55 protein-coding genes, 1 tRNA gene and 1 pseudogene (1 of these 57 running past the window's edge) are annotated in these 57,671 nt (G+C 43.2%); 27 read left to right on the top strand and 30 right to left on the bottom strand.

The genetic code is table 11. The features are described 5' to 3' along the window. Positions 1-1,088: the 5' portion of an alpha-L-arabinofuranosidase C-terminal domain-containing protein gene (locus tag ACLI09_RS08870; RefSeq protein ID WP_411419251.1), read on the bottom strand. The gene continues 895 nt to the left of window position 1, outside the view; only the first 1,088 of its 1,983 coding nucleotides appear in the window; its start codon is at positions 1,086-1,088; the stop codon falls past the left edge of the window. Between the two features lie 86 nt (positions 1,089-1,174). Then, positions 1,175-2,701: an alpha-N-arabinofuranosidase gene (locus ACLI09_RS08865; RefSeq protein ID WP_411419373.1), complete on the bottom strand. Its 1,527-nt coding sequence runs from the start codon at positions 2,699-2,701 to the stop codon at positions 1,175-1,177. Positions 2,702-3,019: 318 nt separating this feature from the next. On the opposite strand from ACLI09_RS08865, the gene ACLI09_RS08860 reads away from it, so the two are divergent. Next, positions 3,020-3,706, top strand: a complete 687-nt coding sequence (locus ACLI09_RS08860) for an NUDIX hydrolase (protein WP_411419250.1) — start codon at positions 3,020-3,022, stop codon at positions 3,704-3,706. A 113-nt stretch (positions 3,707-3,819) separates the two neighbouring features. Here ACLI09_RS08860 and ACLI09_RS08855 read toward each other — a convergent pair whose 3' ends face one another. Beyond that, the gene (locus ACLI09_RS08855; RefSeq protein ID WP_411419249.1) at positions 3,820-7,185 is read right to left on the bottom strand and encodes a glycosyl hydrolase; all 3,366 of its coding nucleotides are present in this window, start codon (positions 7,183-7,185) and stop codon (positions 3,820-3,822) included. A 395-nt stretch (positions 7,186-7,580) separates the two neighbouring features. On the opposite strand from ACLI09_RS08855, the gene ACLI09_RS08850 reads away from it, so the two are divergent. Continuing rightward, the gene (locus ACLI09_RS08850; protein ID WP_411419248.1) at positions 7,581-10,451 is read left to right on the top strand and encodes a TonB-dependent receptor; all 2,871 of its coding nucleotides are present in this window, start codon (positions 7,581-7,583) and stop codon (positions 10,449-10,451) included. A 78-nt stretch (positions 10,452-10,529) separates the two neighbouring features. Here ACLI09_RS08850 and ACLI09_RS08845 read toward each other — a convergent pair whose 3' ends face one another. Together ACLI09_RS08845 and ACLI09_RS08840 are read right to left on the bottom strand one after the other, a co-directional pair. Beyond that, complete coding sequence (locus ACLI09_RS08845; protein WP_411419247.1) at positions 10,530-11,465, bottom strand: 1-phosphofructokinase family hexose kinase; 936 nt, start codon at positions 11,463-11,465, stop codon at positions 10,530-10,532. 80 nt (positions 11,466-11,545) lie between these two features. Then, entirely contained in the window at positions 11,546-11,845 is a 300-nt protein-coding gene (locus ACLI09_RS08840) for a hypothetical protein (RefSeq protein WP_411419246.1), read from the bottom strand. A 797-nt stretch (positions 11,846-12,642) separates the two neighbouring features. Here ACLI09_RS08840 and ACLI09_RS08835 point away from each other — a divergent pair. From ACLI09_RS08835 to murA, 3 genes are read left to right on the top strand one after another with little or no spacing between them, the layout of a single operon-like run. After that, on the top strand, positions 12,643-12,927 hold the full coding sequence (locus ACLI09_RS08835) for a DUF493 family protein (RefSeq protein ID WP_411419245.1): 285 nt from the start codon (positions 12,643-12,645) through the stop codon (positions 12,925-12,927). An 8-nt stretch (positions 12,928-12,935) separates the two neighbouring features. Beyond that, positions 12,936-13,643 carry a DUF4290 domain-containing protein gene (locus tag ACLI09_RS08830; RefSeq protein ID WP_411419244.1) on the top strand — a complete coding sequence of 236 codons (708 nt, stop codon included), beginning with the start codon at positions 12,936-12,938 and terminating at the stop codon, positions 13,641-13,643. 15 nt (positions 13,644-13,658) lie between these two features. Further along, positions 13,659-14,969, top strand: a complete 1,311-nt coding sequence (gene murA, locus ACLI09_RS08825) for a UDP-N-acetylglucosamine 1-carboxyvinyltransferase (protein WP_411419243.1) — start codon at positions 13,659-13,661, stop codon at positions 14,967-14,969. A 99-nt stretch (positions 14,970-15,068) separates the two neighbouring features. On the opposite strand, the gene ACLI09_RS08820 is transcribed toward murA, so the two are convergent. Both ACLI09_RS08820 and ACLI09_RS08815 read right to left on the bottom strand, forming a co-directional pair. Then, positions 15,069-15,299: a hypothetical protein gene (locus ACLI09_RS08820; protein WP_411419242.1), complete on the bottom strand. Its 231-nt coding sequence runs from the start codon at positions 15,297-15,299 to the stop codon at positions 15,069-15,071. Between the two features lie 603 nt (positions 15,300-15,902). Then, the gene (locus ACLI09_RS08815; RefSeq protein ID WP_411419241.1) at positions 15,903-17,144 is read right to left on the bottom strand and encodes an OmpA family protein; all 1,242 of its coding nucleotides are present in this window, start codon (positions 17,142-17,144) and stop codon (positions 15,903-15,905) included. A gap of 108 nt (positions 17,145-17,252) precedes the next feature. On the opposite strand from ACLI09_RS08815, the gene ACLI09_RS08810 reads away from it, so the two are divergent. Next, positions 17,253-18,605, top strand: coding sequence for an NAD-dependent succinate-semialdehyde dehydrogenase (locus tag ACLI09_RS08810; protein ID WP_411419240.1), 1,353 nt, complete (start codon positions 17,253-17,255; stop codon positions 18,603-18,605). Positions 18,606-18,656: 51 nt separating this feature from the next. Here the strand turns inward: ACLI09_RS08810 and ACLI09_RS08805 are convergent, their stop codons facing one another. Continuing rightward, positions 18,657-20,294 (bottom strand): ABC-F family ATP-binding cassette domain-containing protein, encoded by a 1,638-nt coding sequence (locus ACLI09_RS08805; protein ID WP_411419239.1) that lies wholly within the window; start codon positions 20,292-20,294, stop codon positions 18,657-18,659. 66 nt (positions 20,295-20,360) lie between these two features. Then, positions 20,361-21,002, bottom strand: a pseudogene (locus ACLI09_RS08800) (DUF6563 family protein). Positions 21,003-21,108: 106 nt separating this feature from the next. Between ACLI09_RS08800 and ACLI09_RS08795 the strand changes: the two are divergent. Both ACLI09_RS08795 and ACLI09_RS08790 read left to right on the top strand, forming a co-directional pair. Further along, positions 21,109-21,318: a hypothetical protein gene (locus tag ACLI09_RS08795; protein ID WP_411419238.1), complete on the top strand. Its 210-nt coding sequence runs from the start codon at positions 21,109-21,111 to the stop codon at positions 21,316-21,318. A 44-nt stretch (positions 21,319-21,362) separates the two neighbouring features. Continuing rightward, positions 21,363-22,091 carry a hypothetical protein gene (locus ACLI09_RS08790; protein ID WP_411419237.1) on the top strand — a complete coding sequence of 243 codons (729 nt, stop codon included), beginning with the start codon at positions 21,363-21,365 and terminating at the stop codon, positions 22,089-22,091. A 9-nt stretch (positions 22,092-22,100) separates the two neighbouring features. On the opposite strand, the gene ACLI09_RS08785 is transcribed toward ACLI09_RS08790, so the two are convergent. Beyond that, on the bottom strand, positions 22,101-22,244 hold the full coding sequence (locus ACLI09_RS08785; protein WP_411419236.1) for a hypothetical protein: 144 nt from the start codon (positions 22,242-22,244) through the stop codon (positions 22,101-22,103). Between the two features lie 214 nt (positions 22,245-22,458). Between ACLI09_RS08785 and ACLI09_RS08780 the strand changes: the two genes are divergently transcribed. Beyond that, a complete protein-coding gene (locus tag ACLI09_RS08780; RefSeq protein ID WP_411419235.1) occupies positions 22,459-22,869 on the top strand; it encodes a hypothetical protein in 411 nt (136 codons plus the stop codon). A gap of 27 nt (positions 22,870-22,896) precedes the next feature. Here ACLI09_RS08780 and ACLI09_RS08775 read toward each other — a convergent pair whose 3' ends face one another. From ACLI09_RS08775 to ACLI09_RS08725, 11 genes are all read right to left on the bottom strand, one after another. Continuing rightward, positions 22,897-23,409, bottom strand: a complete 513-nt coding sequence (locus ACLI09_RS08775) for a GNAT family N-acetyltransferase (RefSeq protein ID WP_411419234.1) — start codon at positions 23,407-23,409, stop codon at positions 22,897-22,899. Then, a complete protein-coding gene (locus ACLI09_RS08770; protein ID WP_411419233.1) occupies positions 23,406-23,927 on the bottom strand; it encodes a GNAT family N-acetyltransferase in 522 nt (173 codons plus the stop codon). Before ACLI09_RS08770 ends, ACLI09_RS08775 begins: the two co-directional genes overlap by 4 nt. Before the next feature lie 33 nt (positions 23,928-23,960). After that, positions 23,961-24,470, bottom strand: a complete 510-nt coding sequence (locus ACLI09_RS08765; protein ID WP_411419232.1) for a GNAT family N-acetyltransferase — start codon at positions 24,468-24,470, stop codon at positions 23,961-23,963. A 151-nt stretch (positions 24,471-24,621) separates the two neighbouring features. Beyond that, positions 24,622-25,749 (bottom strand): serine hydrolase domain-containing protein, encoded by a 1,128-nt coding sequence (locus ACLI09_RS08760; RefSeq protein WP_411419231.1) that lies wholly within the window; start codon positions 25,747-25,749, stop codon positions 24,622-24,624. Continuing rightward, complete coding sequence (locus ACLI09_RS08755; RefSeq protein WP_411419230.1) at positions 25,712-26,419, bottom strand: DEAD/DEAH box helicase; 708 nt, start codon at positions 26,417-26,419, stop codon at positions 25,712-25,714. Before ACLI09_RS08755 ends, ACLI09_RS08760 begins: the two co-directional genes overlap by 38 nt. A gap of 104 nt (positions 26,420-26,523) precedes the next feature. Continuing rightward, entirely contained in the window at positions 26,524-27,108 is a 585-nt protein-coding gene (locus ACLI09_RS08750; RefSeq protein WP_411419229.1) for a hypothetical protein, read from the bottom strand. Between the two features lie 79 nt (positions 27,109-27,187). Beyond that, positions 27,188-28,351, bottom strand: a complete 1,164-nt coding sequence (locus ACLI09_RS08745) for a sigma-54-dependent transcriptional regulator (protein WP_411419228.1) — start codon at positions 28,349-28,351, stop codon at positions 27,188-27,190. A gap of 268 nt (positions 28,352-28,619) precedes the next feature. Then, positions 28,620-29,912 (bottom strand): ABC transporter permease, encoded by a 1,293-nt coding sequence (locus ACLI09_RS08740; RefSeq protein WP_411419227.1) that lies wholly within the window; start codon positions 29,910-29,912, stop codon positions 28,620-28,622. A gap of 1 nt (position 29,913) precedes the next feature. Then, complete coding sequence (locus tag ACLI09_RS08735; protein WP_411419226.1) at positions 29,914-30,843, bottom strand: ABC transporter ATP-binding protein; 930 nt, start codon at positions 30,841-30,843, stop codon at positions 29,914-29,916. Between the two features lie 444 nt (positions 30,844-31,287). Then, the gene (dnaJ, locus tag ACLI09_RS08730; RefSeq protein WP_411419225.1) at positions 31,288-32,418 is read right to left on the bottom strand and encodes a molecular chaperone DnaJ; all 1,131 of its coding nucleotides are present in this window, start codon (positions 32,416-32,418) and stop codon (positions 31,288-31,290) included. An 18-nt stretch (positions 32,419-32,436) separates the two neighbouring features. Further along, positions 32,437-33,006: a nucleotide exchange factor GrpE gene (locus tag ACLI09_RS08725; RefSeq protein WP_411419224.1), complete on the bottom strand. Its 570-nt coding sequence runs from the start codon at positions 33,004-33,006 to the stop codon at positions 32,437-32,439. A gap of 268 nt (positions 33,007-33,274) precedes the next feature. On the opposite strand from ACLI09_RS08725, the gene guaA reads away from it, so the two are divergent. From guaA to ACLI09_RS08695, 6 genes are all read left to right on the top strand, one after another. Beyond that, complete coding sequence (gene guaA / locus ACLI09_RS08720) at positions 33,275-34,804, top strand: glutamine-hydrolyzing GMP synthase (RefSeq protein ID WP_411419223.1); 1,530 nt, start codon at positions 33,275-33,277, stop codon at positions 34,802-34,804. A 254-nt stretch (positions 34,805-35,058) separates the two neighbouring features. Beyond that, positions 35,059-36,075 carry a LysM peptidoglycan-binding domain-containing protein gene (locus tag ACLI09_RS08715; RefSeq protein WP_411419222.1) on the top strand — a complete coding sequence of 339 codons (1,017 nt, stop codon included), beginning with the start codon at positions 35,059-35,061 and terminating at the stop codon, positions 36,073-36,075. Between the two features lie 321 nt (positions 36,076-36,396). Next, positions 36,397-38,250 carry an OstA-like protein gene (locus ACLI09_RS08710; protein WP_411419221.1) on the top strand — a complete coding sequence of 618 codons (1,854 nt, stop codon included), beginning with the start codon at positions 36,397-36,399 and terminating at the stop codon, positions 38,248-38,250. Positions 38,251-38,283: 33 nt separating this feature from the next. After that, positions 38,284-39,483 carry an aspartate aminotransferase family protein gene (locus tag ACLI09_RS08705; RefSeq protein WP_411419220.1) on the top strand — a complete coding sequence of 400 codons (1,200 nt, stop codon included), beginning with the start codon at positions 38,284-38,286 and terminating at the stop codon, positions 39,481-39,483. A 148-nt stretch (positions 39,484-39,631) separates the two neighbouring features. Continuing rightward, positions 39,632-41,029, top strand: a complete 1,398-nt coding sequence (locus tag ACLI09_RS08700; RefSeq protein ID WP_411419219.1) for a tetratricopeptide repeat protein — start codon at positions 39,632-39,634, stop codon at positions 41,027-41,029. A 98-nt stretch (positions 41,030-41,127) separates the two neighbouring features. Beyond that, on the top strand, positions 41,128-41,868 hold the full coding sequence (locus tag ACLI09_RS08695) for a shikimate dehydrogenase family protein (RefSeq protein WP_411419218.1): 741 nt from the start codon (positions 41,128-41,130) through the stop codon (positions 41,866-41,868). Between the two features lie 67 nt (positions 41,869-41,935). Here ACLI09_RS08695 and ccsA read toward each other — a convergent pair whose 3' ends face one another. After that, positions 41,936-45,214 (bottom strand): cytochrome c biogenesis protein CcsA, encoded by a 3,279-nt coding sequence (gene ccsA, locus ACLI09_RS08690; protein ID WP_411419372.1) that lies wholly within the window; start codon positions 45,212-45,214, stop codon positions 41,936-41,938. Positions 45,215-45,387: 173 nt separating this feature from the next. Here ccsA and ACLI09_RS08685 point away from each other — a divergent pair, with 173 nt between their 5' ends. After that, complete coding sequence (locus tag ACLI09_RS08685; protein ID WP_411419217.1) at positions 45,388-47,313, top strand: M1 family metallopeptidase; 1,926 nt, start codon at positions 45,388-45,390, stop codon at positions 47,311-47,313. 112 nt (positions 47,314-47,425) lie between these two features. On the opposite strand, the gene ACLI09_RS08680 is transcribed toward ACLI09_RS08685, so the two are convergent. The 8 genes from ACLI09_RS08680 to ACLI09_RS08645 all read right to left on the bottom strand — a co-directional run bounded on the left by ACLI09_RS08680 (position 47,426) and on the right by ACLI09_RS08645 (position 52,883). Continuing rightward, entirely contained in the window at positions 47,426-48,271 is an 846-nt protein-coding gene (locus ACLI09_RS08680; protein ID WP_411419216.1) for a hypothetical protein, read from the bottom strand. A 239-nt stretch (positions 48,272-48,510) separates the two neighbouring features. Then, complete coding sequence (locus ACLI09_RS08675) at positions 48,511-50,004, bottom strand: malate:quinone oxidoreductase (RefSeq protein ID WP_411419215.1); 1,494 nt, start codon at positions 50,002-50,004, stop codon at positions 48,511-48,513. Between the two features lie 110 nt (positions 50,005-50,114). After that, positions 50,115-50,528, bottom strand: a complete 414-nt coding sequence (gene ruvX / locus ACLI09_RS08670) for a Holliday junction resolvase RuvX (RefSeq protein WP_411419214.1) — start codon at positions 50,526-50,528, stop codon at positions 50,115-50,117. A gap of 69 nt (positions 50,529-50,597) precedes the next feature. Then, on the bottom strand, positions 50,598-50,876 hold the full coding sequence (locus ACLI09_RS08665) for a hypothetical protein (RefSeq protein ID WP_411419213.1): 279 nt from the start codon (positions 50,874-50,876) through the stop codon (positions 50,598-50,600). A gap of 102 nt (positions 50,877-50,978) precedes the next feature. Then, a complete protein-coding gene (locus tag ACLI09_RS08660; protein ID WP_411419212.1) occupies positions 50,979-51,260 on the bottom strand; it encodes a hypothetical protein in 282 nt (93 codons plus the stop codon). Positions 51,261-51,634: 374 nt separating this feature from the next. Continuing rightward, the gene (locus ACLI09_RS08655; RefSeq protein ID WP_411419211.1) at positions 51,635-51,973 is read right to left on the bottom strand and encodes a hypothetical protein; all 339 of its coding nucleotides are present in this window, start codon (positions 51,971-51,973) and stop codon (positions 51,635-51,637) included. Then, a complete protein-coding gene (locus tag ACLI09_RS08650) occupies positions 51,973-52,500 on the bottom strand; it encodes a hypothetical protein (protein ID WP_411419210.1) in 528 nt (175 codons plus the stop codon). Before ACLI09_RS08650 ends, ACLI09_RS08655 begins: the two co-directional genes overlap by 1 nt. Before the next feature lie 23 nt (positions 52,501-52,523). Further along, positions 52,524-52,883: a hypothetical protein gene (locus ACLI09_RS08645; RefSeq protein WP_411419209.1), complete on the bottom strand. Its 360-nt coding sequence runs from the start codon at positions 52,881-52,883 to the stop codon at positions 52,524-52,526. A gap of 117 nt (positions 52,884-53,000) precedes the next feature. Here ACLI09_RS08645 and ACLI09_RS08640 point away from each other — a divergent pair, with 117 nt between their 5' ends. The 11 genes from ACLI09_RS08640 to ACLI09_RS08590 all read left to right on the top strand — a co-directional run bounded on the left by ACLI09_RS08640 (position 53,001) and on the right by ACLI09_RS08590 (position 57,461). Beyond that, positions 53,001-53,264, top strand: a complete 264-nt coding sequence (locus ACLI09_RS08640; RefSeq protein WP_411419208.1) for a hypothetical protein — start codon at positions 53,001-53,003, stop codon at positions 53,262-53,264. 138 nt (positions 53,265-53,402) lie between these two features. Further along, positions 53,403-53,678: a hypothetical protein gene (locus ACLI09_RS08635; RefSeq protein ID WP_411419207.1), complete on the top strand. Its 276-nt coding sequence runs from the start codon at positions 53,403-53,405 to the stop codon at positions 53,676-53,678. Next, positions 53,654-53,872 carry a helix-turn-helix transcriptional regulator gene (locus ACLI09_RS08630; protein ID WP_411419206.1) on the top strand — a complete coding sequence of 73 codons (219 nt, stop codon included), beginning with the start codon at positions 53,654-53,656 and terminating at the stop codon, positions 53,870-53,872. Before ACLI09_RS08635 ends, ACLI09_RS08630 begins: the two co-directional genes overlap by 25 nt. Positions 53,873-53,964: 92 nt before the next feature. Beyond that, positions 53,965-54,165 carry a hypothetical protein gene (locus ACLI09_RS08625; RefSeq protein ID WP_411419205.1) on the top strand — a complete coding sequence of 67 codons (201 nt, stop codon included), beginning with the start codon at positions 53,965-53,967 and terminating at the stop codon, positions 54,163-54,165. 52 nt (positions 54,166-54,217) lie between these two features. Then, a tRNA-OTHER gene (locus tag ACLI09_RS08620) sits at positions 54,218-54,291 on the top strand. A gap of 21 nt (positions 54,292-54,312) precedes the next feature. After that, the gene (locus ACLI09_RS08615; protein WP_411419204.1) at positions 54,313-54,561 is read left to right on the top strand and encodes a hypothetical protein; all 249 of its coding nucleotides are present in this window, start codon (positions 54,313-54,315) and stop codon (positions 54,559-54,561) included. Between the two features lie 89 nt (positions 54,562-54,650). After that, on the top strand, positions 54,651-54,875 hold the full coding sequence (locus ACLI09_RS08610) for a hypothetical protein (RefSeq protein WP_411419203.1): 225 nt from the start codon (positions 54,651-54,653) through the stop codon (positions 54,873-54,875). Positions 54,876-54,879: 4 nt separating this feature from the next. Beyond that, positions 54,880-55,044 (top strand): hypothetical protein, encoded by a 165-nt coding sequence (locus ACLI09_RS08605; RefSeq protein WP_411419202.1) that lies wholly within the window; start codon positions 54,880-54,882, stop codon positions 55,042-55,044. Positions 55,045-55,323: 279 nt separating this feature from the next. Then, on the top strand, positions 55,324-55,464 hold the full coding sequence (locus ACLI09_RS08600) for a hypothetical protein (protein WP_411419201.1): 141 nt from the start codon (positions 55,324-55,326) through the stop codon (positions 55,462-55,464). A gap of 399 nt (positions 55,465-55,863) precedes the next feature. Next, positions 55,864-56,655 (top strand): hypothetical protein, encoded by a 792-nt coding sequence (locus tag ACLI09_RS08595; protein ID WP_411419200.1) that lies wholly within the window; start codon positions 55,864-55,866, stop codon positions 56,653-56,655. A gap of 302 nt (positions 56,656-56,957) precedes the next feature. After that, complete coding sequence (locus ACLI09_RS08590; RefSeq protein ID WP_411419199.1) at positions 56,958-57,461, top strand: hypothetical protein; 504 nt, start codon at positions 56,958-56,960, stop codon at positions 57,459-57,461. The last annotated feature ends 210 nt before the right edge of the window (positions 57,462-57,671 follow it).

Genomic DNA, 57,671 nt, shown 5'->3' with positions numbered 1-57,671 from the left:
TCGGTGCGCAGCTTACCCCATTTGGTCGAGGCAGAACCGTTTGCAAACTCAATAAGGTCAAGCGCGTCCTGCACATACGGGTCAAGCTCCGCAAGTGGCACAAGCTCTCCGGTGTTAAACTGGCAGGCAATACCACAGCTTAGTATGGGCAATGGCTCTGCGCCAATATCTTCAGCCAGCTGGAAATATTCATAAAAGCCCAAGCCGAACGACTGGAAGTAATCCGGTGTAAGCCTGTGGTCAAACTCGGTATTCCAACGGTTAATCATTGTTTCGCGGTCGTCTACGTTACCTACAGTTTTTTTCCACTGGTAGCGCTGCTCCAGCACGCGGCCTTCTACAATACATCCGCCGGGGAAACGAAGGAAGCCCGGGTTAAGGTCGTATAGTTTTTGTACCAAATCCTTACGAAGCCCGTTCGGCCTGTTGTTCCAGGTATCCTGCGGGAATATCGAAATTATATCTACATCAATGCTGCCTGTACCGGTAAAGGTTACTTTCAGCTTGCCTTTAGCTACTGTTTTACTGGCAGTCATCTGGGTGGTATATTTTTTCCATTCTTTTGACGATGGCGCCACCGATGATGATGCCACTACAGCACCGGCCTCATCAATAAACTGGAAGTTAATCTTGCTGATGTTCCCTTCCTGGTTCGCAGCCAGTATTGAAACATTGTAGGCATCACCCTCTTTAATACCCATGCCACGGAAGCCCTCATTTATAAGACTATATCCATTATCGTCTTTAATATCTATACGGGCATAATTTTTATTACCCGATTTTTTTCCGTTAACAATACTGGCGTAGCCCGATTTATTATTTAGCGAAAGCTTGTCGCTGTTGGGCTGCGTCCACCCCATTAAAGGCAAATCAAATTCAAACGAGCGGTTCTTTACCATTTCGGCATACAGGCCGCCATCGGCACCCAGGTTAATATCCTCAAAAAAGATACCGTACATGGTGGGCTGAATCTTTACGCCTGTGTCTTTAAAATCGAGCACATAATTGTTTTTTTGCTGTGCCGAACACAGCGCCCCTGCCATGGCAATGGCCATAAACGCCGTGTTCTTTAAAAAGTTTGTTTTCATTTGGTTTTTTGTTATCTTGAGCTATTGGGTTACTTATCTTAAACGACGGCACACCACTTAAATTTCCGGTACACTCATACGGCTGTCTACCTGCTTTCAAATACAACAACCGAGAATGGTGGTAAAGTTACCGTAAGAACGCCTTTTTTATATTTAAAATCTTTAAAGTCTTTTGGCGTTATGGCATTGGGTTGTGCAAAGGTGTTGTGGTCCTGTAGCCTTCCGCTTGAAATAATTTTAGCCGAAAAGTCCTTAGCATCTATCCCATCCAGCTTTATTTCGGTCGAAATTTTTTCTGTAGCGTGGATGTTAACCATAGAGATGTGCGTTTTACCCTCTTTTTGCGATGCCGATACTGATACCGCCGGAACCGTTTCGTTGCCAAATTTATAATCCGGCGAGGTTACCGCCACCGGAAGCAGCTTTGCATCGTGGTGCACCTTATACAGCTTCATTACATGGTAGGTGGGCGTTAGCAGCATTTTATCGCCTTCGGTAAGTATTACCGCCTGCAGCACGTTTACCGTTTGTGCAAGGTTTGCCATACGCACGCGCTCGCTGTGGTTGTTAAAAATATTTAGTGTGGTGCCGGCTATCATGGCATCGCGCATGGTGTTTTGCTGGTACAAGAAGCCCGGATTGGTGCCTTCCTCCACATCATACCACCCGCCCCACTCGTCTACTATAAGGGCTACTTTTTTAGCAGGGTCATATTTATCCATTATTGCGGTATGCTTAGTAACCAGTTCCTCCATTTTCAGGGCGGCCTTCATGGTTTCAAAGTACTGCTTTTCATCAAATTTTACCGATGAGCCTTTGTCGTTCCAATCGATAACAGAATATGAGTGCAGCGCCACCCCGTCGATAAGGTTTTTAGGTATGTCGCGCATCAGTACTTCTGTCCAGTTATAATCGCCCCCGTTAGCACCGGATGCGATACGGAACATTTCTTTTTTATTAGACCAGTCGGCCATAAAGGTAGCATATTGCTTATAGAGGTTGGCATAATATTCAGCAGTCATATTGCCGCCGCAGCCCCAGGCCTCGTTGCCCACACCCCAAAATTTTACGCCCCAGGGTGTATCGCGGTTGTTCTTTTTCCGCAGGTCGCTCATGGGGCTTTTGCCGCCGTGGTTTACATACTGTATCCAGTCGGTAAATTCCTGTACGGTACCGCTGCCCACATTTGCGGCAAGGTATGGCTCTGTATCAAGCACTTCGCACAGGTCAAGGAAATCGTGCGTGCCAAAACTGTTGTCTTCGGTAACCCCGCCCCACCATTGGTTTACTATGGTAGGCCTGTCTTTTTTAGGGCCTATGCCGTCTTTCCAGTGGTAGGTATCGGCAAAGCAGCCCCCCGGCCAGCGCAGGTTAGGTATGCCCAGGTCTTTCAACGCTGTGATAATATCATTTCGCACCCCTTTGGTATTTGGTATTTTGCTGTTTTCGCCCACATAAAAACCGTCGTAAATACACCGGCCCAGGTGTTCTGCAAAATGGCCATAAATATGTTTGCTTATAACCGGGGCATCGGCCTTAGCAGTTACTGTAACCGTAGATTTTTGCTGAGCGGCGGCAGTTAAAGGAAAAAACGATCCTGCAATAAGCAGCATTGCGGTAGAAAGTGTATTAATTTTTAACATAATGAGTTTGGGAATAATTAATACCGGCGGCGGGCTCTCACATACCCGCCGCAAACGGTACTAAAAAATTTAGTTTGTTTAATAAATGTATTTTTAACACTTACGAATTTAAATAAAGATTTCTTAAAATTGCAAAATAAATTTGAGAAAATTAAATTTTAACATAAATAAACTATTAAGACGGCAATACGATAACGTTGCCTGTAGTGAATAATATATTATTAGGATTTTTTTAAAAATCTTGTAGGTTAACGCGGTTCATAGTACCTTGCAAACAATTATAGGAGAATGGAAAGTTACAACGACCAACAAAAAGTGCTGCTTGCGGTAGACTGTATTATATTCGGTTTTGATAAAAGGCAGCTAAAAATATTGCTCATAAAAAGGGATTTTGAACCTGAAAGAGGCAAATGGTCTCTAATGGGGGGCTTTTTGCGCCCCGACGAAAACCTTGATACCGCCGCCACACGCGTACTGCACCACCTTACCGGCCTTAATAATGTATATATGGAGCAGCTGCGCTCGTATAGCGCGCCCGACAGGGACCCTGTAGACCGCACTGTTTCGGTATCGTACTATGCGCTTATTAATATTACCGAGCATACTACCGAGATTAATGAGAACTATTCAGCCCAATGGTTTGACATTAACGAATTTCCCGACCTGATTTTTGACCACAACCTGATGGTGGCAAATGCCATGAGCCGCCTGCGTTACCGGGCCTCTACAAAGCCAATAGGCTTTGAGCTACTGCCGGAAAAGTTTACAATGAAACAGCTGCAGGTATTATATGAAGCCATATTAGGGGAGCAACTTGACAAACGTAATTTTATAAATAAAATAAACGGGCTTGACATTTTGCAAAAAACCGAAGAGAAGGATATGAAATCATCGCGCAAAGGCTCGTTCCTGTATAAATTTGACGAAGAAAAATATAAGATCAAAGTATCAGACGGGTTTACGTTTAGGTTATAATCAGTATTTATACACTACACCCCAAATACGGTTATGGCGGTTGTAAAATAAAAACCCCGCAGGACGTATCCTACGGGGTTTCACCTCACACATCTGAAATTTAAAAAATCAGTTTATTGTATCAGCAGCTTGGTTACCTGGTCGCCCACTTTCAGCAGGTACAGGCCAGACTGCAGGCTGTTAAGTTTTAAGGTAGTTTCACCCGCACGCAGCGTTTGCTTAAGTACCTGCGCCCCGTTGATGTTGTATAGCGTAGCCTCAGTATCTTCAATAGTTTTTATGTTCACATACCCATGTGCCGGGTTAGGATATACCGAAATATTTTTCAGTGCTGCCGGCGCGGTTACACCCAGTGCGGTAGCGCCACAAACCTGTATTTCAAATATCGAATAGCCGTATACAAGGTTACGCGCGGTACCATCAATACGCAGGTAGCGGTAGTTGGCATTAACGTTTTCTATCAGGTCAACCCGGTTGCCCTCGGCCATATTGGTGTAGGTGCCTATGGTAACCCATTCTGTTCCGTCAATAGAGCCTTTAAGCGTATAATCTTTAGCATTGGCAGCCTCCCAGCTTATGGTTATCCTGCTTACGGTAGAAACTTCTCCCATATCTACCTGTATCCACTGCGGGTCGGCAAAGGCACTTTCCCAGCGTGAGCCCGGGTTACCGTCTATCGCCTGCATGGCATTGCCCGTTGAAGCGGTTGAAGCTACCGGTAGCAGGTTGTAGCATTCTTGCGGCACCTGGCCTTCGGTAGGCAGTTGCGGATAAGTTACCAGCGTATACGCCGGTACAGGGAAGGTTGCATATACAGTACCATCTGCGTTATATATGGTACAGGTTTTAGCGGCGGCGGTAGAATTATAGGCTACAGCGTGGCTAAAGGTTCCGTTTTCTTCAAATACGCTGCTCGATGGGAAGTCAGTATAATACGTGTTTGAAAAATCGCCAAGGTTTTGTATTGCATGGGTGTAGTAATACGTCATACCTGCCACGTTATAATCCATAATATAGTTAGGATCGTTTGCAGGAAGCGTCATATTCTGTTCAAGATAGGCCGAAACATATTCAGGGTCAAACAGCAGCCTGAAGCCCAGCGCTACGTGTGCCCAGTCGTCGCCAAACTGCGTCTCGGTAGTAAAGCCCTCCGTAGCCTGCGTTTCTTCCATCATATCAGTATATTCGCCCAGTGCCCAGTCAGTATCCCTGGCAAGGTATTTAAAGCCGGGGTTTACAGGCAGGTACTGTATACCGTGTATGTGCAATGGGTTAGCGCTAAAGTAAGTACCATAAGCAAAGCCCTGGTTACTAAGTATACCTACCATATTGTGCGGGTAGGCAGGCGGCAGGTTTACATTCCTCCAGTCAAACCAGTATTCAAGCGTGGCATAGCTCTCGCTCATATAACCAAACGCCGCTGCATCAAGTATTTCCTGGTCGCCCAGCACATCGCCTAAAAGGAAAAGCCCTGTCCACGATTGCATTGCCTCAGAGGTTGACTCCTGGTTGTTACCGTTGCCTGAGCTGGTGCCGCCGGCATAGCTGTGCCCTATCCAGGGGTCAAACGTACGCATGTAAGGCAGGAAGGTGTCGTCTTTTATCCAGTTGGCATACTGGCGTGCTACCAGTTTTATCATGTCGCCATATTGCACAAGGAAGTCATGGTCTACCATGGCATACATGGCGCAGGCCTGTATTAAATAGCCGTAGTGGAAATGATTATCGGTAAACGCCGCAGAGCCAAACGACTCGTTAAAGCCTACAATGGCTTTCCAGCGGTCATAACGTGCAAAGAATTTTTCGTCTTCGCCCGGCGTATAGGTAAGCCAGTTTGCAAGGGCGTTACGTGTTTTTTCTTTTAGCGCCGGATAGGCCTGGTGGCCCATTTCTTTTGCCATCAGGGTATATTTGGCAAAGTTTACAAGGTCTTTTCCACCCCAGTAGGTATCGCCGCCATAGTTTTGCTGGGCAGAGGCCGTGGTAAGCAGGTTAAACATTACGTCGGCATCATACGGATGCGCGTCAGCGCTATTGCTGTACGGCGAATTAAACGACGGCAGCACACCGCCAAATTTGTATGAGAAGGTATACGAGTTGCCAACAGCCGTTTTTAGCTGGCCCCTTGCGGTAACATAATTATTAGCTGTAAAGTTTATGTTGTTCTCTGCATTGGCATACAAATGCGGTAAAAAACCCTGTATGGTACTGCCGGCTGCCAGGCCTTTCAGGTTACTGGTAGTAAGGTTCCAGTTAACAACTACTTTGCCGTTAGCCGCCTGGTAATCGTAAGTAACATCAGTATCGGTAACTTTATTAAAAGCATATTGCTCATAGGTGGTAAGCGCGGCGGCATTAGGCAGCGCAGACATTACAAAATAACTGTTGGCAGTGGGCATAGTCATTACTACAGCTGTTTCCATATTGCCATCGGCGGCCCAGCGGGTACCTGTGTTGCCATCATTCACGTTTTCTTTCACAAAGGCTGCCTGGGTAGATGAAACCTCTACCGGTTTACCCTGCGAAAGCAGGGTAGTACCGTTAAATACCTCCATTTCATATAATGAGTATGACCACTGCGTGCCTTCCTGGTTCAGTAGTATTTTTACATAACGGCCGGATGTGGTAAGTGGTATATCATCAATGCCGCCGTTACCGTTAGTCTCGGTAAATACGGTATTCCAGGTGGTGCCGTTGTCGCTTACCTGTAGCGCATAGCCCGAGGCATATGCGGCTTCCCAGTTCAGCTTCACTTTAGTAATAGGCTGTACCGACTGCAAATCTATGGTAAGGTACTGCTGCCCCTCAAGGTTAAGAGACGCGCCCGGTGCAAGGTGCACGCCAAAATGCCTTCCATCAGTTTGTATTACAAACGATTGCGTTATAGGGAATGTAGCCGGGCTGCCATCGGCATATACAAATGTAGCGCCGTTATCAAAAGATAGTTTTGGGCTTATACCCTGGGTTTCAAACCAGGTAAACGGTACACCGTGCACCAGCGTAATATCCATATTTTTTTCTCCCGTGGCATCAGGCATACCCACTACCACGCCCCAGTCGTTCCAGTCTTTGGCAACAGATTTCACCGGATTGTAGCCGTTAGCCTTAATCATCACACCGCCGCCATAGGCAACATTGCTGCCGTCGGGCACAAAACTATTAGGGAAAAATACTTTAGCGCCATAGTTTTCGGTATCTACCATCATGGGGTAGCTCCACAACAGGCCGCTGTACTTGCTCACCAGCAGATCGGTCCACCAGTCATTTGTAGGTATGGGCCTTGTTTCGCCTTCCTGTACATAGATGGGATTGTCAAAAATAAAAGGGAAAATGTCGCCCACCCCATCACTGTTCCAGTCTACGTTCTCAGAGTCCGGTGGTGCAGATGCGTAACTTCCCGAGCCTACGGATACAGGTGTTTGCCCCTGCGCGGTTAAACCAAATGCCAGTAGCGAGGCTAATACATAAAAATGTTTCATAAATAAAATAGGTTAATAACGAAATTTGGATAACAGATGTTGGAAAGAATATTTAAAAATTCAATACTAAAATTTAGAATTTGACATATTTTTAATAATGATTTAAGCAAATGTAAAATTTTATACCATATATTTTATGTCATGTGAGTTTATGTATAGGTGCGGAGAATTTAAAAATACCTGTAAACAGCGACTTTAATAAAAATGTGATGTAGTAATAGCATACCAATGTTGTAGCATCGGGAAGACGAAAAGGGCAGGTTCACTATATCGTTTGCAATTTAATGGTCAATCTTCACATAGGGTATGATTGAAAAAATTTGCAATAAATCTACTAATCCTATAGACTAACAATATAATTATTATATTTGGCAAAAATTTTAAACCACTATCCCATGAAGAACCTTTACACCGGCGTGCTTTTATTAGTATCGCTGCTGCTTTTACCCTTAGCCGCCATTGCACAGGGCAACTTGGTTGAGATTACAGGAACCGTAACAGACAACACAAAACAACCTATACCCGGCATTACCGTAACCATAAAAAATACAGCCACACTAACAAGCACTAATAACGAAGGTATTTTTACACTGCGCACCCAGGCTACTTTTCCCATTACCCTTGTATTCTCAGGCGTAGGCTTTGAAACACGCCAGCTAAGCGTACTCTCCCCCGAAAGTAAAATTTCCATAGAACTTGATACACAAAATACACTGCTTAATGAGGTGGTGGTCTCGGCATCGCGGGTAGAGGAACGCATACTGCAATCGCCCATATCGATAGAAAAAATTGACATTAAAGCAATAAAAGATAACCCCGCCCCTACTTTTTATGACGCTCTAGATAATGTTAAGGGCGTACAGCTGCTTACCTCCAGCCTTACCCTGAAGGTGCCTAATTCCCGCGGGTTTAACGTGCCCAATAACTTTCGCTTCATGCAGCTGGTTGATGGTGTAGACGTGCAGGCGGCAACCCTGGGCGTGCCGTTGGGTAACGCCATAGGCCCCACTGAACTTGACATTCAAAGCATGGAAATTACCCCGGGAGCCGCCTCTGCGCTGTATGGCATGAACGCCATAAACGGGCTTGCAAGCCTGCAAACACGCGACCCGTTTTTGCACCAGGGCCTTAGCGTGTACCTGCGCAATGGCGTAAACCACGTTAACGACAATGATAAGGATGCTTCGCTGTTTACCGAAGCAGCATTGCGTTACGCACATGCTTTTAACAACAAACTTGCCGTAAAGGTAAACGGTTCTTATTTTAAGGGCACCGACTGGATATCAAACACCCTTACTGACCAAAACCCTTACAACCTTGTTACCGGCAACCCTGATTATATCGAACTTTCCGGCGATAACAACCCCGCTGCCGACCTGTGGAACAACTATGGTGATGAGCGCAACAACCGTGTGGCTGTTACCGCCACGGTAGACGGGCAGCCGCATACCTTTAACGTGTCGCGCACAGGCTATTTAGAAAAAGACCTTGTAGACCCCACGGTAACCAATGCCAAGCTTGACGGGGGGTTGTACTACAAGCTTAAAGACAACCTGCAGGCATCCTACGTATACCGCTATGGCGAAATGGACGGCACCTTCCAGCGGGGTAATAAAATACGGCTGGATGGCGCTACCGTGCAAAACCACAAGGTAGAGCTTAAGGGTGAAGAATTTTACGTACGCGCTTACACCTCTATAGAACAAACCGGAAACTCCTACAACCTGAAGCCGTTAGCAGACAACCTTGACCTTACCCATGCCAGCAACACAACGTGGAGGAACACGTTCCAGGCGGCGTTGCAAAGCGAAATAAACAGCGGTGCCCCCCTGGCCCGGGCTTTTGCAGACGCGCGCACCGCAGCCGATGCCGGCCGTGCAGAACCCGGTACCCCAGAATTTAACGCCCTTAAAAATACCATCATAGGTATTAACAACTGGGACCATGCCAACTCCGGCATTGCAGGTGCACCGGCCACAGGAGGAGCATGGCTTAAGCAAAAATCAGCTTTGTACCATGTAGAAACGCAGTATGACCTTTCTAAATATGTAAAGGTTTTTGACCTTTTGGCCGGCGCCGATTACAGGCAGTACCTGGTAACGCCCGATGGCAATAACTTTGTCGACTTTTCGCGCCCGGTTGCCGAACGCAACCAGCCGCTGGCAGACGGTACCTTTGGCAAAAAGCAGGAATATGAAAAATATGGCGCGTTTGTGCAGGTTACCAAGCGTTTTTTTAACGACAGGCTAAAGTTTAACGCCTCCATACGTGCTGACCGCAACCCGGAATTTGAAACCAAGTTTAATCCCCGCGTAGCCGTTGTATATTCGCCAAAGGAGAACCACAACTTCAGGGCATCGTTTCAGAACGGGTTCCGTTTCCCTTCACTATTTGAGGCGCTTTCGTTTGTAAACAACGGCAATGTGCGCCGCGTGGGCGGCCTGCCACGGGTTAATGAGGGCATTGGCTTCCTCGAAAATTCATATACCCTGACTTCGTTAGATAAATTTACGGCAGCGGTAAACGCGGCGGTAGATGGCGGTGCCACGCAAAACGAAGCCGCCCTGGCCAACCGAAATGTACTGGTGGTGGCTAACCTGCCGCAAATGAAGCCCGAGCAGATAAATTCTTTTGAAATAGGCTACAAAAGCATCGTACACAATAACAGGATTTCGCTGGACTGGGATGCGTACTATAATATTTACAACGGCTTTTTAGGGCAGGTGGAAGTAGCAGTGCCTAAAAATGCAACTGTAGGCACTGATGCCGGTGTGCTTGCGATGCTTACCCGCAACCAGCAGGACCGCTACCGGGTGTTTACAAATGCGGGCAATACCTATAAAAGTTTTGGGTCGTCGTTTGGCATCAAGTATAATTTTTATGAAGATTATACCGGCGGATTAAATGTAAGCTATAACGAGCTGGTTTCAAACGGAGGGCAGGACATATTTGTTACGGCATTTAATACGCCTAAGTGGGTAACTAACCTTACAGTAGGAAACCGCAAGGTATTTGAAAACATAGGCTTTACTGTAACGGGCCGCTGGCAGGATGCTTTTTACTGGGAAAGCACGCTTGCAAACGGCGATGTACCGGCCTATTTTACCATGGATGCACAGGTAAATATCAAGATTCCGTCGTTATTCGCAACGGCAAAAATCGGTGGCAGTAATATTTTAAACAATAAGTACTACCAGTATGCGGCGGGGCCTACAATAGGCGGGCTGTATTATGTAGCGCTTACTTTTGAGCCGAAAGGGCTGTAATTTAGTCTTAATTTGTAAAGTTGAAAGTCATAAGGCCCTGTTTCGCGCTTTTATGACTTTCAACTTAAAACTTACGGCTTATGCCCTCGACAGCCACTTGTACAACCTTTCGGCATTTTCTTTGGTAAACAGCCCTGTACCGGTAGCCATGGTAGCCGCAGAACCGCAGGCTACCCCCATGCGGGCCATTTCGGTAAGGGATCCGCCATTAGCCAGTACGCTTACCATTCCGGCAACCATACTGTCCCCTGCCCCCACTGTGCTTAGTTTTTTAACCGATGGCGCGGGCACGTGTATGCATTCGTCCTTGCTAACCATATAAGCACCCTGCGGGCCTAATGATACCACAACAATTTCGGCTTTGCCTTGATCTACTAGTTGTTTCGCGGTTTCGTCGGCGGCTTCATTGTCAAGTTCCTTTTTGCCTGTAAGCTCGCCCAGCTCGCCCAGGTTAGGCTTTAGCAGGTATACGCCTTCGCCAAGCACGGCGGCAAGCGCCTCACCCGATGTATCGGCTACCACAAGTGAACCTTTTTCTTTTAATAATTTTACAAGCTTTTTAATATATGAGCCATCTATACCTGGCGGCAGGCTGCCGCTTAATACCGTAATCTCAGGAAAGGGGTTAAGGCCGCTTATTGTATTAAAAATATTTTCGGCTTCTTCAGGGGTAACGGCATCCCCGGGCATGCCAAATCGGTATTGCTCGTTATGGCTGGTATCTACCACAATAAAATTTTCACGGGTTTCAGCGGCTACTTCCGCAGGCAGTGGGTTTACTTTTTCTTTCACCAGCAGTTCCTCCAGCATTTTGCCGGTGCGCCCACCTGAGGTAAATAGCGCTTTAGATTCCAGCCCCAGCCGTACCAGCCCGCGCGATACATTAATACCGCCGCCTCCCGGTTCATATTTAGGGGCCTCGCAGCGCAGTTTCTTTTCAGGTTTAATATTTTCTACCACGGTGCTCTTGTCTACCGTCGGGTTGAGTGTAATTGTTAAAATAGATTTTGCCATCTGTAGGTTGTTTGTTAACTTGTGCTAAGTTACCAATAAACACCACAGATGGCAAAACAATTTTTTTCTTTAGCGTTATCTTAACTGATAAAGCGCTCCAGTATGCTGTATTCGTTACTTAGCTCTATATAGTAACAGCCCTGCGGAATCTCTATTTCAAGCGCGTCAATCTGCTTGGCCGTAAAGCCCCTTTTTTCAAGGTCATATTTAGTATGCAGCAGCACAGGCTGGTCGCCTACATAGTAAAGATTGTCGTCAGTATGGTTAATTTCTTCTACTTTGCCTGAAATGCCATATTCCATAGAGTTATACAGCAGTTCTTTCTCCAGTTCCTCATCAGAAAGCGTATTGAGCCAGTTCTTTAAATCTTTTAGCTTCATAGTGCATACAGTAAATTAATTATTCAAACTTTTTACGTTTAATTTTTTGGGGGGCAAAAAATCAAGCATGTAAAGGTAAATAAATTATTACGAATTACGTTTATATTTTGACACATTTATCAACAATTTAAGACCCAATAGCGTTATTATTTATAAAATAAATAAAAATAACAAGTTTTATCTGATATTTCAATATTTATAAATTTCTTACATTTAGTTTGTGTTAAGAATTCATAGACATTTATATACTCATAAATTTGACAAAATAACGGCTTGGTTTTTGCGTTGATAATCTTAAACGGAAAAGCTAAAATGAGGGATTTAGATTTAAAACATTTAGCATACCACGTACTGGTAGGGCTGTATTTTATATGGCTCCCAATCTTTATTGTTTTAATAGCGCTAACCATTACTAGCGCTATTTACGTGCATAATATCCAGCTTAATAAAGTATTATTGCTCTGGATTTTTTTAAACCTGATTATCGGCACATCTCTATTTGCCGTAATACAACTTTTTGGCTACCGCAAAAAACTAGGCAAAGTAATTTTATATTCTTATTTTGCCATGGCTGCTGCCAGTTTAACCACTGTAATAATAACAATCAACTAAAACAAAAAAGCCACCTGCATATGCAAATGGCTTTTAACCTAAACAAAATAAGAACATATAATAACTTAAAGTACTTTATAAGATGCAACCCAGCTAAAAAGGTTGCGTTTGTTATTTATAATATATACCTTAGTAATACCACAAGGCATAATAATGTATATTTGCCATAAATTTTTTAATGCTTAATGGAAGATAAAACCGAAGAATTTTACAGGCGGCTTACCGAAGAGCTTGCAGGCTCTGCAGACTGGCCCGCGGAGTATTTATTTAAATTTATTGTACCCACACAAAACGATAAAGTACTGGCCGTAGAAAACGCTTTTAACGGCATGGGAGCCGTGCTTAACACAACCCAGAGCAAAACCGGCAAATACACCAGCGTGAGTATAAATGTAACAATGCCCGGGCCGCAGGAAATTGTGCAAAAATATAAAGAACTTGCTGCCATAGAAGGCATAATATCATTATAACCAAAACAATGCAAAATAACGAAGAAGCAGTAGGCAACCTGGAATATAACGCCGAAAGGCCCCACCTTATAATACCGGAATATGGCCGCCACCTGCAAAAACTAATAGAGCAGGCCGCTGCCCTTACAGACCGAGCTGAGCGCAATAAAGCGGCGCGGTATATAATATCGGTTATGGGAAGCCTGAACCCACACCTTAGGGACGTGCCTGATTTTCAGCACAAGTTATGGGACCAGCTGTTTATAATGTCTGATTTTACCATAGATGTAGACTCACCCTACCCCCTGCCTAACCGCGAAATTTTAGAGCAAAAGCCTGACAGGCTGGAATACCCCCAAAACTTCCCCAGGTACCGCTTTTATGGAAATAATATTAAGTACATGATAGATGTGGCTAATAAGTGGGAAGATGGCCCGCTTAAGGAAGCACTTATTATAGTGATAGCAAACCACATGAAAAAATCGTACCTGAGCTGGAATAAAGATACCGTTAAAGACGATGTTATCTTTGAGCACATGTATGAACTTTCGGGCGGGCGGATAAACCTTACAAGTACCGGCGAGGAGCTCTCTACCACTATAGACCTGATGAAGGTAAATAAAAAAATGAGCAACAAGGCGCACAACGCCACAGGCAGCAATATTATAAACCCGCGACAAAAAATGCAGCGTGGCGGGCCCAGGAACAATAACCAGAATAACAACCGCAAATCTTAAATTTTTTACTACTTCATGGGAACATTCAGAATTGAGGGAGGAGCGCCGCTTAAAGGCGAAATTACGCCACAGGGCGCTAAAAACGAGGCATTACAGGTACTCAACACCGTACTGCTTACCCCCGAAAAAGTAACCATTACTAACATACCCGACATTATAGATGTTAATAAGCTTATAACACTGCTTAGTAACCTGGGCGTTAAGATACAAAAACTGGAGCATGGGTCGTATACCTTTCAGGCAGATGAGGTAAACCTGGAATACCTGGAGAGCGACGCCTTTAAAAAAGAAGGCGCCGGGCTGCGTGGCTCTATCATGATAGTAGGGCCGTTATTGGCGCGTTTTGGCAAAGGCTACATCCCAAAGCCGGGTGGCGACAAAATAGGCCGCCGCAGGCTTGATACCCACTTTGAAGGCTTTATAAACCTGGGCGCTAAATTCCGCTATAACGAAGAAGATTCTTTTTATGGCGTGGAGGCCGATAAGCTAAAAGGCACCTATATGCTGCTGGATGAAGCATCGGTAACCGGTACGGCAAACATAGTTATGGCAGCGGTACTTGCCGAAGGAAAAACTACCATATACAACGCCGCCTGCGAACCCTACCTGCAGCAGCTGTGCAGCATGCTTAACCGCATGGGCGCTAAAATAACCGGCATAGGCTCTAACCTGCTTGAAATAGAAGGGGTAGAAAGCCTGGGAGGCTGCGAGCACCGCATACTGCCCGATATGATTGAAATAGGCAGCTGGATAGGCCTTGCCGCCATGACACAAAGCGAAATAACCATTAAAAACGTAAGCTGGGACAACCTGGGCGTTATACCCTCTACCTTCCGTAAGCTTGGGATAACGCTGGAGCGCCGTGGCGACGATATTTACATACCGGCACACACCGAAGGCTACGAGATACAAAGCTATATAGATGGCTCTATACTTACCATTGCAGATGCGCCGTGGCCGGGCTTTACACCTGACCTTTTAAGTATTGTGCTTGTAGTGGCCACACAGGCCAGGGGCAGCATACTAATTCACCAAAAGATGTTTGAAAGCCGCCTGTTCTTTGTAGACCGCCTTATAGACATGGGTGCGCAGATAATACTGTGCGACCCGCACCGCGCTACTGTTATAGGCCTTGATTTTAAATCGAAGCTAAAAGGCATACTAATGTCGTCTCCGGATATACGTGCGGGGGTATCGCTGCTTATTGCGGCACTGAGTGCTAAAGGCACCAGCACGATACAAAACAGCGACCAGATAGACCGTGGCTACGAGCGCATAGACGAGCGCCTTAAGGCCCTTGGTGCAAAAATAACCAGGTTGGATTAAAGAGCCGGAAAATATTATATAAGAAAGCCCCGTGAATTATTTCATGGGGCTTTTTGTTTTATTATCTGCGTAGGAGAAAAGCCTCGCGGGATAGAAGAATTAATAAATTTCTAATACATCATCAATTACAAGATTGCCTTCATCTATATAAATTTGATATTCACCTACTATGCTACCATCGATATATAAATCTAAACAAACTACCGTAAGTCGCACCGGTAAAAATTTATGATCAGCTAATATAGAAACTGATTTCTCTATCGCTGCCAAAACTTCTTTGTTTATCTCAACGCCATCAAAATCGACCTCATTTAGATTATCATATGCCATTGTATAATATAATCAATTTTGTCTGTTTGTTTCCTCTTTAGCAATTTTATATTCCAAAATCTTATTCTCGATTATTTTTATGGCCTGAGGCGTATAAAACGGGACAGTATCTACAAAAAGACTTTATCTTACCTTCACTTTTAAAATAAATTTTATATCTCGCAAAAGTCATCTTTTTTATTAAAACTACATCTTGAAAATGAAGGTTTTCATTGTCAACTCGAAGGTAATCTCCATCTAAATAAACCCTTTTGATATTCCTAAACAGCATTATATAAATGATGAGGGCAAAAAGATTAAGAAAAATGAGCATCTTAAATATTACAAAATTAAGATGGAATAAATATATGCATATAGTACATACGCAAATTGAAATCAAGTTTGCGGTTGGCAATATCCTTCTTCTCAAATTTGTACTTATACCTGATACTCTGATCATAATTTAAAATAGGAATTAACTTTTTATTCATGTGAAATTATCCTACTTACGCAAACCAACCACCGAATATACCAAAAAAGCCCCAAAATCTGCAGGGGCTGTATAAAAACAGTAAAGGCTGCCCTACGGGCAGCCTTTACTTATATATCAGTATAAGATATGTATTATTTGATAATAAATGTTACCCTACGAACTGTTTGACGAGCCCACTGAGAATCTTTATTAACACTGTTATCTTCACCATTGCTTACTATGTTAAGCCTTCCTGCGTCGATACCGGCATCAGTAAGTATTTTCTTAACATTATCAGCCCTGCGTGCAGAAAGCGCTTTGTTGTATTCGGTATCGCCTATTTCGTCGGCATAACCTATTACATCAGCAGATTTACCAGGGTTCTCTTTAAGGTATTTTATAAGGAAGTTAATACCACCTATAGAAGACGCGTTTGGCATATCCTGGTTAAAGTCAAAATAAACGTTAACATAGCCACCATTTATCATGTCTTGAAGGTCAGCTCCCATAGATTCTTTATTTTTTCTATCCCTTTCTTCTATGTAGCTTTCAAGTTCATCGGCCACACCGTTTTCATTCCTGTCTATGGTACGCCCTTTGCTGTCTACAGCTACACCGTTAATTGTGTTAGGCTCTGCATCAAGATAATCCGGCACACCATCTTTATCGCTGTCGTTCATCATAGTTTCAAGTTCGCCTAAACGAGACTCAAGGTCATTAATTTTGTCTTCGTCATTATATACAAACCAGTCTGCATGCTCTTCATGTTTACCTAATGCGATATTAAGACCTACCGTTGCAGCATATAATGTACCGTCAAAACCTTGCTGACTACCATCATAAGGAGCACCGTTCCAAGTACGGTGTTGTGTGTAAGTATTGGTCATGTTAAAATCACCCCATAGCGTTACCCTTTTTGAAACCTTAAGCTGACCAGTAAAACCGATAAGGAAATTACCAGTATGGTCTGTCTCTTTTATCATATCGCCGCTAAGGAAGCCTACACCTACACCGGCATGGCCTAATACATTAAGGCGTTTTGTCCAGGTTTCAAATTCAAGGACACGGCCAAGGTTAACAACACCCTGTAGACCTACCGAAAAAAACTGGGTTTCAAAATCTTCAGAAATATCACTTCCTTGCAGCCTGTCTAAAGACCCTGTAGCCTTAATACCGAATTTGGTATTAAACATGTACCTGGCACCTGCATTAACGCTGTAAAAATTAAAGGCATCAACATGGTAGCCTGGAGTCAATGGGTTAGAAACCTTATTGATACCGCCACCTAGTTCAACGGTCCATTTGTTATAATCTTGTGCAGTTTTGCCTGCGTCTTGCGCCTTTACACCTTGTGTAAGACATAGCAGTAATAGGGGGAGTACAGCTTTCTTCATAAATAATTGTTTTGTTTATCAGTACGTTTGAAATTTTCTGTAAAAATAGTAAAATTAAAATAAGAAAATATGTATTATATTTAGAAAAAAATTAAAATTAAATTTAAAATGTTTTCTACCTACAATCCATCAAATCTTCAAAAAATATCTGAATATCAGTACATTGACACCACAGAAATAGAAAATATAATACAAAAATCGAACAGTGTTTTCATGCAATGGGGCAAAAATAGTATTGCAGAAAGGTTCAACTTTATAAAAACTTTAATAAACTCTTTAACAAAAAATAAAGATTTATTAGCAAAAACTGCTTCCCGGGAAATGGGTAAACCTTTACAACAATCTGCCGCAGAGATTGACAAATGTATGATTTTATGTCAATTTTACCTACAAAATGCTGATTTTTTTTTAAAATCAAACAAAATAAATACAGATGGCACTGAAGGTTATGTAAATTATGAGCCATTAGGTGTAATTTTAGGGGTTATGCCGTGGAATTTTCCATACTGGCAGGTTTTTCGTTTTGCAATTCCCACAATCATAGCGGGCAATACAGTGGTGCTAAAACACGCGAGCAGCGTAGCGGGGTGTGCACAACTTATAGAACACGTTTTTGCGGAAGCCGGTTTCCCTGACGGTGTGTATAAAAACCTGCTGATAGAAGGCAAACAGGTAAAAGAAGTTATAGAGCACCCACATATTAAAGCAGTATCCCTTACCGGTAGCGAAAAAGCAGGCGCATCGGTAGCGTCCATAGCGGCGGCTAAAATAAAAAAATCGGTATTAGAATTGGGCGGGAGCAACGGGCTTATCGTCTTAAAAGATGCCGATTTAAAAACTGCTATACCTGAGGCGGTAAAAGCCCGTTTTCAAAATACGGGGCAAAGCTGTATTGCAGCCAAGCGATTTTTTGTACATTCATCGGTATACAAGGAGTTCCTCGAAGAATTTACAAAACAGGTCGCGGCGCTTAAAATGGGCGACCCCATGCAGCACGACACGTATATTGGCCCTATGGCCCGGGTAGAACTTGCCGAAGATATAGAAAAACAGGTAAATAAATCAGTTGCCATGGGAGCGAAAATAGTACTGGGCGGCACAAGGCATAACGCTTTTTATACACCTACAATACTTACAAACGTAACCCCGGATATGCCTGTTTTTAATGAAGAGGTTTTTGGCCCCGCGGTACCGGTTATTCCGTTTGATACGTTTGAGGAAGTGGTAGCCCTTAGCAACAATAGCGATTTCGGGCTTGGTGTATCTATATTTACAACCGATATTGATGCCATTAAGCAAAAAGTACATCTGTTTGAAGAAGGCGCTGTGTTTATAAACGCGCTTGTAAAGTCTGATCCTGCCCTGCCCTTTGGGGGTGTAAAGCGCTCCGGATTTGGGCGCGAGCTGGCCGAAAACGGCATTAAGGAATTTGTAAATGTAAAAACGGTTTATATAAAATAGGCAAATACCGAAACATTTACGCCCCCACTGAACACTGGAGACTGAAACTGTTTACCTGCGCTCTATCTCCCTCAGGTTTTCTATCTTTTTGTGCTCCAGGAAACCTTTAATATCTTCAAAGTGTTCCTTTACACGCTTGTTGCCAAATTCAAACACCTTGGTAGCCAGCCCATCCAGGAAATCCCTGTCGTGCGATACCAGTATCAGTGTACCGTCAAACGCCTTAAGGGCATCTTTAATGATGTCCTTGGTTTTCATATCCAGGTGGTTAGTAGGCTCATCCAGTATAAGTACATTAACCGGCTCCAGTAGCAGCTTTATCATGGCAAGCCGGGTCTTCTCTCCCCCACTAAGCACCTTTACTTTCTTGGTGGTATCATCGCCGCTAAACATAAACGCGCCCAGTATGGTTTTTATCTGCGTGCGTATATCGCCTTCGGCAATGCGGTCTATGGTTTCAAAAATAGTAAGCTCACCATCAAGCATGGCCGCCTGGTTTTGGGCAAAGTAGCCTATTTTTACATTGTGCCCCACTTCCAGCTTGCCGCCATCATGGGTTATTTCGTTCATTATGGCCTTAACCATGGTCGATTTACCCTCGCCATTTTTGCCCAGGAACGCTACTTTCTGCCCGCGTTCTATCACCATATTGGCATCCTTAAATACCACGTGGTCGCCGTAAGATTTGTTTAGCCCCTCAACAATTACAGGGTATTGCCCTGAGCGTGGCGATGGCGGAAACTTAAGCCTTAAGGCCGAAGTATCTACCTCATCAACCTCAATGGGAACGAGTTTTTCCAGCATGCGCACGCGCGACTGCACCTGCTCGGTTTTTGAAAAAGTACCCCTGAAACGCTCTATAAACGCCTGGTTTTCTGCTATGAATTTTTGCTGCTCTTCATACGCTTTTTGCTGGTGCACGCGGCGGTCTTTGCGCAGTTCTAAATAATGGCTGTACTTGGCCTTATAGTCATATATGCGCCCCATGGTAACCTCTATGGTGCGGGTGGTAATGTTGTCTACAAAAGCGCGGTCGTGGCTGATGACCATAACGGCCTTGGCGCTGTTTATCAAAAAGTCCTCAAGCCACTGTATACTCTCAATATCCATGTGGTTAGTAGGCTCATCGAGTAGTATAAGGTCAGGTTTCTGCAACAGGATCTTAGCCAGTTCTATCCGCATGCGCCATCCCCCGCTGAATTCTGAAGTTGGCCTGTTAAAATCATCGGCGGTAAAGCCCATACCTTTAAGTACCTTCTCAACCTCGGCCTCGTAGTTTATTTCTTCTATCGAATAAAACTTCTCGCTTAGTTCTGATACCCGCTCGATTATCTTATAGTATTCGTCGCTTTCATAATCGGTGCGCACGGTAAGCTCCTCATTAAGGGCATCTATCTCGGCCTTCATTTTAAAGACTTCTGCAAATGCCTTGCTGGTTTCTTCCATCACGGTGGCGTTATCTTCGGTAAGCAGGTGCTGCGGCAGGTAGGCAATAATGGTACCCTTAGGCGCCGAAATATTACCGGTAGAAGGCTTGCTTTGCCCGGCTATAATTTTAAGCAGGGTACTTTTGCCCGCACCATTTTTGCCCATAAGGGCTATCTTATCGGTTTCGTTTATAGAGAAAGAAACATCGCTAAAAAGGGTGGTACCGCCAAATTGTACCGAAACAGCATCTACAGTAATCATTACAGGGATTTTTTAAGGCGCAAAGATAAGCCTATAACTAAATAGTAGCCCTTTAATTTAAAATTTTTAAGCCTTATTGATTGCTGACAGATATTTAATCAGTACCTCTTCGCTTTCCATGTCCGGCTCTGCCTCATACCTTGCTTTAATATCACTATGCCCCTGCAGCATAAGCAGCATATTATTTTTAGACAACAGCTTTTTTTCGTCGGTTTCAATATTAATAACAATCGGGATACGGGCTACTGCCAGCTGCCCCCCTTTAACGCCTCCGCCAATACCACTAAAAAGGTATGAATACTGCGGTATATCCTTTAGCCCATATTCATCTACAATAGCGGGCTTAGTAGGAAATGCGGGTTTTACCAAACAATATTTGCCCACTACTATAGCCTTACTGTAGCCGTTATAGTTTGTTAAGGGTTTGGCATTTACATACAATGTATCCTGGATATAAACTCCTCACAACTCCTTTTTAATTACCGATGAACTAACCGATTTATCTGCTGCTTCAATTCCATAGTCATTAACGCCCCAGAGTAAAATGGAGGAATGGCTGCGCCTTTCGACGTTGAAGCCTGAAGTATATTTAGGGGTATTGTTTAAAAATTCAGCAGCGGTACTATACCCACCCTGCTTTTGCACCTGGGCTATTGCAGAAGTTACTATAAACAATAAAAGAGCAAGGAAACAGTAGCTATTTTTCATCTTCTTTTTTTGGTGCAAACTTAGTGTTTTTAAAAAATACAACAACACTCTTGTTGCTTCGAGAAAACGTTTTTTGTACTTTTATAGTACCTAAATTTTAGAAATCATGAAACGATGGGTTAGGTCCGGCCTGGTGTGGGGCGGCATTTTATACGTAATAAGCATGGTTATATTCCCCCTGATAGACCACGAGCGTTTTGACATCGAAAAATTACTCATGGGCATACCACTCTGGGTTGTAGTGGGGCTTACCATAGGCTATCTTTTTGAGAGAAAGAAAAAAGATAAACCTGCCAGAAAAATTTCGAGGGGTTAAATATATTCAGGTGTTTATAATTATATTCGTATCAAAATATAATTATGCACGCTGTAAAATTTGTTATCCTGTTATATATCTCTACACTCTCTTTTTCCTGTAAAAAAGACGTGGAAGAAATAAAAGAACCGGCTATAGCCAATGCTACATCTCAATTAACGGAGGGTAGTACAGCATTATTTACTCCGCTTCCTGCAACAAAACAGGATTTTCTTAACGCTAAAAATGTGTTTACGGACGATTTAGACACCACTGCTATACCAAAATTAAACGGCAAGATAACACTACCCCTTAAAGGAACCCGGCCTGCTGTTATATTTAAAGATTCGATTTCGGAGGAAGACGAAACGGCTGTTATTGAATACCATTACTTAGGCCGTAACAATAACCCAGCACTGTACCAGGTAGAAGGCTCCTTCTGGGAATGGAACGAGTGCTACCTTGTAAACCAGTATACCGGAAGGAAAGATACCCTGTGGACAATTCCCGTTTTTTCGCCGGATAAAAGCAGGATTGTAAACCTTTCAGAAGGGTATGGAATGGAGGGCAACCCTAACGGCTACCAACTGTGGCAGATAAGTGGAACAAAGGACAGCACAACCATACGTAAAACTAAAGAAGTTAACCAGGACGAATGGATACCTGCAGGAATTTACTGGGAAAACAACCACACACTTATTTTTAAAGCAGTTACAGTTACCAAATTTATGGCACGAAACGGCGAACCAAAAGAAGCAGATTTTTATTACTTCAGGGTCAAAGTAAGTAAATAACAGCAAAAGTCAGTGTAATATTCCCTCACGCTTTTTAGCAGATATAGCGCTGTCGTTTATTCCGTTGTGCCCTGTGATAAGTCCGCATTTTTGCAGCACACGCAGCGAAGCGCTATTAGTAGTAAACGCAAAAGCAGGAAAATAAAGCAACATTCAGCGTAAAGTTCGTAGGGGTATCTGCAACAGCAGTATTTTATATACAGTGGTGTCCTTTGCATGGGACATTTTTGTAGCTTCCAAAAGTTAAACCATAACGATTTCAGTAAAACCTTATAATTTCAGGGCAGGTTCAATTGCTATATTTGTAAGACTTCTCATCGGTAAAGAGTTCCGAAGACGTTTTGCAACTAAAGCACATGATCTTAATATGCCATTTTTTAAATTGATATATCTTGTATTCAGCGAAGACAGGGTTAAGGAAATGAACAAGTTTGAGAAAATAATCAATGTAAATTATCCTTCGCTTATAATAAACAAATATTTCAATTTGTCTGAGCCGCTGGAAATGCTTAGTACCTATGGCGTTATGGCTCCCGAGTACATATTTATTGAAGATTTGCACATGGCAGACAGCACATACAGCACATTACGTAAAATATGCCGCCTTGAAAAATTAAGCGAATCTAAAATTGTGGTATTTGGCTCAGAAACTAATAAGTTAGACTATGCCAAGCTAAGAAATTGCCGGGCAAAAGTGCTTAAAATCCCCGATTATGACAATTTCAATTTAAATGAGATCAGCGCCTCATTGAAGCAAACTTTCAGGCGGATTGAATAGCTTTTTAAGGTAAACACCATTGAGCATTTACGGCTTTTTAATCTCAAACCACACCGCTTCCTGGCCCTGGTAATAAAAAGTGTCAATTTCAATAAGGCCCGATTTTAAGAGTGCGTTACACGAAGCGGTATTGGCGCGCAAGGCCGTAGCATTGATTGTGGTTATTCCCAATACAGTAAACGCGTATTCAATAAAAAACGTTGACGATTCCGTAGCATAGCCCTTGCCCCAGTGCTGCGGCAGCAGGCGGTAGCCAATGTCATAAAACCGGTCGTGGCCATTTACATTACTTTCCAGCTTTATGCCGGTCCACCCGATAAATTCACGGGTTTCTTTTAAAAAAGTCGCCATACGGCCAATGCCATTTTGTATATACTGCGCCCTTACAGTAGCTATATAGTCACGCGACTGGGCAATATGGGTATACGGGTTGTTGTGGAGGTAGCGGTGCACTTCAGGGTTTGAGTCCAGCGCAAACATATCTGCATCATCCGTAAGGAGCAGTTCTCGGTAATACAGCCGGGCCGATTGAAGCTTCATGGTTCCGTTGGCCTTTTAATTTCCAGCCACACGCTCTCCTGCCCGTTGTATGTAAAGGTTTCCACTTGTTTCAGTCCGCACTTTTCCAGCACACGCAACGATGCCCCGTTAGTAGGGAATGCAAAGGCGTTAACCTCCTCTGCGCCCAGCACATTAAAGGCATAGTCCAGGAAAAAAAGTGTAGCTTCTGTAGCGTAACCCTTGCCCCAGTACTGCGGCATGAGGCGGTAACCAATATCATAAAACTGCCCACGGCCGTTTATATCCCGTTCCAGCTTAAGGCCTACCCAGCCTATAAACTCATCTGTACCTTTAATAAGGGCAGCCATACGGCCAATGCCCCGCTCGGTATACTGGCTGCGCACATAAGCAATAACATCGCGGCTTTGCCGGATGTCGCTTACTACAGGGTCATACAAATAGGTATGCACTTCCGGCAGCGAATCGAGCGCAAACATGTGCACATCGTCCGTTGGCAATAATTCACGGTAGTACAGGCGGGATGATTGTAAGTGCATGGAATAATTATTGATTGCAAAATCAAAAATACATTATTTTTTAATCGAAAACCATACCATGTCGCGCCCGTCGCTCGCAAATTGCTGTACCGGGTGCAGCCCGCATTTTTCTAACACCCTTATTGATGCCGCATTAGTAGTATGGGCATAGGCATTTACCTCGTGGGCCTGTAATGTATTAAAGGCATAATCCAGGAAAAACAGGGTAGCCTCGGTGGCGTAGCCCCTGCCCCAAAATTTGGGCAGTAGCTGGTAGCCAACATCATAAAATTTTTTACTACTATCGGCGCTGCTTTCCAGCTTAAGGCCCGTCCAGCCTATAAATTCATCGGTATCTTTTAAAAACGTAGCCATACGGCCAATGCCTTCTTCGGTATACTGGCTGCGTATGTAGGTTATAACATCGTGGGTTTCCTGTATATCGGTTGCAATCTCATCATACAAATACCTGTGTACCTCTGGTATACACTCCATGGCAAACATTGCCTCAGCATCAGATTGCTGTAATTCGCGGTAATAAAGGCGGGATGATTCTAAGTTCAATATGGTGTTTTTATTCAAAAAATTAGGCTATGCTAAAGTCCGGTTATGAAATATCGAAAGCATACTTCAGTTTTTTGTAAAGATATAATTTTGATTGCACATACCCGATTGATTTTAGCCACTGATTTGGCTAAAAATTTAATGTATGCCATTAGTCTATTTCGTCAACAAAAGCTTTAGTAATTTCAGATAAAAAGGCCAGGCTCTTTTCGGGCTTAATATGATCGCAATTGGCCGTAAAGGCAATTACCAACTTATATTCCGGATATACAATAAACGCCGCCGTACCGCCAAAAACATGACCCGTATGGCCTATCATGCGCTTGCCGTTAATGCCGTTATCATTCTCTACCCCAAAGCCATCATGGTTGTTTTTGCCACTGCTTAACGGATAGGGCTTTATAATATCTAAGAGGGTATTCTTTTGCAACAGCCTGCCGGGGATGAGCAGTGCGTTACCCAGCTTAACCAGGTCTTCGGATGTGGAATAATAGTAGCCCGGAGCCGTATTAAGGTTATAAGCCATGTGCTGCGCCGGCAGGAAATTACCACCTTCGTTACCTGAGTAATACTTTGTATTGCTTTCTTTTAGGCGGGCAGGCAGTGTATGACCCATAGCTAACGGATTCAATACCTGCTGCGCTATTACTTTATCCAAAGGCTCTCCTGTTGCTTTCTCAATAACAAGGCCCAAAATTTCGTAACCAAAGTTACTGTAACTGTTATCGGTTCCGGGCTTAAAGAGCAGCGGCTCGGTAAAGGCGTCATAAAACTCCTCCCGTGTTGTTACCTTAGTACTGTCGTTATTATACGGCATATACATACGCTTAAGCCCCGCAACGTGGCTGCCCACCTGCCTTATGGTAAAATCATATTCTTTTTTAGGCAGGCTGTCTGCATACTTGTATACGCTTTCATCAAGGCTTAACCTGTGTTGTTCTTGCAGCCTTGCCAGGGTAAGCGCCACCAGCGGCTTGGTAATACTGCCTATGCGAAACTGGCTTGATTGGGGGTTTACGGCGAGCCCGGCGGCCACATCGGCATAGCCAAAACCCTTTGAATACACTAACTTATCAGCATACGATATGCTGATGGACAAACCGGGTATGTTGTTTTTCCCTAAAAACCTGGCACACTGCTTATCCGCTTTTTCTGCCGCGGCAGAAAAATCCTGCCCGTATGATACGAGTATCGAAGAAAGGAAAAGCAGGAGCAGCGCTATAGTTTTCATTACTATATTCTCATGTTTCGGTTGCACCGGCATCTTCAGTATCTTCATCAATACCGTCGTTACCTTCTGTAAATTCTCCGTCAATTTCTTCCTCACCGTCCTCGCCTTCTTCCATCTCAAAGAACAAGGGCTCCACCATCAGCCTGTCTGCCAGCGCCTCTACCCTTTCAATAATTTCGCCGGTAAAGAACAGGCGCTGCACTTTTGCAATACCATCGCTAATGCGCGCAATGCGCGTTTCGTGGCGGGCTTTAAGCAGTATATCCGCATCATCTACAATAAACATCTTGAGCTGGTTTACATCAAAACCGGCACCGCCAAACATTTCACCCAAACGCACCGGCGTACCGATAAGCACGTCAATTCCCAGCGATATCTGGTTTTTATCCTCATCAATGTTGGTTTTGTCGTGCACGCCATATACCCTTAAACCGGTATACTTGCCCAGGCGTTCAAACAGTTCCATCATCTCCAGCATCTTTGTCTTATCCTGCACAAATATTAACGCGCGGGGCGATTCCATAAATTCCTTTTCCAGCCGTTGTATCACATGGATAACAATGGTAGTGGTTTTGCCTTGCGCATTCGGAGCGGCAACTACGCAGTCTACGCCGCTTTTTATAGTACCCCAACTGTCTTTTTGTAGTTCGGTAGGCTCCGTAAAGCTGTTTTCTTCAAGAGCCTGTTGCAGGGCGGGGTATATCTTTTTTAATTTCATTTATTGTCGTTTATTACAAAAAGTGGCGCTAAGAAGCCGCAAAGGAACGCAAAGAATTGAACTTTGAGAAATTTTATCGCCCCTATGTCACAGTTACGTGAATTTTAAATATTTAACATTTTTAAAAGCGTATGGTCTTTAACAATCCTTGTTTGAGAAGTTAAAATCAGCAAATAAATCTCATTATTATTTTCGAAAAATACAAAATTAGCTATCTGTCCGTGCTCTCCTTCGCCCCATGATTTGCCTTCAATTCTGTTGCTGTCATCATTCATTGAAATATTAAATCCTTTAAAGAAAGCATTATACTCCTGGTATTTCGCCCCGGAAGTACTTGAACTAATACTTCCATTAAAAACAACATTTATATTGTTTATTGTTGGAAGCCTTTCATCATAGTAATATTTTGTTTTAAAATAATCGCCATTTATTTCGGTATAAAACCCGGAAAAAGTCGAAAGGGTATCTTCAGATAGAACATAGTTTATAGCGTGCCCATTACCCAGCTTTACTATGGCCAGGTTATATCCATCATTAAGCTCAAATTCGGTATTGATAGCCTCATCATTAATATAATATGTGCCTAAACTTTTGTAATCAATATTTTCCCTGAAAAACGATTTGAACGGCAAACCTTCATCTGACGGTTTAAATTCCGTTTTCGGAATATCACAGGAAATTACCATCATAAAAAGAAACACCGCCAAAATATAATTTGATACCGTTCTCATTGTCATTTAATTAGCCAATTGCTTCATATAAAAATTATCATTTACTCGCAAACAGCTTTACATCGGTTTCAGAAATTTCACTGCCGCCAAGGATGATAAGGCGTTCTACCACATTGCGCAGTTCGCGGATGTTGCCCGTCCAGTCATACGCCTGCAGCAGTTTTATGGCATCGTCAGAAAACCTTTTCTGGGCGTTGCCCTGTTCGCCGGCTATCTTTTCGGCAAAGTGGGTTATAAGCAGCGGAATGTCATCACGCCTGTCGTTAAGCGCCGGAACTTTTACCAGAATGACAGCAAGGCGGTGGTACAAATCTTCGCGGAAATTACCATCGGCAATCTCCTTTTTCAGGTCTTTGTTGGTAGCGGCTATTACACGTACGTCTACTTTAATATCTTTCTCTGCCCCTACCCTTTGTATCATGTTTTCCTGTAGCGCACGCAGCACCTTGGCCTGTGCCGGAAGGCTCATATCACCTATCTCATCCAGGAAAATAGTTCCTTTATCAGCCGCTTCAAACTTACCGGCACGATCTTTAACCGCGCTGGTAAACGCCCCTTTAACATGGCCAAAAAGTTCGCTCTCTATTAGTTCACTGGGTATTGCGGCACAGTTTACCTCTATAAAAGGCGCTGCCGCGCGCTCGCTTTTTTCGTGCAGCCAGTGTGCCACAAGCTCCTTGCCCGTACCGTTAGGCCCTGTTATCAGTACACGGGCATCAGTAGGCGCTACCTTTTCTATAATCTCTTTTATGTGATTGATGGGTTCGCTTGTGCCTATCATTTCATAGTTTTTGCTTACTTTCTTTTTCAGCATCTTGTTCTCTACCACCAGCACCTTGCGGTCGAGCGCGTTGCGCACGGTATTGAGCAGGCGGTTCAGGTCGGGTGGCTTAGATATGTAGTCAAAAGCCCCCAGGCGCATGGTGTTAATGGCGGTCTCCAGGTCGCCATGCCCGGATATCATAACAAACGGAATTTCAGGCTTAAACTTTTTTACGGCTTCCAGCACCTCTACGCCGTCCATCTTGGGCATCTTTATGTCGCACAGCACGAGGTCATAATCGTCGGCCGTTATTTTTTCGAGGCCTTCCTGCCCGTCTGCGGCTTCTTCTACTTTGTAGGTATCGTTTTCCTCACTCAGTATTTTGCCAAGCACACGGCGTATTGCGGCTTCGTCTTCTATAATTAGTATTTTGGGCATTTAAATTTCAGATTTTTAATTTCAGATTTCAGATTATCCGGCCAAAATCCTAAGTTATTTCTTTAAGGGGTAATATACTAATGGGTTAACAATTATTTTCTTGTTCCCTCCACAGCCCTCCCAAAAAGAGAGGGAGTAGCTTCACCCGGATTGATAACAGAATTCATCATCAATCCAAACTGTTCCCGTTATCGGCTCCCTCTCCGAAGGAGAGGGGTTGGAGGTGAGGACTATCAGAGTGAAGCTACTACACACTGACCGCTGCGACTTAATACTTAAGCCACTTAAATATTTCTTTATACGTAGGTTTTTTGCCGTACATAAGGATACCGATACGGTAAATTTTAGCGGCAAACCATACCACAAAAAAGAAGGTGCCAAATAATATGGCTATAGAAAGCAGTAGCTGCCACAGCGGTACACCAAAGGGTATACGCATAAGCATTACTATGGGCGAAGTAAGCGGTATAAAGCTAAATACCGTTGCTACAGTACCGTGCGGGTCGCTTATTACGGTAAAAAAGCCAACATAAACGCCCAGCATAAGCGGCATGATTATAGGCAGGAGGAATTGCTGCGAATCGGTCTCGCTGTCTACTGCTGCACCTATGGCAGCGTATAGCGAGCTGTATAAATAAAACCCTCCGATAAAAAATATGATAAACGAAATGACCATGGTAAACAGCGGCAGTTTAAGTATCTCCCCAAAAACAAGGGCTGTATCGCTTTGGTTCATTTGCGCAGCCTGCGCCTGTGCAGCGCCTACGCCACCACCCATCTGCATACCGAATACCGAAGACAGCACCATAATAAGTATGGTACCCAGTGCAGCCCAGATGATAAATTGCAGCAGCGCCGCAAGCGATGTGCCTATTATCTTGCCCATCATTAACCTGAAGGGTTTTACTGATGATATGATGATCTCAATAATACGGTTGGTTTTTTCCTCTATAACGCTGCGCATTACCATATTGCCGTAAATAATTACAAACATCATGAGCAAGTAGCCGCCTACACCGCCTAACCCTATACGTAATATGGTGGCCCATTTATTAGTTTGCTCCCCACTAAATTTGCTCAGCTTTACTGTGGTATTGGCCCTGGCTTTTTCTATTTTTGCATAGTCAAAGTGCAGGCGCTTCAGGTTCGCTTTAGTAACCTTATCGTTTATTACACGTTCCAGGTTACTTATAAAATCCATATTAGGGCTTTCGTTGCTAATATACTGTACACTGTTTTGCAGCTTTGTGGTGTCGGTTATTTTTGGTACATAGACCAAACCTAAATAGTCTTTAGCAGCTTCCTCTTTCGCCTTTTCAAACGATAACTGGCCAAGGTTTGTATACTTAGTACGGCCATCGCTTTTAAGGCCATCCTTTAAAAAACCACTTTCGTCGTATACGGCAATATTTACTGTTTCTTCGTTGTTAAGGCTACTCAGGTAGTATACCAGGCCACCCATAAACACAAACAGCAGCGGGCTAAGGAACGTCATTACAATAAATGACTTGTTGCGCACTTTTGCGTTAAATTCCCTTCTTATAATTAATGATAGGCTCATGTTATTTCTTTTGGCTAACGGTTTGGATAAAAATGTCGTTTACACTTGGTATTTTTTCTACAAAATGTGTAATGTCGCCATGCTGCATCAGGTACTGCATCAGCTCGCGCGGCTTGCTGCCCTCCGGCAGCGCCACTTCAAGCTTCAGTTCATCGTCAAGCGTTTTAAAATCGGCTTGTTTTGTAGTATAGCGGGTGCCTATATCAGCCAGTAACCCCTGGAAGTTATAGGGCGCTATGCCCACCTCAAAGGTATTGCTGCGGTATTGTTTTTTCACCTCATGCAACGGCCCCTCTATCAGTTTATTACTCTGGTGGATAAGGGCAATGTGGTCGCACATATCCTCTACGCTTTCCATACGGTGGGTAGAAAATATTACGGTAGTACCCTTGTCGCGCAGTTCAAGTATTTCGTCTTTTATAAGGTTAGCATTTACGGGGTCAAAGCCGCTAAAGGGTTCGTCCAGTATCAGCAGCTTGGGTTTGTGCAGCACGGTAACCACAAACTGTATTTTTTGTGCCATACCCTTGCTCAGCTCCTGTATCTTTTTGTTCCACCAGCCCTGTATTTCCAGTTTTTCAAACCAATATTGCAGCTGTTCCTTAGCTTCCTTTTTGCTAAGCCCCTTAAGTTGTGCCAGGTAGAGTGCCTGCTCGCCCACTTTCATGGTTTTATACAAGCCGCGTTCTTCAGGCATATAGCCTATGTGCGACACATGCTTAGGGTTGAGTTTTTCGCCATCGAGGATAATTTCACCGCTATCAGGCATGGTTATCTGGTTGATAATGCGTATAAGTGAGGTCTTACCGGCGCCGTTAGGGCCCAGCAAACCATAGATGCTGCCTTTAGGCACGGTAAGCGACACATTGTTTAGCGCCGTGTAGCTGCCGTACTGTTTTACAACATTTTTTACTTCGAGTATAGAATTCATGCGTTTTTATTGGATTTGTAAAAATAGTAATTATATGACGCACTATTGGTAAAATGTTACAGTAAAGTGGCACAGAATTTAAAAACAAAACTCTATCATGGGTATAACCGGTATAAAGTACGCAAATTAATAATCTTATTTTTACCGGTTAATAATTACCACCCGTAAAGTGGGGAGTACTCTTACCACTGAAGATGGAAACATCTTCTTGTCGTTTGAGATTCTTCACTCCGTTTCTCCGTTTAGGATAAAAAAACGTGAATAGAAGGTATCCGACTATGAGTGAAGCCCGTTATAATTTCTAAAATTTTTCAATGCTAATTTCCCCCAAATAAAAAACCCACCCTTATAATGCGTTAGCCTACAAGGATGGGAAAAATTGCTATGAAAAAGAAAAATTCACTAAGTGAATAGTGAATTTCAAATGTATAAATTTTTCTTAAATTACGAAAACATATCTTTAACTTTTTCAAAAAAAGATTTATCGCTCTTTTCCGGCTTCGGTATAAAGTTGTCATCTGTAAGGGCTTTCTCAAAAAACTGGCGTTGCTCCTTGTTAAGGCTTTTAGGGGTCCACACGTTTACATGTATGAGCAAATCGCCATTGCCATAGCTGTTTATGCTGGGCAGGCCCTTGCCTTTAAGCCTTAAAATCTTGCCGCTTTGTATGCCTTCTTCCAGTTTTATGCGCACGCGCCCGCTTACGGTTTCTATGTCTTTTGAGGTGCCTAGTGCTGCCTCGGCAACGCTTATATACAGGTCAAGGTGCAGGTTTTCGCCTTCGCGCTTCAGCGTTTCGTGCTCTGTTTCTTCAATTGCCACGATTAAATCGCCCGGAACGCTGTTGCTGCCCGGCGCGTCGTTACCCTTATTGCTTACCTTAAGCTGCATGCCGTCGGCCACTCCCGCAGGTATTTTAATCGATACGGTTTCATCCTCCATTACCATCCCCTGTGCATCGGCATTATTAGGCCTGCCGTCCAGTATCTGGCCTGTACCGCCGCAGCTGTGGCACGTAGTAGCGCTTTGCATACGGCCTAGAATAGTATTGGTTATTTTAAGCACCTGGCCCGCGCCGTTACAGGTAGGGCACGTAGTATAGGTAACGCCCTTAGCCTGAACTTTACGCTTTACCTTAACTTTTTTCTCAACACCATTTGCTATCTCTTCAAGGGTAAGTTTTACTTTAATGCGTAGGTTGCTACCCTTCATACGGCGCTGGCCACCGCCTCCGCCAAATCCGCCAAAACCTCCGCCACCGCCAAAAGCGCTGCCAAAGATATCGCCAAACTGGCTGAAGATATCATCCATGTTCATGCCGCCATGAAAGCCGCCTCCGCCACCGCCGCCTTCAAAAGCACCGTGGCCATACTGGTCATAGCGTGCCTTTTTATCAGCATCACTAAGTATTTCATAGGCCTCTGCCGCTTCCTTAAACTTATCCTCGGCGCTTTTATCACCCGGGTTTTTATCGGGGTGGTGCTCTATGGCTTTTTTACGGTATGCTTTTTTTATCTGTTCGGCCGATGCACCTTTGTCTATGCCCAGTACCTCATAATAATCTCTTTTTGCCATCCTCTGCGTTTATATTATTTAGTTACCAAGTACTACTTTAGGGAATCGTATAATTTTATCACCCAGCTTATATCCTTTCTCCACCACATCTACTATCTTACCCTTAAGGTCATCAGTAGGTGCGGGTATGGAGGTTATTGCTTCGGCAAAATCAGCATTAAAAGCATCACCTGCCTTAATATCTACTACTTCAAGCCCTTTAGATACCAGTGTATCTTTCAGCTTATTATGTATAAGCGCCACCCCTGTAATCAGGTTTTGGTCCTCGCTTTTTGCTATCTGCGCCTGCGCCCTGTCAAAATCGTCAAGTACAGGCAGCATGGCCTGTAGAACCTCCTGGTTAGCGGTTTTAAACAGGTCAATACGCTCTTTAGAGGTACGTTTTTTATAGTTTTCGAATTCTGCAAAAAGGCGTAAAAATTTGTCTTTTTCCTTAGCCAGCTCTTCCCTTAGCGTTTCTTCTTCAGAGAGTGCCTCGGCAGAAGGCAGCCCCTCTGCTGCTGTTTCTTCAACAGCCTGCTCTGTTTCATTTACTAATTCGTCCTGTTTTAGCTCGTTTTCGGCGTTTTCAGAAGTTTCGCGGCTCATATTTTTAAATATTTTCTTAAACATTATTTCTTGTGATAGTCGCTTAAGCGGGTTGCAAAAGTATTGCCATTTTTTTTAAAATGCCAAATTGTCATTAAATGAAATTATTTCAATAACAACTATTTTTTTTATTACTCCAATAATATAAACTAAAATGAATTCTACTACCACGGATAGCGCTTTTTTAGCAAAAATCCCCCGAATCCTCTTTTTTTAAAAAATGTAATATTCCTGTTTCACATTTTAAATTAATGGATTATTTTTGCCCATGCAACACAACGTACTTATTTTAGATTTCGGCTCGCAATATACACAACTTATTGCGCGCAGGGTTCGCGAGTTAAACATCTTCTGCGAAATTTTCCCTTACAACAATCCACCAGCTGATTTATCGTCTTATAAAGCGGTTATACTATCGGGCAGTCCCTTTTCGGTACGTGCAGAAGATGCCCCCCACCCTGATTTATCGCTCATTCGCGGCAAGCTGCCATTACTTGCAGTGTGCTACGGCGCGCAATACCTTGCCCATTTTAACGGCGGGCAGGTAGCACCCAGCAACATACGTGAATATGGCCGCGCAAACCTGAGCTATATTAAAGCAGGCGAACCTTTTCTTGAAGGCGTTAGCGAGAACAGCCAGGTATGGATGAGCCACAGCGATACCATAAAACAGCTGCCTGTAGGCGGCGTGGTACTTGCCAGTACTAAAGATGTAGAAAATGCAGCTTACCGTATTGAGGGCGAAGTTACCTACGCCATACAATACCACCCTGAGGTATACCACAGTACCGACGGCAGGCAGATGCTGGAAAACTTTTTAGTGAAGATTGCCGAGGTGCCGCAAAACTTTACCCCGGATACTTTTGTAGAAGATATAGTTGCCGAGCTTAAAGGCAAAATAGGCAACGATAAAGTAGTGCTTGGCCTGTCGGGCGGGGTAGACTCTACCGTAGCGGCAGTACTGTTAAATAAGGCCATAGGCCCTAACCTGTACTGTATTTTTGTAAACAACGGGCTGCTGCGCAAAGACGAGTTTGAAAATGTACTACACCAGTATAAAGATATGGGCCTTAACGTAAAAGGCGTAGATGCAGGCGACAGGTTCCTGAGCCAACTTGCCGGCATTGACGACCCTGAAACCAAGCGTAAAACCATAGGCCGCGTATTTATAGAGGTTTTTGATGACGAAGCGCACCTGCTTACCGATGTTAAGTGGCTGGCACAGGGCACAATTTACCCCGACGTTATAGAATCGGTTTCGGTAAAAGGGCCATCGGCTACTATAAAATCGCACCATAATGTAGGCGGTTTGCCAGATTTTATGAAGCTACAGGTGGTAGAGCCGCTGCGTATGCTGTTTAAAGACGAAGTGCGCCGCGTAGGGGCAACATTGGGCATAGACCCTGAGCTGCTGGGACGCCATCCGTTCCCGGGACCGGGATTGTCAATCCGCATTTTAGGCGACATCACACCGGAAAAAGTGCGCATACTACAGGAAGTAGACCATATATTTATACAGGGCTTAAAAGACCACGGTCTATACAATAAGGTGTGGCAGGCCGGTGCCATACTGCTGCCGGTAAACAGCGTGGGTGTTATGGGAGATGAGCGTACCTATGAAAAGGTTGTGGCGCTGCGCGCGGTAGAAAGCACCGACGGCATGACGGCCGACTGGGTGCACCTCCCTTATGAGTTCCTGATGAAAATCAGCAATGAAATAATAAATAAAGTTAAGGGGGTAAACCGTGTTGTATATGATATTAGCTCAAAACCACCTGCTACAATAGAATGGGAGTAGGTTTTTATAAATTGATACCGAAAAGCGCGCCGTTTAAAAGACTGGCGCGCTTTTTTATTTGGCCTGCCATCGCTGAATTTATAGAACACACTGCACTTCGTCGGTTTTATTGCTTATTATATCGAAAATCTGTTTTTTGACTAAAAATTTATTAAATAATACATTGCTAAAAGGCTTTAACTTGTTAATTTTATAGGCGACCAAAAGAAAAATTTTAACTAAATTTTTGTAGTACGCATCAAACTTAAACTGAAATGAAAAAAACTCTGTTATCACTTTTATTTGGAATGGCTGTGGTGAGTGGCGCTTTTGCACAGCAGCAACAAAATGATGAAGAAGATATTCAAAGCCACAAAGTGCAAATGGGAGAAACTGTTTTGGTTATAGCAAAAAAATATAAAATTACACCCAGGGATATTTATGAATACAATCCCGGCGCTGTTGAGGGGCTGTCGGCAAACAGTATTATACAAATACCGATGCACCGCCAGCTGCACAAGCAGGCAGCAGTAGCCGCTAATACAGATACGGCACCACTGGCAGAAGCGGTAACTGCTGTGGAAACTGAACAAGAACCGGTAGCTGCTGCTGCTGAGCCATCACCACTAAAGGACGAACCTGTAATTGCAAATGTTACCACACCAGCTACACCACAACCCTCATATACTGTAGAGCATGAAGTAAAAGCAGGTGAAACGCTGTACAGGCTTTCACGCAACTATAATACCACTGTTGCAGCTATAGAAAAAGAAAATGCAGCAAAACTTAAAAACGGCTTGGCAGTAGGCCTTAAGCTAACAATAACCAGCACATCTGCAAAACAGGCACCGGTATATGATGCTGGCTTTATAGCGCACACTGTAGCCGCCGGCGAAACGCTTACGGGGCTTTCAAGGAAATATAGTACTACAATTACTGCCATAACCCAAAGCAATAAAACTGTCTTAAAAAAGGGCCTGCAGGTAGGACAGAAGCTAATGATACTGCCGGGCGAAAACGGGCAGGAAACAGATAACGAGATTATACCTAACAATATACCGCCAATAGTAGAGAAGGATAAAAGGGCATCGTCTATTGCCGATATGGTAAAGGAACACCAGGTAAAAACCGGCGAAACACTGTTAGGGCTGGCAAACAAATACAATACTACTATTGATGATATAATACAGGACAATAAACTACAGCCTGAAAGCGGGCTACAAGCAGGCCAGGTATTAAAAATCAAAGAAAAAAATGTTAAAGATTCAGTAATGGCAGGCCGACAGGAATAAATTATTTATCTTTATAAACTTTTATCGTGATAGACGTTTTACCACGATATTTTTTACTATTAATTACAGCAATTGTTTATTCAGTGGGCAGCAAAATGGGGTTTTGCTGCCCTTTTTTTTGCACCGGCTAATATGCCATTAAATTTGTGAGGTATAAAGTTTATTGCCGTTTGCATCATCAAAAATCTAAGTGAGCAGAATTTAAAGGTAATTGACATAATTCGCGCATTATTTTTTATGATGCGTTTAGCCTGCTTATATCAATAGCGGTTCGGTTATTGTACTATATTTTGCCTAAATTTGCCTAAATATTTTTTGACGTTGAAAAAGATCATTTTACTGGCCATATTAAGTATATTCAGTCATTTTATAATGACAGGGCAAACTACCCCGCGCAGGTTAACGGTACCTCCACCCCGGTCGCAGCAGCAACCTGCACAACAACAATCGCAGGGCAAAAAGATAATATTGGAACATGCCGATTACATAAACGGCGACCAGACCGAAGTTCCCGGGGCGGTTATCCTTACCGGCAATGTGCGCCTATTGCACAACGGCGCTGTTATTACATCTAACAAAGCATATTATTTTGAGAAAGAAAATTATGCAAAGATGTTTGGCAATGTGCGCATGAACCAGGGTGATACGCTGCACATGAACAGTAAATATGCAGAGTATAATGGCGAAAAGAATTTTGCCTTTGCCAGCGGCGCTGTAAACATGAGTTCTACCGAGATGCGCCTTGTTACAGATACCGTATACTTTGACCGCAACATTCAACAGGCCTACTACCGCACCTATGGCACTATCACTAATGATAAGAACGTGCTTAAAAGCAAATCAGGGCGCTATTTTATAGCACAAAAAAAATATGAGTTCCGCACAGCGGTTACGCTTACCAACCCTGAATATGTAATGAAAACTAATTCGCTGGACTATTACACCAGCGGCGGCCATGCCTACGTGTTTGGGCCTACCACCATTACCGGAAAAAACAACTTTATCTACACCGAAAAAGGTTTTTATGATACCAAACAGAACCTGGCGCGGCTGCTTACTAACTCCTATATAAAGTATGATACGCAAATTATAAAGGGCGACAGCCTTTATTATGACCGGAAGCGCGAATTTTCGTCGGCAACTAATAATGTACGGGTTACCGATACCGTGAACAAGTTCATTGGCAGGGGCCATTATGCGGAGGTATATAAGCTGAAGGACTCTATTATGATGACAAGGCATGCCGAAGTGGTTACATTGGTTGAACAGGATTCACTCTACCTGCACGCCAAGCGTATGGTAATAACCGGCAAGGAAGGCCACCGGATAGTGCGCGGTTACAACAACGCCCGTTTTTACAAAACCGATATGAGCGGCAAGTGCGACTCTATACATTCTGACGAGGCAAAGGGCCTTACCCAGCTTATAAAACGCCCTGTGGTATGGAACGGCGACAGCCAGATAACCGGCGAAAAAATACACCTTATCTCTAATGCTAAAACAGAGCAGCTGGATAGTATTAAGGTACTTACAAACGCGTTTATAATACAAATAGACACGATATGGAGCAACGTACACCCGGGCAGGCCACGGTACAACCAGGTAAAGGGTGTAAACCTGTATGGCAAGTTTAAAGACAACAAGCTGTATGAGGTAGACCTGATAAAGAATACCGAGAAGATATACTACATGTATGATGACAGTAACAACGGCCTTATAGGTATAGATAAAGGCGTAAGCAGCAAGATACAACTGGAAATTGAGGATAACCAGATTGTATCGGTTACCTCGATGGTGAAGCCTGCAAGCGAGAGTTACCCGGAAACTGAATTTCCTGAAAATGCACGGAAGCTAAAAGGGTTTGAATGGCGTGGCGACGAGCGCATACGCACAAAAGACGATATATTTCCTGAAGAAGAGAAAAAGCTGCACGAGCAGATTTTACTAAAAAGCGGTAAACTGAAAAAAAAGGAAGATACCCCCATGTTGCCGCTTAAGGAAACCCTTGATTATGATAAAGACCACCCCAAGCCCAAACAGGTACTTAACGAAGAAACCAGCGAGCCAATGCTGGAAAGCGACGTAAAGAAGGAAGAACCTAAACCCCAGGAAGGGCTTAAGCCGCAGGCAGGCGCTACTTTACAGGCTGCACCGCCCACCCCAAAAAAGCAATAGCACTTTTTAAGTGAAACCCATAAATTTCACAGCATGACCCTACTTACCGATTTTTATAAATACCAGGCGCAAACCTCGCCACACCCCCTTGGCATCGCCATTTCGCATGCAGAGGGCAGCTATATATATGACGTAGACAACAAACCCTACCTCGACTTTGTGGCGGGGGTATCGGCCACCAGCCTCGGCCATAAACATCCGAGGGTTAACCAGGCCATTAAAGACCAGCTGGATAAATACAGCCATGTAATGGTGTACGGCGAGTATGCGCAGCACCCGGCTACCGAATTTTGCCGCCTGCTGGCAGCACACCTTCCGCCGGAGCTAAACAAGACCTACCTCGTAAACAGCGGTACCGAAGCTACCGAAGGCGCCCTTAAGCTTGCACGCAGGGTTACCGGCCGCAGCCAGCTTATATCGTGCCACTACGCCTACCATGGCAATACTATGGGCAGTATGAGCGTTATGGGTTATGAGGAGCGCAAGCAAATTTTCCGCCCGCTGGTGCCCGATGTAGATTTTATAACATTTAACAACGAATATGACCTGCAAAAGATAACCACAAAAACGGCAGGCATCATCCTTGAAACCATACAGGGCGGCGCGGGCTTCATACAGCCGCACAACGATTTTTTAAAAAAAGTGCGCCGGCGTTGCGACGAAGTAGGCGCAATAATGATACTCGATGAAATACAGCCCGGCTTTGGCCGCACAGGCAAATTGTTCGGGTTTCAAAACTATGATATGGTTCCTGACGTAATTGTAATGGGCAAAGGCATGGGCGGTGGTATGCCTGTGGGTGCTTTTACGGCTAACGAGCATAAAATGGACCTGCTGAGCCACGACCCTAAACTGGGGCACATAACTACCTTTGGCGGGCATCCGGTAATAGCTGCTGCATGTTTAGCCACGTTACAGGAAATAACGGAGACTGACATAATGGCACAGGCGTTGGAAAAAGAAAAACTCTTCCGCAGCCTGCTGGTGCACCCCCTGATTACAGAGGTGCGCGGGATAGGCCTGATGCTTGCCGCCATGACCGAAAGTGCTGATATTACTAACAAAGTAATTTTAAAATGCCATGAAAGGGGGCTTATTTTATTCTGGCTGCTGTTTGAGGGCAAAGCCATACGCATCACCCCTCCCCTAACCGTTTCGGAAGCTGAAATAATAGAGGGATGTGGCATTATTATTGACGTTATGAATGAAGTGCTTAATGAGCAAAACAATTAACCGGCGCGGCAGGAACGCTGAAACCTGAGCAATGAACGACTTAACAGTAACTGTTTTGTTAATTAAATTGTTTAAAAGATATTTAAGTAATTTCCTTTTTAGGTAAACATTTTGTAAATTTAAGAAGGATAATTTTAAACAACAGAGTATGAATTTGAGTCACGAGGAAGAAGATCGCAGTTTATCTTTATCAAAGTTTGAATCTATGTTAAAAACAAACAAAGTGTTCTTCTTTGATTCCGAAGAGTTTGAAGACATCATCCTTCATTACCTTGACAGTGGAAAAATTAATTTAGCTAAAAAGGCCTTAAAACTCGGCCTGGAACAACACCCCAGGTCTACAGGTTTAAAATTAGTACAGGTTGAGATTTTAGTTTTTGATGATAAGCTCGATATGGCCGAGCGGTTACTCAACGACCTTTATGCCATAGAACCTACAAACGAAGAAATTTACATCCAGAAAGCAAATATTTACAGCAAGCGCGACCAGCACGACAAGGCTGTAGAACTACTGGAAATTGCCCTTAAGTATACTGATGATTTTGCCGATGTATACTCGCTGCTGGGCATGGAATACCTGTTTATGGACAATCTTGAAAAGGCAAAGGAAAACTTTATCAAATGCCTGGAAGAAGATGACGAAGACCACTCTGCGCTATATAACGTGGTGTATTGCTTTGACTTCCTTGACCAGAACCTTGAGGCAATAGATTTTCTAAACGACTTTATTGAGAAAAATCCGTATAGCGAAGTGGCCTGGCACCAGCTGGGCAGGCAGTATTATGCCATTAAGGAATATGAACAGGCGCTGCGTGCGTTTGATTATGCCACACTTATAGACGACAGCTTCCTGGGTGCATTCCTGGAAATGGCAAAAACCCTTGAAAAGCTAAAACGCTATCAGGATGCCATTAACTGCTACAACACCACTATGGAACTTGATGACCCTACCTCATTCGCGCTGTTGCGCGTGGGCAAGTGTTATGAAAAACTCGGCAACCGCGAAAAAGCGCTGAAATATTACCTTAAAACCGTACACGAAGACCCCTTGCTTGATAAAGCATGGATAGCGATAACCGACTTTTACATCCGCCTTAAGAATTACCAGAAAGCGCTGTATTACGTTAATAAAGCCATAGGTATAGATAATGAAAATAAGCTGTACTGGAAGCGCTACGCGACCATAAACAACGCGCTTAACTTTTATGAGGAAGCCGAAGAAGGCTACCGCAAGGCTGTAGAATTTGGCGATTACCAGCTTGATACCTGGCTGTTCTGGATAGACACACTGCAACAGCTTGGCGAATTTGAAACCGCTATTGCTACGTTGCTCCAGGCAGCGGAGTATTATAGCGAAGAGTATGAGGTAGAATACCGCCTTGCCGCTCTTTACCTGCGCCAGCAGGAAGACGATAAAGGCATTTTTCACCTTAACAACGGGCTGCGGCTTAACTACAGGCACCATACGCTGCTGGAAGAGTATTTCCCTGATGTTTTTGCCATGCAAATCGTTAAGGACGAAATGAAAAAATACAGGAAACGTTAAGTTGCCAAATAATTTTTATATTTACCCTGCCCGTAACGGCGGGGTTTTTATTTACAGGTTTTTTACAGCGATGCAACAACACAACTAAACATACTATTTTGAAACCTAAAACCTTTGGCCTGGTGGGCCGTAACATAAGCTACTCGTTTTCGGCGGGATATTTTAAAAAGAAGTTTGAAAAGCTGGGGCTGGATAGTTATACCTACCGCAATTTTGATATTGACGATATTGATGAACTGCCTTACCTCATTAAAAACACCAAGAACCTTGTAGGGCTTAACGTTACTATTCCCTATAAGGAGGAGGTGCTGCCGCTCATAGCCAAGCTGTCTAAAAATGCAAAAGCTATAGGTGCGGTAAACACTATTGTAATAACCAAAAAAGGGAGGCTAAAAGGCTATAATACTGATTATTTTGGGTTCAAAAAATCACTCAAGCCATTGCTTAAAAAGCGCCATAAAAAAGCGCTGATACTGGGCACGGGTGGTGCGGCTAAGGCGGTGGCATTTGCACTACGCAAGCTAAAGATAGAATATGACTTTGTTTCCCGCTCCGGTAATGAAGAGTATTATGGCTATGACGACCTGGATAAGCATGTTTTTGAAGACTACCTTATCGTTATAAATACCACTCCTACCGGCACATTCCCTAATGTAGAGGAATGCCCGCCGCTGGATTATACGCTGTTTACCAAGAAACACATAGCCTACGATTTGGTCTACAATCCTGAAGAAACGCGGTTTTTGCGCGAAGCAAAAGCCAGGGGCGCTAAAACCAGTAATGGCTACAAAATGCTGGTATACCAGGCCGAGCGCGCCTGGAAAATATGGAATCCTTAATTGATAATTTCCCGAAAAACATTTTTTGAAGTCATTGTTACCCACTTACAACACTCCATAGTAACGCTTAGGATTTTTTGCCTTTAGCGTTCTTGCTCAGGTATTTTTTGTAGCTAAAGTAAGCAAAGCCTGCTAGTACACATACGCTAAATGCCATAATGTAAAACTGCGTGGGCGTGCGCCTTTCACCGCTTGCATAACTGTGCAGGCCGGTAAGGTAAAAGTTAACCCCAAAGTATGTCATCAGTATAGAAAAATAAGCCAGTACGCTAAAAAAGTTATAGATCCAGGCATTGCGCAGCGCCGGTACAAAACGCATGTGTATTACAAAGGCATATACCATAATACTAATTAATGCCCAGGTTTCCTTGGGATCCCAGCCCCAGTAGCGGCCCCAGCTTTCGTTAGCCCATTGCCCCCCAAGGAAGTTACCTATACTAAGCAGTACAAGCCCCACGGTTAAGGCCATTTCGTTTATATAAGTAAGCTCCTTAATGCTAAGGTCAAGTTTTATTTTATTTTTATCGTTTGCAAAGAGCATCAGTATCAATGCTACAAGGCCTAATATCATTGCAAGCGTAAACGGCCCGTAGCTGGCTACAATAACCGCTACGTGAATCATAAGCCAGTAGGAGTTAAGAACCGGTTGCAGGTTGGCAATTTCAGGGTCCGTCCAGTTGCCCTGTGCCACCATAAGCACAATGCTGGTAACGAATGCCGAAGAAGCCACAACAAGTTCTGACCTGCGGTTGATAAACTCCCTTATAGCCTTTATTTTAGATAATGGTTTTACCAAAATAGCCGGTGTAAAACCTGAACCTAAACCAAAGCCGAAAAGCATTGTAGCCCATGCCACGTAGATGATAGACTCGTAGGCATTACTCCAGGGGGCATGGCCCGATATGTACCAGCGTGCTATAAGTGTTATTGTATGCGTTATGAAGAGCAGCCATATTATGCTCTCAAATATGTTTAAAGTAACCTTTATGCTTTTACGGTCGTAAAATATCCTGATGATGGCAAAGAGCAGCATTAAAATACCCGCCAAGGCGTAATAAGAATATAGCTTTTTAAATACGTCATACTTATTGTACAGTAGTTCTGCATTAATTTTGTCTTCAGACGGCATTACGGCACTGCCCATTTTCCTTTGATACATGGTAATGTCACGCAGAATGCCGTCAGGTAATTTGTAATTACCTGAAACTACGGCTTCGCCTAACGAGCCAATGTAATAGGGAACAATATTACGGATGGTATCCAGGCCTTTATAAGTACCCTGCGAAGCCTCCGGAAATGATACCCATTTACTACCTTTATCATTAGGAACAGGAAGTATCCTTAATATTTCGCCCGATAGCGCCCAGTTAAGCAAATTGATGCGCTTATCAAGTTCAATAAAATCTTTGTCAAACTTATTGGGTTCCCTCGCGGCATAGGCGGTTTCTAAAACTTTGCCCAGCCTGTAGCTTCCCTGGTTATCAAAAAAATCGGCCATTGCGGCATATTCTACATCTTTATCAAGCCCTGCAATGGCGCGGATGCTGTCGTTGCCTCTTGCAAGGTAAATAACGGGCACATCATACCACATCCTGTTAAAGAGCTGCATCGATAAAAACGTCTGGTCGGCATTCATGCCATGGTATGTATCGCTTTTACTCACTTTACGCAGCAATTCAGACGAAAATGTATTGGCAGGCTTCATCCTTCCGCCCGCATCCTGTATAATGATACGTCCAAATTTTTCGGCATGGGCTTCGCTTACTTTATATTTATTGAACAGCGAGTCTATCTGCTTTTGCGTAGGCCGCACGTGCTGCACGTGCTCATGTTCGGGTTCCTGTTCATGGTCGTGCTCGTGGTCATGCTGCGCAAAGCCGTTAAAACCTGCAAAAAGAATGAGAAGCATGGTTAGCGCCTTTTTCTTTTCCGCTATTTTATCCAGCTTTTTCTTCAGGTCGCCAAAGCGTGTATTTTTGTCTAATAAAATTGCCATAAGGCCAAAGTAGAGTAAAAAATATCCGGCATACGAAATCCACGTACCCCAAAAATCGTGGTTTACCGATAATTTAGTCCCCATTTCATCAGGGTCAAAACCCGACTGGAAAAACCGGTAACCGTCATAGTCAAGTACATGGTTCATATAAATACGGGCATCAAATTTCTCTTTTTTGCTGCTGTTATCAACGGTTACTTTACTCTCAAACGACGCGTAGCTCTTCTCTGTACCGGGATATTTTTCGGCAATAAAATCGTTTAGTTTCATTGAAAATGGCAGCTCATAGGTTTTGCTGCCATACATTAACGTAAAATCGAGCTTACCAATGGTAACCGAAACCGGCACGCCTATTTTTTGCCTCCCACCCAATAGTGTTACTTCTTTTTCTTCGCCCTGGCTTTTTACGGTAAGTACGAGCGCGTTATCATCCTTAGTCTTAAAATCGCCGTTCGATTTAAAAACCTGTTTGCCTTTAAGAGCGGGCTCGGGCAGTACAAACATTGCCCCGCCCAGCCTGTACAGAGAGCGAAACATTAATGGCTGCACGCTGTCCTGCGCCACACGGCCCTGCATCTGGTCGGCCATGCGCATAAAACTGCCTTCAAAAGGAGCAGCAAGGGTATAATTTTCACCTTCTTTATTAATGTTAATGGCACCAGCGGTAGGCTTGTTAAACGCAAAAAGTATGTTGTTGATGTTTTGCACTTCGCCTTCCTTTAAAAAGTGGTCATGGCGTGTTCCCATGCTTTGCTCTACCAGCTTTATATATTGGATGCCTTTTGGGTCTGGTACTACTGTATCCTTAGCCCCGAGTATAAACTCCTTATATTCAATTTCAAAAGGAATGTTATTAAAATCTTTTGAAAGCGAAAAATTGTTATTAGCCAGCAACGGAAACTCTTTACTGCTCATAAGGAGTGGCTTTTCAAACGTACGCCTGCGGGTTTCGCCCTGGTATTCGCCATCAACCATAACGGTTAAAAATGCCTTGTCGCTGTAAAAATGGCTCTCAGTAGCGCCTTCGCGTATGGGCATCATGCCTTCATAGCTTATATAACGGGTTATAAATGCGCCTAAAATTATAAGTATAAATGAAAGGTGTAGTGTAAGTGTAGCCCATTTTTCCTTTTTATGCAGTCCGTACCTTTTTATGTTGCCAAAAAAATTGAGCATAAAAACAAGCATTATGGCCTCAAACCACCATGCGTTATATATAAAAACACGTGCTGTTTCGGTATTATAGGCATCTTCAATAAATGTCCCTATACCCATTGCGGCGGCAAATGCAATAAACAGTGCGGCCATTAAACGTGTAGAGGAAAAAAAGGATATAATTTTATACATGATAGCTTTTAGAAAGTTTGTTAAAAAACTTCTGCAAAAGTACTCAAAACTTCAGTTTTGATAACCCTTTATTGCTTAAAATTAAATCAAACGAGTTGTTAATGCAGTTTTATTATTACATATAAGTTAGGTATATTTGGCACACCATTTCATAATGAAAAAATCAACTTAAATTAATGAGAATACAAAAATTGCTTTTTGTCTTTGGCCTCACAGGCTTTGTGGCGCTGGCTCAGGAGGTAGAACCTAACAACCAGCCTAAATTTGATGATGCTTACTACAGCCGGGGCAATACCTACCGCGCGGCAAGCGGTGTTCCCGGCCCGGAATACTGGCAAAACCATGCCGATTATGTTATTGAAGCCGAGCTTGATGATGTAGCTAACACCATTAAGGGTAAAGTAACCATGACCTATATTAACAACAGCCCGCAAAACCTTGATTATATATGGATGTATGTAGAGCAAAACCGCTTTACTGACGATTCACGGGGTACGCTAACCACCCCAATACGGGGCAACCGTTACAGTGGCGATACCGATGGCGGATTGAAAATATCAGGCGTAAGTGCAAAGACTAAAGGCAGCGCAAGCAATAAGTTCCTTATAAACGATACCCGCATGCAGGTGTTCTTTACCGAACCCTTAAAAGCTAAGGGCGGAAAAGCTACTGTGAGCATGAATTTTGAGTTTAAAATTCCGCGTGAAGGCATGGACCGTATGGGACAGCTTACCACTACAGGCGGCATTACCTACTCGATAGCACAATGGTACCCCCGCGTGGCGGTATATGATGATGTAGTTGGGTGGAATACCGAACCTTACCTGGGGGCAGGTGAGTTTTATGTAGAATATGGCGACTTTGATTACAGGATAACCGTGCCCTATAACCATATTGTGGTGGGTTCCGGTGAACTGCAAAATGCAAAAGAGGTACTTACAAAGCAGGAGCTGCAACGCTGGGAACAGGCAAAAAACAGCGATAAAACAGTGTACCTGATTACCCCGCAGGAAGCAGGCAACACGGCCATAACCCGCCCTGTGCAGGGCGGCAGGCTAACCTGGCATTTTAAAATGAAGAACACCCGCGACGTGGCGTTTGCATCGGCTAAAAACTTTATATGGGATGCAGCCCGGATTAATTTGCCAGGCGGTAAAAAAGCCATGGCGCAATCGGCTTATACATCAGAGGTTGCCGGTAACGAGGCCTGGGGCCGCAGCACCGAATATGTAAAGGGCAGTATAGAATTTTACTCTAAAACCTATTTTGAATTCCCCTACCCTAACGCGGTAAACGTTGCCAGCAATGTAGGCGGTATGGAATATCCCGGCATTGTATTTTGTGGCGCCAACAGCACCGGTGCCGACCTTTGGGATGTAACTGACCATGAGTTTGGCCACAACTGGTTCCCTATGATAGTGGGCAGCAACGAGCGCCGCTATGCCTGGATGGACGAAGGCTTTAACACCTTTATAAATTACTACAGTTCTGAGGCATTTAATAATACCGAATACCCAAGTAACATAGCAAAAAGCCGCAACCACATTCCGTGGCTGAAAAGCAAATACCGCGAAAGTATTTATACCTACCCAGATGTGGCTAAATCGATGAACCTGGGGTATACAGCCTATTATAAACCGGCAACGGGGCTTATCATGCTGCGCGAATACATATTGGGCCATGATCGTTTTGATTACGCCTTTAAGCAATACATTCAAAAATGGGCCTATAAGCACCCGCAGCCCAGCGACTTTTTTAACGCCATGGATAACGGGGCCGGCGAAAACCTGCAATGGTTCTGGAAAGGCTGGTTTATGGGCACCGATAACATTGACCTGGGTATTAGCTCGGTTTCTGAAGAAAAGGATGGTTATATTATAACCTTTACCAATAAAGGTGGCATGCCTGCCCCTATTGTATTTAAAGTGGTGTATGATGACAACACCAGCGAAAACCACAGACTGCCGGTAGAGATATGGCAGCGTGGCAACGAGTGGAGGCATTTTATGAAAACTTCCAAAAAAATAAAATCCCTTGATATCGACCCCGGACGGTTTATTCCGGATATAAACATTACCGATAACACCTGGACAAAGGAATAGTTATAAATAAAGGAGGCAGTTTGTAATGAACTGCCTCCTTTTTTATTTCTAAATGATATTATTCCATTAACAAATTTAAACTATTAACAATAATAGCATTAGCCATCCTTGATTAATTGCAGTAAAAATTCATAGTGCTTTCATAATCGCTACTATACGGAGTAACAAGTAATACAGAACCTCCCCCCGGAGCAGCCACATAACGGCGGGTAATATTATTATAAGTACCCCGCTGTACCGTTGGAAATCCATCAGTATCATATTCATACGAATAGTTAATATTTGTGGTATCGCTGGTACCGTAGCGATGCGCTATAATTTCAATGTTTTTCAGCATCTTCTTTTCATAAGCCGTTTCCTGTGCAAAAAACAATTGGTAATTAATACGGTTAGGAATATATTGCAACGATTGCTGATTTGAAAGGTTTGATAAAAATAGCAACCCCAATGGTCCATCAAAGTACGAATTAATCCTGTTTTCCTTATCCAGTAAATAAGTATACTTATAATCTGCATAATAGTACTCATGCGAATCGACATCATAAAGGTTATGAACTGATTTTTGTACTAAATTTCCATTCATATACTGGTAAAAACTTGTTACATCTGCCCCGGTGTCTTCTTTATGGGTTGTAATGCTTGTCAAAATATTGCTATCATAATTTGCGGCAGTATATGCAACCAAAGCCCCCCCGCTATTAAACTCTGACTGTCCCTTTAATTTCCCGTCAGAATAATATTCTATCTCATAGTACAACTCCAGTTGGTTATCTACAGATTTAGAAACTTTAACAGCATTACCCTGGCTATTGTATTCTATCGTATACACTGTAATTACTGGTGCCGCCGCAGGAGCGGCAATGTTATATTCTTTGGTAGTTATTTCTATTGGTTTATCCTGTGCATTATATACTATATCACTTGTATCGCCTCCAAAAGATATTTTTTCAGGCCTCATTTTGCATTCAAGTGTATTTACATCAGGATTATGTTCATTATCGTCGTTGCAGGAAAAGCATACCACCAAAATCAGTGCTGTGCATGCAACTTGTCTAAACTGAGGTTGATTACTTTTTTTCATTCGCCCTGCAAAGTTTGACGCAAGATACTGAAGAACTTTTTTCATATTATTTTTATAAATTTAAATTGTAAAATTCTTCAGGTGGCTTTTTGATAACACAACGATGTAAACAAATGTTATGTTAGCCCCAGTAATTTATGCGCATGCTCCCTAACTTCCTCTAACAGTTCAGGGTTTTTGTTAAGTTCCTGACCAAAAGAAGGTATCATAGTACGCAGTTTTTGCTGCCACTCGTCACTTTGCATCTGCTCAGGGTAGCAGCGGCTCATAACATCAAGCATTATGGATACCGCTGTACTTGCACCCGGCGAAGCCCCTAAAAGCACTGCCAGCGAACCATCGGCGCTATTAATAACCTCGGTGCCAAACTCAAGCTTACCGCCCTGTTTCTCATCTTTTTTAATAACCTGCACACGCTGCCCCGCGCTCTCAAGCACCCAGTCTTTCATTTGGGCTTCGGGCATATATTCTTTAAGCGCTTCAAGCCTGTCTTCCGGGCTTTGGGTTACCTGCTGTATAAGGTATTTGGTAAGCGGTATATTATGCCAGCCTGCCGCCAGCATAGGGCGTATATTATTGGGCCGGATGGAGGTAAACAAATCTGAATACGAGCCCTCTTTAAGGAACTTGGTGCTAAAGCCGGCATAAGGGCCAAAAAGAAGTTCTTTTTTTCCGTTTATCATTCGGGTATCTACGTGCGGAACAGACATGGGCGGTGCCCCTACCGATGCCTTACCATATACTTTAGCGTTGTGTTTTTGTATAATTTCCGGGTTAGTACACCTAAGCCACTGCCCGCTCACCGGGAATCCGCCAAAGCCTTCGCCCTCCGGTATGCCCGATTTTTCAAGCAGGTGCAATGATCCGCCACCGGCGCCTATAAATATAAACTTGCCGTAAACGCGTATTTTATCCCCGGTTTCAAGGTCTTTAATTTTAAGTTTCCACTTTGGCCACTTGCCGCTGCGGCGCATGTTAGTAATTTCTTTGCCAAAAAAGAGATTTACGCCCGGCTGTGAGCCCAGCCATTTAAACATATCGCGGGTAAGTTCACCAAAGTTTACATCGGTACCTATAGCCATGTTAGTTGCCGCTATAGGCTCACCGGGTTTGCGGCCTTCCATAACCAGGGGCATCCAACTGCGTATGGTTTCCGGGTCTTCAGAATAGTCCATGCCTTTAAAAAGCGGAAATTGTGTAAGCGCCTCATACCTTTTTTTAAGGTAGCTTACATTTTCTGCACCCCATACAAAACTCATGTGCGGAATACTTTTTACAAAATCTTCCGGTTTGCTCAGCAGTTTTTTTTCTATAAGGTAGGCCCAGAACTGTTTGCTCTGTTCAAACCATTCGGCAATTTTTACCGCCTTAGAAGTATCGATAGAACCATCCTTAAGCTGGGGGGTATAATTAAGTTCGCAAAACGCAGAATGGCCTGTACCTGCATTGTTCCAGGCATCGCTGCTTTCGGCTGCGGCCACATCAAGCCTTTCATAAATATTTATTTTTACTTCGGGCATCAGCTCTTTTAAGAACACGCCTAAGGTTGCGCTCATTATCCCGGCGCCTATAAGAACCACATCCGGCTCCTGGTTTATATCGGTAGACATCTGCTAAATTTTTGAGAACACAAATTTACCTTGAAATAACCAAATATTATTATAAAAGCAATATGTATGTTGTAAAAAATTCACTTTTGTGAAAATGAAAAAAATAATTACTATTTTTTTCGGGATAAATAATCCTGCAGTAATATTGTTGCCGAAATTTCATCAACCAGTGCCTTGTTTTGGCGCTGTTTTTTTTTCATGCCGTTATCTATCATACTTTGAAAAGCCATTTTGCTTGTAAAACGCTCGTCTACCCTTTCCACTTCCATTTCAGGAAATACCTCCATAAATTTTTGCGTAAAAGCGGCTATAAGCGGTGCGCTCTGGCTGGCAGTGCCGTCCATCTGCTTAGGTTCGCCTATTAGTACTTTTTCTACGCTTTCTTTACTAAAATACTCCTGCAAAAATTTAATTAGTGTGCCGGTCTCTACCGTAGTAAGGCCTGAGGCTATAAGTTGCAGTTCATCGGTTACGGCAATACCCGTGCGTTTTGCACCATAGTCTATAGAAAGTACTCTTGGCATAGGTTTTTTTTAGCAATATGGTTAAAAACAAAAGTAAGTTTTACCGCCGGATAATTTTAGGATGAGACGCTATATTTTACTAAAGTCTTCTACACACTTCTTAGCATACAGCTTAGTGATATTAAAAATACGTTTTTTAGCTTCAGTATCTTTTTGAAGGGCATTATCAGTAATAAATTTAGCGGCTACCGCTTCAAACTCTCCCTGTAAATCGTTTATAAAAGACTCAAGCTTACCACCCCCGGCAGAGAGGTAGAGGGTGCTGTTAAAATTTTTATGGAATTTATTTTTTACGTCGACACAGGCTTTCTCCAGCTGCCGCTCTAATTCATTATAATCAAAATCCATTATACCCTAAATAGTTTAGTTTCTGCCGCAAATTAAAGAAACATCCTACAGTAGTAGTTTACAAAATTCAACTTAAATTTAATAAAATTTTTCGGACTTAACTTACACCAAAGGCGTTTTAGCATACTCTTCAACACATTTTTTAGCGTGTGTTTTTGCTATCTGCCTTATGCGCCTTAACGCTTCAGGGTCCTGAACAAGGTTATTAGTATTAATAAATGCTGCCTCAGCCTTTTCAAACGCATGCTTAATGAGGTCTAAAAACGCTTCAAGCCTTCCGGGGCCGCCGCTGTGATAGTCGCTCTTATATATTTGGGCAAGGTCTTTTATTACATCTCCGCACGAACATTCAAAATCACTTTCTATTACCGAATAATCTACCATTTTACTCCCTTTTTAAATTTTAACAAATACAGTGCAATGTACAAACTTTTTGTAAACGAATTTATACGAATTTTATGTGGTGTAAAAAGTAAAAAAAGGTATTGAGTGTTATATGATAAGAATAGAACATTGAATATATTGTCCAAAAAAAAAGCCCTCAAATTACTTTGAAGGCTTAAAAATAAGGGTGGAATACCGGGCTCGAACCGGCGACCTCTAGAACCACAATGTAAGTACCGCGCTTCTCCCGTTATGACTGCAGCCTTAAAATCAACAACTTATATTTTATGTAGCCTTCATTTTTTTATTAATATGCTGTTTTTTTATTCCTTGCCGTATTGTCGGCAATATTATTATGTGAATGCCTGTATTTACTAAGCTTCCCGCTGATTTTCATTTAAAAATTTCAGGGCCATTTCCCTAAGTGCTTTGTCATTCTTAAGTTGCATTGCCATGCCCAGGGCAGCATCTGTAATCCAGCCAGGCAATGAATAATCAACCTCCATTGGCCCACGCCCATAGAGCAGCCAGTTAATATTGAGGTTAGGAAACGCAGCTGCAATTTTATCCAGGACATCAATACCCAGCCTACGCCCTTTAACGGTTTGCACTATGGTGCCATACACAAAGCCATGCTCCTCGCAAAATACTGTAAGCTTATCATAACCTTTACTCCGTATAAAAAAATCAAGCCTCCCTCCTACTGTGTCCATTATGATTTCATTTTCTTTTTTACAGGAACCTTAGATTTAGTTGCAACCACCTTTGGAGCAATACAGTTCATGTATCCGCAATAAATTTCGCCGTCCCGTTCATCCAAATTGTCATCAAAATCATCCAGACGATAATCTGTTATATGGTATTTTTTAAGTTTAGCAACATCATCTTGTGAGAGCGGGAAAAAAACGTGGTGACTATACTGTCCATCCGAAAATTCTTCAATCTCAACTTTTACATTTGGCTTCACGATTCTTTTATTTTCTGTAAGCAAAATGATTACGCCTTTTTCATTAAGATTATAAGATGAAGCCCAAACCGTAATTGACATGTATACGGTATTCTTTAACCTGACAAATTGCACTGATCTTAAGTCGCTGGAATAAGTTCTCGTAACCCCATCACATTTATCTTTTACTGAATAAACATCTTTACAATAATTGTAATCAGTACTGTCAATTGTGTCTTGACTGTATGATATTGAACTCAACCCAAGCAAGTAACATAGTATTAATCTGAACATCGGTTGCTTGGTTTTATTGGTTATTATAAATTCAAAATATCTCTAATCTTCTGTTTCACATCTCCATCATCAAGGTACCGCAGCAGCATTGCTTTGCCAGGATCTTCCGGCATGTAAAGCTTAATCGGTTCTTCAACTTTGTGAACTTTACCGTACTCATTTTTGGGTAATAACATTTGGCCATTCCCAAAAAAGAGCCAACTCAGGCTTAAATCAGGGAACTCTTCTCCTATTTTTTTAAGCGTTATGCCTCCAATCGCACGTGAACCCCCTATCATTTCACCCACAGCACCTCCTTTAACACCAATTTTGTTACCAAATTCGGTGTTATTAAACCCTTGACTATCAATAAACTGCTTTAAACGATTTCCAATATCACTCATTTCTATGAAACTTTTACACTCTTTTTTGTGACCATGCACTTTTTTGAGTATATTTATGGAGTTGTGAAACATTCACAAATATAAACTATTTAAGTTAACTGTAAATAGCAAAATACTATGATCCTAGCAGATGAAAGAGAAAAGTTTAAAAGCAAGATTGGAAGCCATTATATAGCGGTGGTTTCTGGTAAGCTACAAGAGCGGGGTATCTTGGGCCGGAAAAACAAACCCTATGGAAAAACATTCATTTCAATGGTTGTACATGGTGACCGTGAAAATGCCGCAATCGAAGATGTAGTGCGTGGCATTCTCTTGGGGTCTGAAGAAATTCAAGAAACAAAAAAACCGGAAGCTGTAACTCCCGGTTCTGCACATATTTAATCCCTTATGATATAAATAAATGGTAAGCAAATCTACAAAAAAAAACCACACCGGCAACACCGCCCCCCAATTGCAGGGATTTTTCCCGGCGATTATAATACCGAGCTTATTGCCGACCGCCGCACGCAAACCCTGCACGTGTACACCAACGGCAGGCGCATTGCCTTCGCAGACCTCCACGGCGACATTACAGTACACTTTTACGAGCGCATGCTCAAAGATGAAGTAGCCATGGAAGCCCTGCGCCACATGGAGTACCAGGACGCGCTCGAGCGCTTTGTATACTGCCTCTATGGCGCGGCAGACAGCACGCCGGATATAAACGATATGGGTGCCATAGGCCCGGCCGAGAACTTTAACTGCGGCATCACCGGGTGCAACTGCAGCACATGGCCAAGCAAAAAATATCCATAAACGGCGCAGCACTGACCCCTAGGGAAGTTGAAACCGTAAAACACCTGGCCAGCGACAAGCCGGACAAGCAAATAGCGCACGAAATGGGGATATCTACACATACCCTGGTGCAGCATAAAGCCAATGTGTACCGCAAGGCTGATGTGCAAAGCCGCCCCGGCCTTATAACCAAAGCATTTAACCAAAGCATTTAACCAAAACATCATACAGCCATGAAACAACACGAATTTGACCAGGTGATTGACGTAGACACAATCACGGTTATAGACCCCGAAATTTTATAGTTATGACACCTGAGATGGACATCCTTTTTAAAGTGCTGGTTGCCGGCGGCATCATGGCATTTTTAAGCCTGCTTTACCACATTCGGCTGCGCGCAAAGGCTAACAGCATTTTTGAAGCATACTTTCAGGAGAAGCAGGCGTGGCTTTCGCTTACGGAATTCCTTGCCTGCGGAGTTGGGGCGCTTTGCCTGAGCTTGATTTGAGTTTTAAGTTTTTTTAATTAATACGTTTTGGGTTAGGGCGCAAGCCCTGGCGGGTGGGTTGGCCCCAATGGTAGGGCGCCGGTTTGAACAGGGCCGGAGGCGCGGGTTCGACCCCCGTACCCATCGCAATATTTAACCTTGTAAGGCATGAACAAAGCACATGAAATAGCGAAATGGAAGCGCCTGCGCGAAGCCGCCGCAATGACTAAGGCCGTTGCCCTGCAACAATATGAAACAGCTGCACGCCTCGAAAGTGAAGCAGACACGGCCCTCGCGGAGTTGGGAGCTCCAAAAGGGCCGCGCCGAAAGGTGAAGCACGAATTATCAGATGCCGAAAAGCTGCGCCTCACGGCCAGTATGACAAAAGGCGCAACACGCCAGGAAGCAAATGCGTAACAAAATAGTGCTGGCCCGGCATAATGGGTGGTTGGTTGGTTGTTGCCCCTGTGTGAGTCAACAGGGGCAATTTTTTAAAAAGAAACTTTTTGATTTTCGGTTCCGAAACCCCGCCCACTTATGAAGTATTTGGCTGGGGCAAAAAATCAGACGATGGCTGGGAAAGCCTTTCGTTTTTCATTCCCCATAATGAAGTTCCTGAAGGCCTGCAGGAACGGTTCGCAGACTTATGTACTGAAGCCAGGATAGGCAATACATCTATTTGTGAACCGTATCATAAGAACCAAAAGTTCTTTTGCATAGGATGGTACTAATGTTATGCCGGCAGTTAAATCAGACAACAGGCTGCACGCCGAAATAAACCTGAATTATATCATCCGGGTTTATGAATACCGCGACACAATTACCGTAACCGAAGACGGAAAAACTAAAAAGGAGAATCGGTACTGGCCTAAAAACAGTATCTGCAAAAACACTTTCTAAGTACATAAAAGATGAAAAAAAGAAAATAAGCCTTTTTAACGCAGTTTTAGACACCGGGAGGAACCTGTATACCAAACTGGAGCGAAACCGCTTTAAATTTGAATTTCTCTCAAAATAAGGCAACGTATTTACTGGGGTTATCTGTAAACCCCTGATTTTACTGATTTTTATAGAATAATAATCCCTTAATTTATAATTTTATGGGCAATTACAACCGCGCCGGATTCCGGCATTAAACAGCAGCTGAACGCGCTATTAAAAGGCGCAAAAATCCATTTTATGGATGATGCACAAAAAAGCATAAAAATTAATTACTATTCTGAATTGTCAAACGAGCAATTACAGGCGCTGATGAAAATTGGCGAAATGACGATGAAACGGTCGGGCACAGGCCTGGTCATTTCACTAAAGGTTTCTTAGCCGTAAGCCCCGCGATTGCGGGGCTTATTGATTATAATTACTTTGCTTAAAAGTACTTGTATAATTTTTGCCTCCTCTCATGCTTGTAAATTCCCTGCCCATGCGTGTAAATTCCCTGCTCGTAACATTTTTTTATTCTGGACTTTAATTCCCTAGTAATTTTAATGGAGAAAACAAAAAAAGCTAGCAAATTTTATTTTCAAGATTGTTTCTGATTAATTTCTAATAACAAAACCTGCATGTGTTTACATGATTCATAAAACGTTGTTTTACTGAGTATTAATTAGAAAATACAAGAGTGGAGCAGAACCCACTAAAAAAACGAACTGTTTCGCACAGTAAAAAGCGAAGGCGTAATCTGAAAAGCCTTATGAGTAGGAGAAATAAATTATAGAAATCATGAACAAACCGAGACGAACTTTTAAATTAAGTGGCATGATTGCCCCTGAAGATCAATTCCACCAGTTCACTACGACCTCCCCTGGTAATACAACTCCTGATGAGCATTATTTGGCTCCTACGACGATTCCTGTGCAAATAATTTCCCCTCCTGGAATAGGTACTATTGGGGTTCCGCAGTATTCATCGACGGTAAATGGACCTTCGTCATTTTATGATCCGGCGGGAGACTGCGAAGGTAATTTCATGTCCAGCCGTTTTCAACCGAATAACAATTGCTACGCTTATGCCTGCAATATCGCCTCGAACACCTTTCCGCAACCGGGTAGAAAAAGTGGTTATCTTCTTACACCTGCAAATATGGTAGGTACTGTCGCATCTGTTGGTGCTACTGTAAGTTCATATGCGGAGAAGGACGGTCTTATTTTGGTAGGTACGACCATGGAGGAGGTCCGTGCATTTACGCCGCCTAGCAACACTGAACCGGGCCACTTCGTTGCTCTAATGATTTCCCCTGCCGGCGATGCAAATTGGCAAGGTGATTACCATTGGGCGCGTTGTAGCAATTCTTTCACAGGTTGCGACGAATGGTCACAGAAAGATGGTAGTGACCAGATTACAAACTTCGACTTTGCTGGCAATTTCATAACCGATCCTTCAATCGCAAACTGGACTGTCAACCAGGGGCCAGTAAGTAATACGGATGTAAGTGATATGATTACAGTTTATAGTTTTTATTGCTTCATGTATGCCAGCAATCCCAGTACTACTAGCGTCGTGAATATCATTTAATATATTTACGATAAGCTGAGTTCCATTAATATGTTGCAGAAAAAGGCAATTTTGTTTAATTATTTAAAAATCTTAATTTAAATAGTTAACCTAATTGCCTTTTAATTCGTTTGAGAAATCAGTAAAATTTCATACACTCCTACTTCATTATCCAATTCGTTAAAATACTATTAGTGGTATTTTATAACCCAAAATAATCACGACACAATAAATCACGAAAATAATAGTTAACACATGTATTATATATTTTAACATGTATTTATAATTCATTTAGTACTTTCGCTTAATAACGCCCTCACTATATGTCTGCTCCACTCCTTGCACGTTCCTCTGAACTGCCCACAATTTGCGGCATACAGTTGGCTTTCACAGGCAGGATGATTCCTTCAGATATTCCTGGCTGCCAGGAATTTTACAACACACTTCCTGAAGATACTGACTTTACTGATGCTTATTTTGGCCGCGGCTCCGTCGCCTTTAGCGAAGGCTCCGAAGAAAGTAGCTCCGGTACATCCTACCGCCAGCAGCTGCGCATTACGTTCCCCGGTTCAGACAGCGCACGTGCCGACCGCCTGGCGTTCTTCCAAAAAGCAAAATTTGTAAAAATACTACTGTCAAACAGCCTGCATATTGTCATTGGCAGGAATGACTTTGAGCAGAATGCCCGCCCTAAAATAAAAACAGAGACCGACCACCGCACCGCCACCGTAACGTTTGAAACCTTATCTGTATTTCCATCAGGCTACACCCCTGCGCCGGGCGGCCTTCCCTCGCTTATTCCCATTGATTTAAATAACGATGACTAATGCCGGACGAAAATTTAACCATTTTAGAGCCCTTACAAGCCTATGCCGATAAGGTAGACGACCCCGCCAGGCTTGCCCAGATCTAAACGTATGGACCGCAGCATTACGCGGATGCCGAATTTTTAAACCTGCTGCGGGAAGGCCTTGTCGAAGTATTGGAAAACGGCGGCTGTAGTGCTGGTACGGTTGACCAGGATAATATTTTTATAT

This window comes from Flavobacterium sp. RHBU_24 (genome assembly GCF_046613695.1).
Taxonomy (GTDB): domain Bacteria; phylum Bacteroidota; class Bacteroidia; order Flavobacteriales; family Flavobacteriaceae; genus Flavobacterium.
The sequence above is the reverse complement of the archived record's forward strand: the minus strand, read 5'-3'. Positions and strand labels throughout refer to the sequence as shown.

Bases quoted from the DNA above. Each gene is read 5' to 3' on its own strand.
- ACLI09_RS08865 (WP_411419373.1), bottom strand. From the start codon at position 2,701: ATGCTGCTTATTGCAGGATCGTTTTTTCCTTTAACTGCCGCCGCTCAG.
- ACLI09_RS08860 (WP_411419250.1), top strand. From the start codon at position 3,020: ATGGAAAGTTACAACGACCAACAAAAAGTGCTGCTTGCGGTAGACTGT.
- ACLI09_RS08855 (WP_411419249.1), bottom strand. From the start codon at position 7,185: ATGAAACATTTTTATGTATTAGCCTCGCTACTGGCATTTGGTTTAACC.
- ACLI09_RS08850 (WP_411419248.1), top strand. From the start codon at position 7,581: ATGAAGAACCTTTACACCGGCGTGCTTTTATTAGTATCGCTGCTGCTT.
- ACLI09_RS08845 (WP_411419247.1), bottom strand. From the start codon at position 11,465: ATGGCAAAATCTATTTTAACAATTACACTCAACCCGACGGTAGACAAG.
- ACLI09_RS08840 (WP_411419246.1), bottom strand. From the start codon at position 11,845: ATGAAGCTAAAAGATTTAAAGAACTGGCTCAATACGCTTTCTGATGAG.
- ACLI09_RS08835 (WP_411419245.1), top strand. From the start codon at position 12,643: ATGGAAGATAAAACCGAAGAATTTTACAGGCGGCTTACCGAAGAGCTT.
- ACLI09_RS08830 (WP_411419244.1), top strand. From the start codon at position 12,936: ATGCAAAATAACGAAGAAGCAGTAGGCAACCTGGAATATAACGCCGAA.
- murA (WP_411419243.1), top strand. From the start codon at position 13,659: ATGGGAACATTCAGAATTGAGGGAGGAGCGCCGCTTAAAGGCGAAATT.
- ACLI09_RS08820 (WP_411419242.1), bottom strand. From the start codon at position 15,299: ATGGCATATGATAATCTAAATGAGGTCGATTTTGATGGCGTTGAGATA.
- ACLI09_RS08815 (WP_411419241.1), bottom strand. From the start codon at position 17,144: ATGAAGAAAGCTGTACTCCCCCTATTACTGCTATGTCTTACACAAGGT.
- ACLI09_RS08810 (WP_411419240.1), top strand. From the start codon at position 17,253: ATGTTTTCTACCTACAATCCATCAAATCTTCAAAAAATATCTGAATAT.
- ACLI09_RS08805 (WP_411419239.1), bottom strand. From the start codon at position 20,294: ATGATTACTGTAGATGCTGTTTCGGTACAATTTGGCGGTACCACCCTT.
- ACLI09_RS08795 (WP_411419238.1), top strand. From the start codon at position 21,109: ATGAAACGATGGGTTAGGTCCGGCCTGGTGTGGGGCGGCATTTTATAC.
- ACLI09_RS08790 (WP_411419237.1), top strand. From the start codon at position 21,363: ATGCACGCTGTAAAATTTGTTATCCTGTTATATATCTCTACACTCTCT.
- ACLI09_RS08785 (WP_411419236.1), bottom strand. From the start codon at position 22,244: ATGTTGCTTTATTTTCCTGCTTTTGCGTTTACTACTAATAGCGCTTCG.
- ACLI09_RS08780 (WP_411419235.1), top strand. From the start codon at position 22,459: ATGCCATTTTTTAAATTGATATATCTTGTATTCAGCGAAGACAGGGTT.
- ACLI09_RS08775 (WP_411419234.1), bottom strand. From the start codon at position 23,409: ATGAAGCTTCAATCGGCCCGGCTGTATTACCGAGAACTGCTCCTTACG.
- ACLI09_RS08770 (WP_411419233.1), bottom strand. From the start codon at position 23,927: ATGCACTTACAATCATCCCGCCTGTACTACCGTGAATTATTGCCAACG.
- ACLI09_RS08760 (WP_411419231.1), bottom strand. From the start codon at position 25,749: ATGAAGATACTGAAGATGCCGGTGCAACCGAAACATGAGAATATAGTA.
- ACLI09_RS08755 (WP_411419230.1), bottom strand. From the start codon at position 26,419: ATGAAATTAAAAAAGATATACCCCGCCCTGCAACAGGCTCTTGAAGAA.
- ACLI09_RS08750 (WP_411419229.1), bottom strand. From the start codon at position 27,108: ATGATGGTAATTTCCTGTGATATTCCGAAAACGGAATTTAAACCGTCA.
- ACLI09_RS08745 (WP_411419228.1), bottom strand. From the start codon at position 28,351: ATGCCCAAAATACTAATTATAGAAGACGAAGCCGCAATACGCCGTGTG.
- ACLI09_RS08740 (WP_411419227.1), bottom strand. From the start codon at position 29,912: ATGAGCCTATCATTAATTATAAGAAGGGAATTTAACGCAAAAGTGCGC.
- ACLI09_RS08735 (WP_411419226.1), bottom strand. From the start codon at position 30,843: ATGAATTCTATACTCGAAGTAAAAAATGTTGTAAAACAGTACGGCAGC.
- dnaJ (WP_411419225.1), bottom strand. From the start codon at position 32,418: ATGGCAAAAAGAGATTATTATGAGGTACTGGGCATAGACAAAGGTGCA.
- ACLI09_RS08725 (WP_411419224.1), bottom strand. From the start codon at position 33,006: ATGAGCCGCGAAACTTCTGAAAACGCCGAAAACGAGCTAAAACAGGAC.
- guaA (WP_411419223.1), top strand. From the start codon at position 33,275: ATGCAACACAACGTACTTATTTTAGATTTCGGCTCGCAATATACACAA.
- ACLI09_RS08715 (WP_411419222.1), top strand. From the start codon at position 35,059: ATGAAAAAAACTCTGTTATCACTTTTATTTGGAATGGCTGTGGTGAGT.
- ACLI09_RS08705 (WP_411419220.1), top strand. From the start codon at position 38,284: ATGACCCTACTTACCGATTTTTATAAATACCAGGCGCAAACCTCGCCA.
- ACLI09_RS08700 (WP_411419219.1), top strand. From the start codon at position 39,632: ATGAATTTGAGTCACGAGGAAGAAGATCGCAGTTTATCTTTATCAAAG.
- ACLI09_RS08685 (WP_411419217.1), top strand. From the start codon at position 45,388: ATGAGAATACAAAAATTGCTTTTTGTCTTTGGCCTCACAGGCTTTGTG.
- ACLI09_RS08680 (WP_411419216.1), bottom strand. From the start codon at position 48,271: ATGAGGCCTGAAAAAATATCTTTTGGAGGCGATACAAGTGATATAGTA.
- ACLI09_RS08675 (WP_411419215.1), bottom strand. From the start codon at position 50,004: ATGTCTACCGATATAAACCAGGAGCCGGATGTGGTTCTTATAGGCGCC.
- ruvX (WP_411419214.1), bottom strand. From the start codon at position 50,528: ATGCCAAGAGTACTTTCTATAGACTATGGTGCAAAACGCACGGGTATT.
- ACLI09_RS08665 (WP_411419213.1), bottom strand. From the start codon at position 50,876: ATGGATTTTGATTATAATGAATTAGAGCGGCAGCTGGAGAAAGCCTGT.
- ACLI09_RS08660 (WP_411419212.1), bottom strand. From the start codon at position 51,260: ATGGTAGATTATTCGGTAATAGAAAGTGATTTTGAATGTTCGTGCGGA.
- ACLI09_RS08655 (WP_411419211.1), bottom strand. From the start codon at position 51,973: ATGGACACAGTAGGAGGGAGGCTTGATTTTTTTATACGGAGTAAAGGT.
- ACLI09_RS08650 (WP_411419210.1), bottom strand. From the start codon at position 52,500: ATGTTCAGATTAATACTATGTTACTTGCTTGGGTTGAGTTCAATATCA.
- ACLI09_RS08645 (WP_411419209.1), bottom strand. From the start codon at position 52,883: ATGAGTGATATTGGAAATCGTTTAAAGCAGTTTATTGATAGTCAAGGG.
- ACLI09_RS08640 (WP_411419208.1), top strand. From the start codon at position 53,001: ATGATCCTAGCAGATGAAAGAGAAAAGTTTAAAAGCAAGATTGGAAGC.
- ACLI09_RS08630 (WP_411419206.1), top strand. From the start codon at position 53,654: ATGGCCAAGCAAAAAATATCCATAAACGGCGCAGCACTGACCCCTAGG.
- ACLI09_RS08625 (WP_411419205.1), top strand. From the start codon at position 53,965: ATGACACCTGAGATGGACATCCTTTTTAAAGTGCTGGTTGCCGGCGGC.
- ACLI09_RS08615 (WP_411419204.1), top strand. From the start codon at position 54,313: ATGAACAAAGCACATGAAATAGCGAAATGGAAGCGCCTGCGCGAAGCC.
- ACLI09_RS08605 (WP_411419202.1), top strand. From the start codon at position 54,880: ATGCCGGCAGTTAAATCAGACAACAGGCTGCACGCCGAAATAAACCTG.
- ACLI09_RS08600 (WP_411419201.1), top strand. From the start codon at position 55,324: ATGGATGATGCACAAAAAAGCATAAAAATTAATTACTATTCTGAATTG.
- ACLI09_RS08595 (WP_411419200.1), top strand. From the start codon at position 55,864: ATGAACAAACCGAGACGAACTTTTAAATTAAGTGGCATGATTGCCCCT.
- ACLI09_RS08590 (WP_411419199.1), top strand. From the start codon at position 56,958: ATGTCTGCTCCACTCCTTGCACGTTCCTCTGAACTGCCCACAATTTGC.